Consider the following 57,671-nt stretch of genomic DNA (forward strand, 5'->3'; position numbering starts at 1 on the left):
TATCGATGCCTTGGTTGACCGCTTCTTCGTTGGTGACGTCCATCGCGACGCCGACCGCCTTGCCGCCCTTTTGCTTGATCTCGTCGGCCACGGCTTGTGCGCCGGCCAGGTTCAAGTCGGCGATCGCCACCGCGGCGCCTTGTGCCGCGAGCACCAATGCGATTTCCTTGCCGATGCCGCTTGCTGCGCCCGTCACAACCGCGGTCTTGCCGTTGAGTGTCGTCATGTTCGTGTCGTCCTGATTGTTGAGTTGTCGATATTTGCGTTAAGCAAGTTTTGCTGAATCAGCGAGCGAGATAGTCGTGCACGACGGTGCCGAGGCCGAGCGTCAGGTCGGCGACCAGATGCCTTGCTTCGACGATCTCGAGCACAGGCAGATCGGCCACCGGCGCGAGCGCGTGATGCGCGAGCTGCAGCGATGCCGGGCCCGTCCATGCGCCCTTGAGCTTGATGTCTTCCAGGTAGTAACGCACGAGCTCGCAAACGCGCGGCGAGCCGTCGACGTGAGGAATGATCTTCAGCAGGTAGTTCGGAGCGGCCATGCGCTTCGTTTGTTCCGCAATATCGAGTTCTTTGTGCTTGTAGCCCATCGTGCCCGTGGCGACGCGCACCGAACCGTAGTTGAGCGTGCCGAGCAGGTGGTCGGTGTCGACGTGCAGCGTCGGCTTGGCGAGCTTCTTCGGAAAGCCCCACAGCTCGCGGCCGCCGGCGATCGGCGGATGGTCGTCGAGATACATCGCGAGCGTGTAGCTGCCGGGCTTGCCTTCGTAGGTAACCGGAATCACCTGTCCGCTTTCGGTGTAGTCGCCGAAGCCGGTCGAGTCGGCCATGCGGATGAATTCGTAGTGAACGTACGGATCGGTGACTTGGAGGGGCTCGGGGACGATCTCGCGGAGCAGGTCGAGATCGGTGCGGTAGGTGATGATGAGGAACTCACGGCCGTAGAACTTGTACGGACCCATCGGAAATGCCGGGCTGGTGAGCGGCATGGCAAATGCTTTCGAAACCACGCGGTCGGGACTCATAGGTACTCCTTTAAAAAGCGTTGGCCAAGGAAAACGTGTCGATATCCTATATGGAGGTTATGTCTTTCGCGAGTCGAGAGTAGGGAACAGATTGTTGCGTTTACTGCGGCAAATGACGAGTCAAGGATGTTCACACCGTCTCATTAATGAGCCTAATCGAATAATCTGAGGCGAAAATTAAAGTGCGTGGACGGTGATCGGTGGCGACGTGCAACACACTGTTGCCGCTGTGCCGCGAGCCATTATGTCGTGAGTGTGCCCAGGCGCAACGCCAAAGGTGAGCGTTTTCGGGAGGCTGCGCGGAAGGCTGAATTGGCGGCGCGTTTTTGCGGAGGCCGGATGCTTGCGCGTGGAAAAATTCACGCGGCGTGCCTATTTTCGCGGGGAAAACGACTGGAATTGAAGCGCTCAGGTGAGCGGCGTTGGCGCCAAGGCTCACCATCGAAGCGGGCGCGCGAGCACAAAGGTGAGTGTTTTCGGGAGCCTTCGCGCGGGGGAGGCGGTGCCCGTTGCGGTTCCGCCCCGTGCGGCGGAGCCGGCTAGCCGGCGTAGATGCTCATGTCGAATTCGCCTTGCGTATCTGTTGCGCGTTTCTGGCGTTCGCTCTTGATCGGCTGGTCGGGCGAGGACGTGGGCGGCTCGGGCTCGCTGGCCTCGGCGGCCAGCGCCGCCAATTCGGCGGCTTGGCGGGCATCGCGCAGCGCGGTGCAGCGCTGGGCCCGCCGGATGTCGGAGAGTGTGCGAACCAGGCGCATCGTCCTTTTCGACATGGCTTTCTCCTTCCGTTGCAGTCGCAACTTGATAAAGCACTTTAAGTTTACTGCGCGGAGGACTGATAGATAAGGCTCTTTGTGATTATGGCAACAGTTTGACGGGAAAATTTTGAGGTTTTTTGGGGAACGACTGGGCGTTCGGACCGGCGGACCTCGTGATGGGCACTCGGACACGATGAGGAATTTGCTGAAACGGCACCGTTAATAGTCCCAACCAATCTTTCTATTAAATTAAATCAATCAATCTATAAGCTTTCAATATCTAATGCGGATTCCTATTTTCCTTAGGTAAATACTTGAATTTACTGCATCGAAAGCAATCAGAAAGAAATTTCTCGAAATAAAAATCTAAAGAATCCCTCGAGGCTGTCGAAAACATCATAAGAATGCGCGCGTGCATAGGCACTCGCCCAAACAAACAAGACCAATTGAGAACCCGTAGCGCACCCGGCGCCGGGTCATATTCGAATGAATAACCGGTATCGAGGCCGGCGCACAAGCAATGGGGGCTTGCGCGCCTTGCGGCGTTTTGCCCTCCTGTTTTCGGCGTTGCCCGCTACGGTATTGGCCGCAGGGATCGTCCCCGATGGCGGGACGGCAACGTCCGTTTCAACGGCCGCAAATGGCCGGCAAACGGTCAATATTGCGCCGGCATTTTCCGGGGTATCACAGAACACATATAGCTCATTCAATGTCGGCGCTGCCGGTGCGACGCTGAATAACACCGGCATTAATGCCCGGACCATCGTCAATCAAGTCACCAGCACCAATCCGAGCTTGATTGAAGGGCAAATCAGCGTGAGCGGCCCGAACGCCAATGTGGTGCTCGCGAATCCGAACGGCATTACCGTCAACGGTGGCTCGTTTCAGAACATCGGGCACGTCGCTTTGACGACGGGCCAAGTCAGTTTCAACGATTTGCAAATCGCCCCCGGTGTCGTTCAGCGCAATGTCGTTCTGAATACGACGTCCGGCACGATTGTGGTCGGCCCGCAGGGCCTTTCGGGCGCGCTCGTCGGCCTGGACCTGATCGCGAAGAATATTTCCGTCAACGGTCCGCTGACCAACAGCTTCACCTCGCCAACCGCCTACGTGCGCCTCGTGGGCGGCACCGAGCAGGCGACGCTGAACACCGGCCTGTCGCCGACCGATAACGCCAACGATTGGCTGACCGTCCAAGCGCCCGCGACGCCCTCAACGGCGAACTCCGTCGCCGTCGACATCACGGCGGCCGGCAGCGTGACGAGCGGCCGGGTCGTGCTGATCGTGACGGACCGAGGCCCCGGCGTGGCAAGCGCCGGCCCGCTCAACGCAACGCTCGGCAATTTCACGCTGACTTCGAACGGCAGCGTGCAAATCTCGAACACGACGGTCTCAGTAGCGCAAAACGCCAATCTGCAGGTGCAGGACGCGATCACGTTGACCGATACGCAATTCAACGTCAGCAACGGCACGGCAACGCTCGCGGCAACGCTCCCCGTCACGCTGATCGGCAGCGGCCTGATCGCGAGCGGCGGCATCTCGGTGACCGGCGGCGGCATCACGCTGCAGCCGGACAGCAACCAGACGGGCTCGACCATCGCCTCGGCGAACTCGGGGGTCGTGCTGACGAGCACGGGCGACATCACGAACATCGGCTCTCTCGTGCAAGGGCAGACGCGAATCGCCAACGATTCCGCGTCCCTGGGCGCCGTCACGCTCAACGCGGCGGGCGACGTGCTGAATCAATCCAAGACGAACACGGGCTTGGGCATCCTGTTCGGTGTCAATGACGACGTCTCGGTGACGGCCGGCGGCAACGTGACCAACGAAAACGCTCGCATTCTGTCGAACCAGAACGTGGCGGTCGCGGCAGCCGGCGACGTGAACAACATCGTCGACCACTCGACAGGCGTCGACAACGGCGCAGTGTCGAGCTATTCGAACCGCGGCTGGAGCTTGCTGTTCTTCACGCATCGCAACGACGGCTTCTCGATCGATTACGGTGAGCTAAACGATCCGCAGAAGCTGTCGTACGTCACGGCGGCTGGGGGCAACGTCACGATTCACGGCAACAACGTGTCGAACGTCGGCGGCTCGATTCTCGCGGACTCAGGCAACGCCTCCAACACCGGCAACATCTCGATCACCGCAAACAATTCGCTGCTCACGCAAGCGGTCTTCACGGGCCAGGCGAACTACAACCAGTCGTGCTTCATCTTCTGCCACTCGAGCGCATCGAGCACGGTTCAGGCCTATGGCGGCGTGATCGAAGCGAACACGAACATCGATCTGAAGGCCGGCACGCAGATCACGAACACGGGCGGCATGGTGCTCGCGCTTGGCACGCTGACGCTCGATGCGCCTAAAACGCTCGCGCAGGGCGTGCTCGGCTATAGCGCGATCAATCGCGACAACGACCTCAAGGCGTGGTTCGGCAACGCGTGGGCGACCATTTACGCATCCGACACTGGCGGCATCTTCAGCGGCGGCTCCGGGCAGGTGCAACTCAGCGGCGAGGGCGTGATCGACGGCGGCGCGTTCAGTGCGCCTGGCGGCGTGAACGCGGCAGGCGGCATCGTCACGATCAGCAAGCCGTACACGCAGCCGGTGACGGTCGGCGCTCACAATCACATCGGGCTCGTCTCATGGCTCGGCCTGTGAGGCGCCGTCTGCCCGGCGTGGCGAAGTGCGCGCTCGCGCTGCTCGCGGGCGCGGCTGCGGCACGGGCCTTGGCGCAGACGCCACCCGGCGCGCCTCCGCTGCCGGGTGGCGGCGCATTGCCGTTCAGGCCCGAGCAGGACCCGGGGCAACGTCTTCTGCAAGAACAGCGCGACCAGCAGCGCCAGCAGCAACTGCAACAAGCGCCCGCGCAGATTGCCGTGCCGGCGCAGCCCACGCTGCCGAACCTGCCCGAAGGCGCGGACATCGACACGCTGCCGGACGTCGAGCCGATGTTCGACATTGAGCACATTGATTTCATCGGCGACAAGGTGTTGAGCCAGCGCGAGCTGACCGCCGTCGCCAAGCCGTTCATCGGCAAGCGCCTCGGACGCAACCGCATCAACTTGTTGCTCCGGCGCGTGACCGAGGCGTTCATCGCGCACGGCTACATCACGACGCGCGCCTACTTGGGCCCGCAGAACCTCGCATCCGGCACCCTCAAAATCAACATCGTGGCGGGCCGCGTCGCGGCGTTCACGCTGAACGGCAAGCCGCTGCGTCCGCGCGACCCCGAAGCGCCACTGCTCGAAACGCACGGCGGCGGCCTGCTGACCGACGCCGGCACGGCATGGGCGTTCGGCGATAGTCAGGGCGACGTGTTGCGCTTGCCGGACCTGGAGCAAGGCGTCGACCAGATCAACCGGCTGCGACGCAACCAGGCCGAGATTCAGATCATGCCGGGACAGTCCCCCGGCGATTCGATCGTGGCGATCACGAACCACTACGGCGACCGCTTCTACTACGACGCCGGCATCGACAACTACGGCAGCTCGTCGACCGGTACGCTGCGCTATCGCGCCGACGCCGAAGCCGACAACCTGCTCGGCCTGCAGGAATCGCTCTCGCTCAACTACGTCGGCACCGAGGACACCAACGCGCTCGTGTTCTCGGCGGCGGTGCCGTACGGCTACCAGACCTTCAGCTACACGACGTCGCTCTCCGAGTATCAGCAGCAGATCGGCGACACCGCGCTGCTCGAAGGCCGCACGTTCAGCCAGATGCTCGGGTGGAACGACGTGCTCACGCGCTCGCGCACCGGCAACATCAGCGTCGACGTGACGCTCAACAAAATGCGCATCGAGCGCAACTTGAACGGCTTCTTCTTGACGCCGCAGGATTTGACGGTGCTGCGCGTGGGCGTCAATGGCTTGTATCGATTCGTCTCGCGCGATCAGGGCGCGGCGGCCACCTGGGACGTCGGCATCTCGCAGGGCCTGCCGTGGCTCGGCGCAAGCCATGACGCGTCGGACATCGGCAGTACCGACGCGCACAGCCAATTCACCAAGGCCGACGCCACCGGCACGCTGCAAATCGCACTCGGCACGCTCGGCAAAACCGCGTGGACGTATCGCGGCACGCTGCGCGGCCAATTCAGCCCGGTCGCGATGTTCGGCAACGAGCAGATCTTCCTCGGCGGCATGGACTCCGTGCGCGGCTTCACCGAGGGCGGGATCAGCGGCGACAGCGGCATCTATCTGCGCAACGAAGCGGCCTGGCAGAACGCGCCCGCGTGGCGCGACGCGCGCATCGAGCCGTACGTGTTTCTCGACGGCGGCAAGGCGCATCTGGTCGCGCAAGGCGGCTGGCCGACGCTGCTCGGCACGGGCGTCGGCGCCCGCGCGCAATGGCGCATCGGCAAACAAACGATTTCGAGCGAGGTGCTGCTCGGGCAGGCCCTCATTCAGCCGGCCGCACTCGGCAGGAAAGCGACCGTGCTGCTCGCCACTCTCAACTGGTCCGAATAAGAGCAAAGGAGAACCCCATGAACCATCGATTGAATCCGCGGTTGACGACTTTCGCAAGCACGCTGTGTCTCGCGCTTGCCGCGACGCTCGCACCGGCTGCTCACGCGGCGAACACGTCTTCGAAAACGGACAAAGCCGCCGCGCCGCAAAGCGCATCGGCCCCATTGCCCGCCAACGCGATTGCCCGCGTGAACAACGTGCTGATCACGCAGGACGAACTCGACCAGGCCGTCCACGCGACGAACGCGCCCGATACGCCCCAGCTGCGCGCCGGCTTGAAGAACCAGCTGATCGCGCGCGAGCTGTTCCGCCAAGCGGCGGCCAAGGCGCACTACGACACGCGTCCGCAAGTGGTCGCCGCAGTCGAGCAGGCCAAGACGATCGCGATGACGCAGGCGTATCTGCGCGACCAAGTGAAGCCCGCGCCCGTCACCGATGCCGACGTGAAGGCGAAGTACGACGCGATCGTCGCGACGCTCGGCGAGAACGAATACAAGCCGAGCGTGATCGCGGTGAAGGACGCCGATACCGCGAACAAGATCCTCGACCAATTGAAGAAGGGCACGGATTTCGCGCAGCTCGCCAAACAGTACAGCCAGGGCCCCGGCGCTGTGCAAGGCGGCGCGCTGAACTGGATCTCGTTCAAGACGCCGATTCAGCCGGGCAACACGCAGAACTGGCCGCAGCCGCTGGCCGAAGCACTCGTGAAGCTGCCGCAAGGCGCGGTATCGAGCGCGCCGGTGCAAGTGGGCGACGTCTACTGGATCTTGCGCGTCGATGAAAAGCGTCCGACGCAGGTGCCGCAGCTCGATCAGGCGCAGGGCGAACTGCGCAAGCAGCTCGAACAGATCGCGCTTGAGAAAGCGACGGCACAGGTTGTCGGGGATCTCGTGAAGAACGCACAAATTCAGCAGTAACTGAGCAGCAACTAAGCAGCAACAGCAGTCTCGAGAAGCCACACCGCACGGCGCGCAATAACGGGCACATAAGCCCGGACGCGCCGTGCGCCGCCGGCTGGCCGGCCGGCGAGCGATCGCATGAAACGCAGCGAATAACAACGAAGAACGATCGAGAACGATATGAAAACGACCACGCGGGGTAGTTTGCGACAGCTCGTGCGCGCTCAAGCGGCGCGGGACTTTGCACGCCGTCGGGCGCTCGACGCATTGCGCGCATCGACGCGTCTGCTATCGCGTGCAGGCGGGACGCCTCGCGCATACACGTGGTGGCAGCGCGCGATCAGCGCTGTCGTGGCCGCGACGCTGTTCGTCGGGCCGATCACCGTGACGGTCGAACAAGGGCGCGCGGCGGCGGGTGTTCTCGCCGCAGGCAGCCATCGTCTGGACGACGAAGCTTGGCAAGTCATTCAAGACCTCGCCGCGCTACGCATCCGTTTCGCGATGCAACTTGCCGAGGCGGCGCCGATCGTCGACCCCACCGCACCGATCACGTTCCAGCCGAAGATCACGCAATCGACCGGCGCGAACGGCGGCGTGCCTGTCGTCAACATCACTGCGCCGAACGGCGCTGGTATCTCGCTCAATCAGTACCAGAGTTTCAACGTCGATCCGGTCGGGCTGATCCTCAACAACAGCTTGATGTCGGGCACGTCGCTCACAGGCGGCAACGTCGCGGCGAATCCGAATTTGAACGGACGCACGGCGAGCGTCATCGTCAATCAGGTGACCTCCACCGGCACGGCGTTCGCCACGCTGCTCAACGGCCCGCTCGAAGTGTTCGGCGCGCCCGCGACGGTCATCATCGCGAACCCGAACGGCGTCGCGACGCAGGGCGCGGGCTTTACGAACACGATCGGCGTCACGCTGACGACGGGTACGCCGCAGTTCCTGACGAGCGTCGGCGGCACGGCCACCGGTTTCGCGAACGCGCAGGCGCTTGGCTACAACGTGACGGGCGGGCACATCCAGATCGAAGGCAATGCTGGCGTCAACGGACCGGGGTCCGGGATCGAAGGCACGGTCGGCACGATCGACTTGATCGCCGAGACGATCGGCGTCAATGCGCCGCTGTACGCGGGTAACCGCATCAACGTGATCGCGGGGCGGCAGTTCGTGGCGCCGCAAGCGGTGGACAGCAACGGCACGACGACCTACGCGACGTCCTCGAACGGCGCGACGAACACGGCCGCGGCGATTAACGCGGGCAACGGCAATGCGAACAACGGCTACGCCGTCGACGCGACCGCATACGGCGCGATGACGGCGGGGCAGATTCAAGTGATCGGCACGGCGGCCGGCATGGGCGTGCGCACCGATGCGCAGCTTGCGGCCAATGCGGGGGACTTGTCGCTGTCGGCAAACGGCGATGTGCAGATGGCGGGCAGCGCGGCGCAGCAGCAGGCGAACGTGCAATCGGCCGGCAGCGTGACGCTGACGGGCGCGCATATCGGCATCGGCAGCTACACGATCAATGCGAACGGCGACGTGACGTCGAGCGGCACGCTGCAATCGGGCGGCAATCTGTCCGTCAACGCGGGCGGCAACATCAACATCGCGAACGCGCAGTCGACGGGCGACACGGCGATGACCGCCGGCGCGAACGTGACGACCGGCGCCGTGCAAAGCGGCGGCAACCTCTCGCTCACGGCGCTTGGCAACGACGGAACCGGCGACGTCTCGCTGACCGGCACGACGATCGTCACCAACGCGACGACGCTCACGGCGGCGCGCGACGTCAACGTCAATGGACAGACCAGCAGCGGCACGCTGCAAGCGACGGCACGGCGCAACGTCAACGTGAATGCCGCGACGCAGACATCCGGCGATCTCGCGCTCACGGCAACGAACGGGAGCATCACGACGAGCGCGAACGTCAACAGCGACGGCAATCTCGCGCTGAGCTCAGGGCAAACGACCACGATCGCCGCGCAGGCGACCGCGAAAAAAGCCGTCACGTTGACGGCGGGACAGAGCGTCTCGGTGACCGGCTCGCTCGCCAGCGGCACGACGCTGACAGCGAATACGCCGGGCGCGTTCAGCGTCGCAGGCTCGACCTTCGTCGGCACGGACGCGACGATCAACGGCGGCAGCATCGACGTGCCCGGCGTGCTGATCGTGCAGAACAACGGCACGCTGAATGCGCAGGGCGATCTCACCGGCAGCGGTTCCATCGCGTTCGGACAAAGCGGCACGCTCACGACGGGCAACGACGTATCGCTGACCGGCAAGCTGCTGGCCAACGGCTTGCAAGTGAACGCGGGCAACAGCGCTGCCTTCGCGCAAGTGCAGGCGGGGGGTGCGTTCGATGTCGTCGCCAACGGTGCGGCGGGCGGCGGCGACGTCACGTTCAACGGCAACGCGGCGGTGGTTGGCGCGACGTCGGTGCAGGCGGCGCGCGACGTGCTCGTCAATGGCACGCTCGCGGGAGGCGCGCAGGTCGGGATCACTGCGCAGCGCAACGTGACGGTCGCTTCGAGCGGAACCGCGCAGTCGGTCGGCGATATGTCGATCGCGGCGAAGACGGGCAACGTCACGTCGACGGGCACGATCAACAGCGGCGCGGCGCTCGGCGCGCAGGCGGCTCAGAATGTTTCGCTCACCGGCTCGACGAGCGCGACGGGCGACATGACGCTCACGGCGGGCAACGACCTGACGATCGGCGGCTCGCTCGCGGGCCAAGGCAACGCGACGCTCAGCGCGGGCCACGACGCGAACCTCGGCGGCAACAGCGGCATCGCGAAGGACGTGACCGTCACGACCGGCAACGACATCGCGATGACCGGCGCGCTGCAGGGCAATCACGTTTCGATGACCGCGGGCAACTCCGCGACGCTCGACAACATCCAGGCCAACGACACGCTCACCGTGACCGCCAAGGGCGCAGCGGGCGGCGGCGACATCACCGTGAACGGCCTCGTCGCGTCGCTGACGAGCGGCACGCTTAGCGCCGCGCAAAACGTCAATGTGAACGGCACGCTGCAGACGGCATCGGGGCTCGGCATCACGGCGGGGGCGAATACGTCGGTGGCGGGCACCGTGCAGTCGAACGGCAACGTCACGGTCACGAACAACAGCGGGTCGCTCGCAAGCACGGGCAACATCGCGGCGGGCGGCAACCTCATCGCCAACGCATCGCAGTCGATCAATCTCGGTACGCAGAGCACGTCCGCGCTCGGCGACATGACGTTGACTGCCGGCCAGAACATTCAGATGGACGGCACCGTCGTCAGCCAAGGCAACGGCATGCTGACGGCGGGCGGCAACATTGCTGGCGCGGCATCGGCGGCGTTCGGCCTGGCCGCGAACCTCACCTCGGGTGGTGACACGACGCTCACCGGATCGCTTCACGCCGCGACGGTGCAGACCAAAGCGGGCGGCAACGCGACGCTCAACAACGTCCAGGCCGGTTCGACGATTTCGCTCAATGCGCAGAACAGCCTCGCCGTGACGGGGGCGGTGGCGGGCGGCTCGACGGTTGCGCTCAACGCGGGCCAGGACATCAACATCAGCGGCTCGATTCAATCGACGAGCGATACAAACCTGACCGCGCTGAACGGCAGCGTCGGCTTGAACGGTGCGTCCGCAACGATTGCGAGCAGCGGCGCGCTGAACGTGCAGGCGGGCACCGACATCAACCTCGGCGGCACGACCACGGTCGCGCTCGACACGACGCTCAACGCCGCGCGCGACGTCAACGTGACCGGCTCGATCAGCGGGCAGGGCAATGGCCTCGTCACGTCGGGCCGCGATATCGGCGGCGCGGGGTCGATCAGCTTCACACAGGCGGCGACGCTGCTTGCTGGACGCAGCGTCGCCCAAGGTGGGTTGATTCAGGGCAACACGGTGCGGGTGTCGGCGGCGAACGATGCGACGGTCAACAACGTCGAGTCCGCGACGACGATTGCGCTGACCTCGGGCACATCGGGCGCGGGCAACCTCACGATGACTGGCGGTGCGGCCTCGACGGGCGCGATCACGGCGACCTCGGCGGGCGACGTGACGATCGCGAGCACTGGCAAGCTCGCGAGCGGCTCGACGATCGGCGTGACGGCCGCGAACGACATCAACGTGGCAGGCGCGATCGAATCGAATGGCGACACGACGCTCAAAGCGCTGCAAGGCAGCCTGAACGCGACGGGCGGCATCAACAGCGGCGGCAAGCTGACGGTGACGACCGGCCTCGACTTGTCGCTTGGCGCGAGCACGAGCGCCGTGGGCGACGTCACGCTCAACGCGGGCCGCGACGCCGTGCTGAACGGCACGCTCGTCGGGCAGGCGAACGGCTATGTGACGGCGGGCCGCGACATCTACGGGCCGGGCACGCAGTCGTTCACGAACGCGGCGGCGGTGCTCAATGCGCAGCGCGATATCGCGCTGACGGGGTCCTTGCAGGCCAACGTCGTGCAGGCGACGGGCGGCGACAACGCGGCGCTGAACAACGTCACCTCGGCCACGACGCTCACGCTTACCGCGAACGGCAACGCAGGCAACGGCGACGCGTCGATCACCGGCACGGCGACGGCGCCAGGCGTGGTCTCGCTCACGGCTGCACGCGACGTGCTCGTGAGCGGCTCGCTCACGGGCGGCAGCACCGTCACGCTGAACGGACAGCGCAACGTGACCATGAGCGGCGGCGTGCAATCGCAGAGCGACCTCGACGTGATCGCGACGACGGGCAGCGCCTCGCTGACCGGGACGACGACATCGAACGGCGCGTTGAACGTGACGTCGGGCCTCGATACGCAGCTCGGCGGCCAGATCGCCGCGACGAACCAAGTCACGGTGAAGGCGGGCCGCGACATCATGCTGACCGGCGCGCTCGCCGGACAGGCGGGTGGCACGTTCACGGCGGCGCAGGACATCAACGGCGCGGGAGCGGCGGCGTTCGCGCAAGCGGTGAGCGTGAATGCATCGCATGACGTTGCGTTGACCGGCTCGCTGCAAGGCACGACGGTCACGGTGACCGGCGCGAACAACGCCGGCCTCGGCAGCGTACAGGCGACGACCGGCAACCTCACGGTGACCGCGAACGGCAATGCGGGCGGCGGCGACGTTACGTTCGGCGGCACGGCGAATGCGTTCGGCAACATCGCGCTGCAGGCGGCGAACAATGTCAACGTGGCGGGCGCGATGAACGCGGGCGGCACGACGAACATCACCGCGCCGGGCAGCGTGACGCTCGCGAGCGCGAACTCGACCGGAGACCTGACGATCAACGCGGGCGCGGGGATCACCGCGAGCGGCAGCGTCACGACCAACGGCAATCTGCTCGCGACGGCGGGCAACGATATTTCGATGGGCGCCGCGCTCGCGAGCGGCACCGCCAATCTGCAAGCGCAGGGCTTGAACGGCGCGGGCGACGTCAGCGTGACCGGCACGCTCGGCTCGGGCGGCGCGACGAGCGTCTCGGCGGCGCGCGACGCGACGGTAGGCGGCAACGTGTCGAGCGGCGACAAAGTCACGATTACGGCGGGGCGGAACCTGAGCGTCGGCGGCAATATCGGCGCGGGTGCGGATACGGCGCTGACGGCGACGACCGGCAATCTCGCCGTGACGGGCACGACGACGGGCACCGGCAACCTGACCGCGAAAGCAGGCGGCACGCTCTCGTTGGGCGGCGAACTCGTCAACGGCGATACGACGCTGACCTCGGCCGGTACGGCGACGCTGACCGGCGCCTTCTATGGCTTGGGCGCGGCGACCGTCAACGCGGGCGCGATTGCGGGTGGTGGCGCGCTGACGTTCGGCAAGGACATCAATCTCACGGCAAGCACGGGCGGCATTACGCTCGGCGCGATTCAAGGCGCGGGACAGTTGATCGCGACGTCGAGCGGCGATATGTCGTTCGGCGCGTCGACGGCGGTCGGCAATGTCACTGCGACTTCGAAGAACGGCAGCGTGACGTTCAACGGCGAATTGCAGACGGGCGGCAACGCGCTGATTCAGGCGGCTGCGAATGCGGCGGTGACGGGCGGCATCTCTTCGATGGGGACGGTGAACGTCACCGGGACGAACGGGAATGTGACGGTGGCGGGCGTGTCGTCGAACGGCGATACGACGATGACGGCGGGACAGACGCTGACGCTTTCGGGTACGAGCGTCGTGGCCGGCCAATTCCAGCTGACGGGCGGGAACGTGACGCTGAGCGGTAACGCGAGCGGCTCCAAGAACGTGACGGTGACGGCGCAGAACACGCTCGACGCGAGCCAGGCGACGCTGGTGTCGTCGCAGAACACACAAGTGTCCGGGGCGAACGTGACGCTCGGGAATCTGGTGGTCGGCGGGACGTTGACGGCGAACGCTTCGAATCAACTGTCGATTGCATCGGGTAGCGCGGTGGACGTGGTGGGTGCGACGACGCTCACCTCGAAGAACGGCTTGACCAACGCGGGCCAGGTGCTCGCGGGCGGGCCGCTGAATGTGTCGGCGGTGAACCTGACCAACGCGGCGAACGCGTCGCTCGCGTCGACCGGCACGACGACGATCAACGCGACGAACTTCACGAACGCGGGGCTCGTGAACGGTCAGACGACCACGGTCACCGTGACGGGCGGGCTGACGAACGTCGGCGGGTCGCTGATGGGCGTGGACGCGCTGACGATCAATACCGGTTCGCTGAACAACCAGAGCGGGGTGATTTTTGCGGGGAACCCGAATACGCCGAACGGACCGACGACGGGGGATTTGTCGCTGACGATCAACGGCGGCAATGGGTCGTTCTATAACGCGGGCGGGCAGCTGCTCGCCCAGCGCAACATGGGGATCAGCGCGGTCAACCTGGCGTTCGACCCGTCGCAAGGGACGATCAGCCAAGGCGGGCAGCTCTCGATTACGGCAGGGACGATCAGCAATAGCGGGACGTGGAATTACGGCGGGCAGGGTGTAACGATCGATGGTCTCTACGGGATCTATAACGGCGGGACGATGACCGGCACCGCGCCGCTCACGATTTCGACGGGCGGGACGTTCACGAATGTCGGGAGCGTGATTGGTAACGACGTCACGTTTAACGGGACGTTGTACAACGCTGCGGGCGCGCTGATGCATGCGGGCGATGCGCTGACGTTGAATGGCAATACGACCAATCGCGGCACGGTCGAATCGGGGAACTCGCTTACGGTCAGCGGCGGCAATTACGACAACCAAGGGGCGACGACGCAGACGCGAGGCAACGCGACGTTCAATCTGGGCGGTACGTTGCGGAACACGGGTGGGTCGATTTCCGCGGGGAACAACCTCACGATCAATGCGGCTGCGGTCGTGAACGATCAGACCGCGCCGAGCGGGGCCACGACGACCACCACGACAGTGGTTGATTCGTCGTTGCTTCTATCGGCGATGGTGGGTACCGAGACGTATGAGTACGAGCACAAATACGGCGGCGAAAACGGCTTTTTAGAAGAAGAGTCCGCCAGTTTCAACGCGTCGTTGGGCGACTTGCTTTCTCCCACGGGCATACAGTCGTCGGACGAGGCTGCGGGAGGTTCCTGCTATCCCTGCGGGTTCACAACGTCGCAACCCGTCACGGGCTCGGGAACCGTCACCTTCAACGAATACAACGTGCACGTGGGGGAAGATCGGAACGGCAACGCGACTTACGCAAATCTTTGGTTCGTCGGCACTGGCGTTGACCCGAGCGCTCTCGCCTCTCGAACGTTCGCCTTGCCGACGGTCACCGAGACGACGACGAGCCAGGCGCCCGGCACGTCCGGTGTGATTTCTGCCGGTGGATCGATTTCACTCACCGCGAACTCGCTTTCCAATCAGGGCGGGCAAATCGCGGCGCAGGGCAATGTCACGCTCAACTTGCAATCGTTGAGCAACGGCGCCGTCGCGCCGACGATGACCAGTCAAACGACCGATAGCGTGAATCAAGGCCAGCTATCGAGCTTCCTGGCCCAAGTGAACGCACTGGGAACCGTTGCAATCCAGGGCTCCGGCAATCCTTCAGGGACGACCTGCGATTCGCAGAACTATTGCTCGATTGGCGATGTGCTCGCGCCGACGATGTTTACTTTTTCGTCGGGCTCGGCTCCTTCGTCGAGCGGCACCACGACGACCTCCACGCCGACAGGCATGATCGCGGCAGGTGCGAACCTCGCAGTGGACGGGGGCTACCTCATTAACGCCGGCTTGCTGTACGCGGGCAACAACGTGTACGTCGGGGCGCAATACCTTGGCAATCAAGGTGGCAATCAACAGAATTATTCGTCGCAGGTTGGCTGCGCGTCTGGCGTTCCGAACTATGACTGCGGCGGATTTGGCCACCCGCGCGGCGAAAACCCGAATACGACGACTTTCAGCTACTCGCAAAACGACGCGACGATCTACGCCGGCAACGATCTGGTGATCGCCGCAGGGCAAGTCAACAACACCTACGGCAACCTGCTTGCCGGTCACAACGTCGTCATTGGGGGCGTAGGCACGACGGCGACATCGACGACGCCGGCGCAAAGCCTGAACAACACGTCGGGCAACATCGTTGCAGGCAACAACATCACGCTGAACGTATCGGGCGCGATTACGAATAATTTGCCTCCGCCGGTACTGGTCCACCAGAACTACGGCAGCAAGGAGGAATACAGCGGTTGCATGACCGCAGGCGGCTATAAGGAAAGCTACTGCGAGGGGTACGTTGAACAGCAATCAGGCAGCTCGTCGGTGATCAGCGCGGGCAACAACCTGCAGATCAACGCCGGCAGCCTGACCAACATCGGCAGCCTGATCGCGGCAGGCACGAGTGCGACCATCAACGTGGCCGGGCCGGTCGTGAATCAAGCGCAGACGCTGAACGCCTATTGGCACTCGCACTGGGTGCAGGAAACCGGCATGTTCAGCAGCGACAAGCGCCACGACATCTGGGCGTGCGGTTCGGTCGCTGAGTGCACGGCGCTGTATGGCAGCGCCTATACGAGCGTTGGCGGCTCGATCGATCCGCCCACACCGGTCGGCAACATCGCCGCGACGATTCAGGCGCCGAACCTGACGGTCACGTCCGGTGGTCAGATCGTGAACGTGGGCAACATCATCGGCACGTCGGTGACGCTCACCGGCCAGAAGCTGATCAACGGCATCACAACGGCGAATACGTATACGCCGCGCGTGAACGCGCCCTCGCAAGTCATCTCACTGAGCCCGTTGGATCTGCCCGGTCTGAACCTGTCGATGCCGCGGTCGGTGGGCAGCGGCTCAATTCCGACTCTGGTGGCTGGGCAGGCTTCCTACTTCGAGCAGGCGCTCGGCACGTCGCAGACCTCGATGCTCGGGCCGCAGCAATTGCTCAACGCGTTGCCTGCGAATCTGCAACCGAGCACGACGCTCTTTTACTACAACCCGCAGGAAGAGGATTTGGTGTTGCAGCAGGCCGCGTTGCAGCAGACGGGGCAGGCGAGCTTCATCAACGGGTTGACGTACGACAGCACAAACGGCGTGTCGGTGACCGACCAGGAGAAGGCGGTTCTGTATCAGAACGCGCTGAACTACGCGCAGCAGAACGATCTTCAACTGGGCGATGCGCTGTCGCAGACGCAGATCAATGCGTTGACGCAGCCGATGCTGTGGTACGTGCAGCAGACGGTGCCCGACCCGAGCTGCACGGCGACAGGCACCGCGACTTGTCCGACCGTGACCGCGCTGATGCCGCAGGTGTACCTGCCGCAGAACTGGAGTGCGATGTCGGCGGGCGGGAACATCGAGGGCACCAATGTCACGCTGAACTTCAACCAAGGCGGTCAAGGCAGCATCCTGAATACGGGGAACATCACCGCGTCGAACACGCTGACGGTGAACACGCAGTCGCTGACGAACGAGGCGAATCAGGTCAACGTCGGCAACATTTGGAGCAGCGTGAAGGGCGGGTACGTCGATACGACAGGTACGGAAGTGCAGCCGGGCGGGTTCATGAGCGCGGCGAACATGAACCTGAACGTGCAGACGCTGCAGCAGATCGGTGGGGCGCTGCAGGAGTTGAATGCTGACGGCACGGTGAATCAGGCCGGTACGCAGCAGATGCTGGCGGCGTTGCAGCAGCAGTTGGGCGGGAATTTTACGCAGACGTCGGTTAGCGACAACCTACATACCAATTTTGTGCAGCAAGGAGGTGGGCTGCCGACGTTTGTGGTGGCGGCGATCGCGATTGCTGCTTCGATTGTGACGGCGGGTGCCGCGGCGGCGGCCGCTGGCGTCGTGATGACGGAACTATCGGTCGGATCAGTGCTGATCGGCGCGCTAGGCGGGATGGTTGGCAGTGCCGTAAGCCAGGTGGCATCCGGTCAGGGACTGAATTTTGGCCAGATTATGCAGGCAGGCGTGCTCGGCGCCTTGACGGCAGGCGTGTTTGCGGCAAGCGGCCTGGGCAATCTTCAAACCCTCCAGACATTAGGGAAAGCCATTGGGACGGGTGCGACGGTCACGGCATCGCAAGTCGGCGACGCCTTGGCGACGATTGCCGAACGCGGCGTCGTGACTGCTGGGCTGGACACTGCTGTGGAGGGGGGCAGTTTCGGCAGCGCCCTCGAGAACAGCATTATCGGCGACGTAGGGGCTGTCGGCGCGACTGCCATTGGCGCTACAGCGGGTGATAGCAACTCGTGGTTGGCTGAAGGCAGCGCCGGGAATGTGCTGGCTCATGCGGGGTTGGGATGTGCGCTGTCGGCGGCGGAGGGCACGGGATGTGCGGGCGGGGCAATTGGCGCTGCGGCTAGTGCGATCGTCTCTCCGTACGTGCGGGACGCCCTATACGACGGCACGCAGACAGTCACGACGTCGGACAACGGCAACGGCACGTCTACGCAAGTCACGACCTACCAAAACGGGCTTTACAACGCTGTGACGGAAGGCGTTGCTGCGCTGACTGGCGGGCTGGCTAGCGGGGTGATTGGCACGAACGGACAGGCCGGCGCCACGTGGGCGGTCAATGAGGCCACGTATAACACCAACAGCGCGAAAGTAACCACGTCGGCCAACGGTACTGGAAGCGGCGTAAACGGTACGGGCACGCAATATGCCTTCACGATGCCGAGCACCGGTAGTCCTAGTGCTTCGTCATCGACATCCGGGGATGAATCGACTTGGCAGCGGCTGAAGGACGCGGTTGTAACCACGGTTACGCATCCGCTGAGCTCGTTCGAATATGCCTGGGATAGTACGATTCAAGACTTGAAGTCGGCTGCTATCAGCCAGGACCCGTTTCACCACACGGTGTACGATCCGACCGATCTTGAGAGCCTTGGTGGCGGAGGAGGCGGCAACACGTCTGGTACTGCAGGTGCGGTTGTGACTACCGGACCGATGTTCATTCCGGTTGGTGGGACGCTCGTTGTTGTACCAGGCATGGCGGGATATGTTCCGTCGACGGCAACATTTTCCACAGCGAGCAGCGGGAATGATAGCGGGGAATCGTCGAGCACAGCCGCAAGCGGCAGTGCGCAACAGGCACTTGGTTCAATTTCCAATTCGTCTGCGGCAACGCCGTCGAACGGTGGTTTTGTTAACAGCACTAAGGTGAGTCAAAGCGGGTACGTTGTTCAGAACTTGAACTCAAGTCAACAAGCGCTTGTGCAAAACATTATGCAGAATGGGGATCAATCTGGCGGCACGACGGAGGCTCTGGTTACATCGGTTTCCGAAAGTGCGGGCTATGCCGATTTGCCAGGTGGAAAATACGGCTCTAATAACGGCTTCGATCACGTGCTGGAGGCGCCAGATGGTAGCGTTACGATCGTGATCGATTCCAAGCAGATCAATAACGGAAGTTTTACTTTAGGGAGTAGTCAGGCGGGGATGCAATTGAGCCCGGGCTGGATAGACGCAACGCTGAACAATCTGCCCAATAGCTCTCCGGCAAAGAGCGCTATTTTGAGTGCTCAAAGCAAGGGGACCTTATATACCGCGGTCGCCGGGGTGGATAAGTCGACGGGGGCGCTGACTATTGTTCCCGTGAAAGTCAAATGATAGGGGTGAGATGTATGACGGAAATGCCAATTACTGAAGAAGCTGCGAACCGATTTGCACACATTATCGATCAGCGCGATGCCAATCTCGCCGGGGAACTATTGGGTCAATGTGTTTCAAATATCGAAAATAACACGGGTAGTCCTTCTGGAAGTTTGCGTATCCTCATTAGTCACGCCGAAGTATCGGCGATGGCAAGTTGGTATCAGAATGGCGATCTTGCGGCTTTTAAGAATTGGCTTTACGCTCGCGGTAAGTTGGAATATATCTTGATGCACGAGCCATATAACGAAACGGGTGGCGTGCAGGCGTATGAGAGTTGGGCGTTGCGCGGATTGTTTTATTTGGTATCTGGCCATTCTGGTTTGATCGAATGGTATGCCGGGGTCGATGAAATGTTTGATGCGCGTCGCACCAATGACGTTAGAGTATTTGATTTTTGGACCAAGCAATTTTTCATTGCGTTGAGGGGTGAGTGGGACATTCTGGTCTCGCGCTGCGAGCGCATCATCGCAAATCCGCCAAAGGGAAGCCGAGAAAAAAAATTTTTGATTGATCATCAGTATTACCTCGCGTTGGCAAAGGGCGATGTCGATGGGATGGTATCGATTATCAAGGAATTGACCTCCCAAAAACTTATTGCTCGACGCATTTCTTTGGAGGGAGGGTTTAGCGCTAATTTGATCTGTACCCCTGCCGTGCTTTATAGCAAACTCGCGTGGATGCGCGGTTATCAAATTATTGTCGATAGTCCCTATATTCCAAAAGACTGGTTGCCTATTTCTCCGCTTACCGAGTACACGGATCCATATGATTTCATGAGGAAACGAGAAATCGTAAAGTAACGCTGTCGTTGAGTGGGATTGCCTCTAGGCAACTGGATTCACGTAAATCATGTAGCGATGTGCCTCGGCAGTTGACAGGTGCATCGCTAGCGTCTGTTTGCAGTCAGAATGTACGAAGAGGCCCTAAGAGCCGCAGTGAGTTTGTACCGGTTTCCAAATGGCAGCAATTAGACGAATTCAGCCGCGTGTGAACTGCTGCACCCCAAAGGTTTGATCGGTTCCAATATTTCGTATGCAGCTTGCGTACCCGGTTTGTGCTTTAGTCAAAATGACCGCGTTCGAGCGTCCCCCAAAGCCGCCGACCCAATCGCACCAAATCACCCCCCAAAACCTAAAGAATTTCCACCCCCCGACGATATCCCTATAAGCGATACCGTCTCAATCCCTGCGCGCCGAGCACCCACTACCCGCCGAGCCCGCAGTTTCAAACAGATTAAATAACAATGACCTTAATTCGAGCCATTCGGAGAAAGGCCGTCATAGCGGCCGCTTGCCTTTCAGTCATGCTTACCGCCTGCGTCACGGCATATCAGCCCCACGGCGCAACGGGTGGCTATACCGACCGGCGCATCGACGATGAAACCTACTACGTGAAATTCCAGGGCAACGGCTACACCTCGCGCGAGCTGGTCCAGCGCTACTTCCTGTTCCGTTGCGCCGAGTTGACCGAGCTGTCCGGTTTCAAGTACTTCGTCATCCTGCCGCCCGCCGCATCGCTCAGTTCGGCGCCGCATTACGACGACTCTGTGCACATGGCCTCGATCGATCGAAACATGCTGCACAAGACCCACGCGGCCCCGATCTTTATCTACACGGGCGGCGGCGGTGGTGCGACGCGTTGGCGATACGAAGGCACGATCCGGATGTTCAACGACGGCGCAACGATGCACGCGCGAATCATCGGCTGGGATGCGCAAGAGCTGCTCGATGCGCTCGGCGCGTATGTCCAAAGCAGCGGTAAATCTCCGGCCGTGGTGCCGTCGGCGTGGGTCTTCGATCCAGGGCACGAAAAGATGCGCTACTTGGACGTCTTCCCCACGAGCACGCACGCGGCGACACCGCCTGCGCCGGCTGCCGCGGCAAGTGGCGCGATCGTCGATGCGCCGACGCACGGCACCCATGCCGATGCTGTTGCCGTTCCGGACAGCGGCGCGGCGGCTGCATTGGCGCAATAGCCGACATCAACCACGGGGGGCCGCATCCTGACTTCTATCTCACCGACTCAATGAGCGTTACGACGTTAGGCCGGAACGGCGGGTCGTCCGACCCGTCACGGGCCTAGATTCTTCATCAACATAAAAACTTACTCAGTCAATGAAAACAGTCTCGAGAGCCACACTGGGCACATGCTTCCTGATGATCGCGCTTCTGTCGGGTTGCGCATCCCTGCCGAAAACCGACCTGAATGCCGAGAACCGCGAGAAGCTCCATTCGATCGCCGTTCTCCAAGTCAAGGAGCCGGAGAAGGAAGGCGTCGTCAACACGGGCGGCGCGGCGGCTGCGTTCGGTCTGATCGGCGCATTAACGCAAGTGGCAGTCAACAACAGCCACACGAACACGTACAGCAAGCGCGTCGCAGACGAAAAGATCGTGTTTGCGCCGGTGGTGGTCGACGGCGTCGTCGATCGGCTCACCGCGGACGGATATCAGGTCGTCAAACTGGGAGACGACCAGAAGGTGCAAATGTCATCGGACGGCAAGTCGGATGACTACTCCGGCGTCCATACCGACGCCGATGGCATCCTGAGCATGTGGTTCACTTCGTTTGGCTATCTATCACCGCCCGAATCCGCCGAATTCATGCCGGCAGTGGTCTTGCGTGCGCGCGTTCTCGATGCGAAGACGAAGCAGGACATGTACAACAAGACGTTCGCCTGTGGCTACGACATGAAGGCAAACAGCGTCCACATCGAAAGCGATGCGACCTACCGATACGGTACCTTCGGCACGCTCGAGGACAAGTTCGACGAGTCGGTTGAGGGCATCAAGGCCTGCGAGCAAGCGATCGTGGCGATGATCGGCAAGGATCTGGCGCGAGTCCAGTAAGAGGTCAATGTGCGGCGCTCCGGCGTGACAAGCCGAAGCGCCGCTATCGCCGTAGATTTCACGGACATTGGCGGAAGGAACCACGAAGCCTTTCCGTCTATTCCCCCTGCCCCCGCTCCCGCAACAAATCCGCCAGACTCCGCCTCGCAGGCTCAAGCGGCATCCGATACCGCGTCCACCCCATCTGCCTCGCCGGCGTCAACGCACGCAACCTCGTCGCCGCCCACCGAAACACCCGATACACGCGCGGATGCCCAAACGCTCCACTCCAAAACCGCCAAATCAACTGTTCCCCGCGACTGAACTTCGCCCCTTGCCCACGCAACGGATGCTCGACTGCTTCATGCGGATTCCGATTCGCCTCTGTCCTCAACCGAATCAGCAATTGCGGTATCGGAATCCGCACCGGACACACCTCCCCACAAGCCCCGCACAAACTCGACGCCGTCGGCAAATCCGCCGTTGCCTCAAGCCCAAGCAAATGCGGCGAGATGATCTTGCCGATCGGCCCCGGGTAGGTCGTGCCATAAGCATGCCCACCGATACGCGCATAAACCGGACAGTGATTCATACACGCCCCGCACCGGATACATTGCAGCGTCGCGCGTAATTGCTCGTCCGCATACGCCTGCGTGCGCCCGTTGTCGAGCAGCACGAGATGCACCTCGCGCGGCCCATCGAGCTCACCGGCCCGCCGCGGCCCTGAAATCAGATTGAAGTAAGTCGTGATCGCCTGCCCGGTGGCCGATCGCGTCAAGAGGCTCGCGAGCGGCACGATATGTTCGAGCTTCTCAACGACCTTCTCGATGCCCATGATCGCGATGTGCACGTCCGGCACGGTCGTCACGAGGCGGCCGTTGCCTTCGTTCTCCACGAGCCAGAGCGTGCCGGTATCCGCCGCCGCGAAGTTGACGCCCGAGAGCCCGATATCCGCGTCGACGAACGTCTGGCGCAGCGCGCGCCGGCCGGTCTGAATCAGTTCGTCTACGTCCTCGGTGTAATGCGCGTCGGGGATGCGTGCTTCGAACAGCTCGCCGATGTCCGCTTTGGTCTTGTGAAGCGCGGGCATCACGATATGCACGGGCTTCTCGCCGGCTAGCTGGATGATGTACTCGCCCATGTCGGCCTCGATGCAGTCGATGCCGCGCTCGGCGAGATAGTGATTCAACTCGATCTCTTCGCTCGCCATCGACTTGCCTTTGACGATGCGTCGCGCGCCGTGCGATTTCGCAATCCGTTCGATGGTGGCGTTGGCTTCGTCGGCGGTCTCGGCCCAATGGACCTGCACGCCGGCGGCAGTCAGTTTCTCTTCGAGTTGTGCGAGCAGATCGGGCAGCCGCGACAGCGCATGCTGACGCACCGCTTCGCCGAGATCGCGCAGATGCTCGAGTTCATCGGCGTCGGGAAACTGGATCGCGCGCTTGCTTTGCAGAAAATTCATCGCGCCGCGCATGCTCTTGCGCAGCTTCGGATCGTCGAGCGCCGCGCGGGCGCGCGCCTTGAAGTCTTCGGTGGGGACGAAGTGCAGCGGGTTCGTGCTCATCGGCTGTCTCCAGTCCCATGCAAAGCAGCCTCATTGGCGGTGGCGTCGTCCGTGACGATCACGACCCACAGTTCGCGCGGCCCGTGCGCGCCGTAGGCGACGGTTTGCTGGATGTCGCTCGTCTTCGACGGGCCGGAGATCAGTACGAGGTTCGTCGGCATGCCGTCGCGCCAGCGTTCGGCCTTGGCTGCCGCGTGCATGTCGGGAAAGAGCGTGTGGGCATGGACGAGCGCGATATGCAGCGGCGGCGCGAGCGACACGCTGCGCGGCGATCCCGTATCGGGTTCGACGATCAGCGTACCTGTCGAGGCGATGCCGGAACGGGCGACGGTAAAGCCAGCGTCCACCGTGTCGAAGAGTTCGGCCTTCCAGTTTTCGATCGGCGTTGCGAAGCGCCGCGCTTCAATCGATGCCGGTAGCGCGCGCGTCAGAGCGGCGCCTTCCGCGCACGCGTCGTCGACAAGCAAGCGCCGCACGCCTGTCGCAGCCATCCGTTGCGCTACGAGGGCCGGCCACGATGCGGTGTCGGCGCACCAGACTTCGGCGTGTGAGGCGGTGAGCGCCGTTTGCATCGATTGCACGAGTTGTTGTGCCGATAAAGCAGCCCCTCGACGCTGTTGCTCGTAATGAGCATCGATGCGCGCATCGATATCGCGCGTATTCGACGCCGCCGAGGGCGCGGCGGCGCGCAGCCGTCCGAGTATGCGTTCGCGTGCGCTAAGCGTGCTCATGCCGATTCCCCCGCATCGTTCACGTTGCCGCCGGTGCGCCGCCACAGAAACGATGCAAGGTGTTCGACCGGCAGCGGCGCGCCTTGCTTCGCGGCGGCGTGGCCGATGTTCAACAGACATCCGCAATCGGCTGAAACCAATCGATCGCAGCCAGTCGCACAGGCCGACGCGATCTTGTCCTGCACTATCGCACCTGAAATGTCGGGGTGCTTCAATGCAAACGTACCGCCGAAACCGCAGCATTCCGATTCGCGCTCATGCTCGATGCGCGTCACGCCGGGCAGCGCATCGACGAGTTCGACGCCGTGCGCGCGCGTCCCCATTTCGCGGCGTGCCGCGCACGATGTGTGCAGCGCGACCCGCTCGGGGGCGAGTCCTTCCGAGCATTCGTCGGCGTACTGAACCTTGAGCACGCGCAGCAGAAATTCACCGAGTTCGTAGACGCGCTCGGCCAGCGCACGCGCTTTCGCCTGAGCGGCCGGATCGTTCTCGAAGAGCGTCGGCCAATGGTGTCGCATCATGCCCGCGCAAGATCCCGAGGGCACGACGACCGGCCAGGGCTCGCGGAACAGATCGAGTTGCGCCCGCGCTACCTCGCGCGCTTGCTCGGGATTGCCGCTGCTGTACGCGGGCTGGCCGCAGCAGCTTTGCGCACGCGGGAAGTGGACGGTCAGGCCCTCGCGTTCGAGGAGGCGTATCGCATCGAGACCGGCCTGCGGTACGAACAGATCCACCAGACAGGTGGCGAATAAGTAGACGTGCGTGGGGCGCGTGGCGGGGTATTGCCGTTCGATCATGTCTCGCTCGCTGATGTCGTGTGCCGCTTTCCCGCTGCGTAAGCCTTGACGATTCCAACGTGTCGGCGCGGTTTTTGCGGCCTTCGGCGCATAATTCCCGCTTACATGCGCGGGCTCAAATTGGTTGGACCAGTTCTGGCGGCAAGCGGCCGCGAAGCGAGACGAAGGGCGAGGACGTTGATGACGACAACTAGAAAGATATCGGCAAGAGGCGCCGCGCGCGGACGCGTCGAAGGCGTCATGCGCCAAATGGAGACTGCGCTGATCGACGGCACTTGGCGCGCCGGCTCGCGCCTGCCGGCCGAGCGCGCGCTGGCGGAACAGTACGACGTATCGCGCAACACGATACGCGAGGCCATCCAGCGGCTTGCGGCGCGCGGCTTGGTGCAAAGTCGCCGCGGCTCGGGCGTATTCGTCACCGATCAACTGCGCACGGGCATTGCATCGCCGTGGGGGCAACTGGTCGCCGATCACCCGGCGCTGCGCGAAGACATTCTGGAGTTCCGCCGCGTGCTCGAAGGAGCGACGGCGTACTTCGCCGCGCAGCGCGCCAGCGCGGAAGACCGCAAGCGGATTCGCGCGCTGCTAGGCGAACTCGAACGCTCGCATGCCGCCGACGACAAGCCCGCCGAAGCGCGAGCGGACGCCCGACTGCACGAAGCGATTGCGCAGGCGTCGCACAACGCGATGTTCCTGCACTTGCATACGAGCGTGATCGGCATGCTGCGCGAGCACATCACGACGAGCGGAACGGGTTTGCGGAAACAGGACGCGAACGCGTCCGATCAGTTGCTGATGCAGCACCGCACGTTATGTGAGGCGATTTGCGCGCGACAGCCGGAGGAGGCGCGCACGGCGATGCAGTCGCATATCGACTTCGTGCGCGCGAGGATCGAGCCGTAGGCGGTGGGAGGGAAGCTTGAGGATCAGCGGCCTGAGCTGCCAATAGCTCAAGCCGCTGTTGCAAGAAGCGAACGGTGCAGGACCGTTCGCGTTCGGCGCCTAAGCGCCGATAAACAACTGAAGTCACTTACGCCTGCTTAGCCGCGAGCGCTTCCGCGCGCCCCGCATCGCGCTGCTGTTCAGCGCCCTTATGATGCTGACGCGAGAGCTTGCCCATGAACGGCAGCAGCAGGAACGCGAGCAGCGCGCCACCTGCGGCAAGCCAGCCGAGGCCAAAGAAAAGCTTCGTATACATCGGCAGCGACTGCAGCGGGCTCAACTCGTTCGACGGCATCTGCGCAAAGTTCGCGACCACGCTGCCGAGGTATTGCGACACGCCCGTCGCGACGAAATACGCGCCCATCATGAAGCCGCTCATGCGCGTCGGCACGTAGCGCGCGATCATCGCGAGACCGAGGCCGCTCACGAGCAATTCGCCGAGCGAGTAGAGGCCATAGCCCCACACCATGAACCACGACGACACGCGTCCGTCGACGGCATAGCGTCCGCTGATCGCATAGACGAAGAAGCCTGCCGCAACCACCACGAAGCCCATCGCGAACTTGCCGGCCACCGGCACGTCGTTGCCGCTGGTGGCAAGGCGCGTATAGAGCATCGCGAGGAACGGGCTCAGCAGCATGATCCAGATCGGATTGAGCGCCTGGAACTGCGCGGCGCTCCACGAGAATAGATGCACGCCGAACACGGAGAAGCCCGGATCGACGTTGCGCAGCGCGAACAGCGTGAGCGACGTCGACATCTGCTGATAGAAGATGAAGAAGAGGATCGATTGCAGCGTCAGCACGAGCGCGGCGATCAGGCCCGCGCGCTCGGAGCTTTCGCACTTGGCGAGCATGTAGGCGAAGATCGCGAGAATCGCGACGCCCGCCGCATACACGCACGCGACGGCCACGGCCTTGTGCTGCAGCACGAACATCGTCGCGAGACCGAGCACGACGCCGCCCACGGCGATCGCGCCGACACGGTTCCAGCGGATCGGCTGGTCGTCGGGCAGCGAGCCGACGCGCGACAGCGAGCGGTGCATCAGCAGGAAGTTGATCACGCCGAGCAGCATGCCGGCGCAGCACACGGCGAAGGCTTCGTGCCAACCCCAGTGGTCCTTGATCCACGGCGTGGCGAGCATCGATACCGTCGAGCCGATGTTGACGGCCATGTAGTAGATCGTGAACGCGCTGTCGATGCGCGCGTCGTCGCCTTCATAGATGCGACGCACGAGGTTCGCCGCGTTCGCCTTGAAGAGACCGTTGCCGACGACGATCACGCCCAGCGACGCATACATGAACGCGAGGCTGTCGTTGGGGAGCGAGAGCATCAGGTAGCCGCCGCACAGCACGAGTGCGCCGAACACCATCGTGCGGCGCGCGCCGAGCACCTTGTCGCCGATCCAGCCGCCGATCGAAGGCGATGCGTAGACGAGCGCGGTAAAGGCGCCCCATGTGAGGTTCGCGTGGCTATCGGTGAAGCCGAGCTTGTCGATCATGAACAGGACAAGCAGGGCTGCCATCCCGTAGTACCCGAAGCGTTCCCACATTTCGATCAGGAAGACCGTGGTAAACGAGCGGGTCTGCGATATTGGTTGGTTCATCGTGGACCTCTTATTTGAAACGTTTGCTGCGGCAGATACGCGGGAAACGCGCATGGCTGACCGGCGCTTGGGAAAATTCTTCCGCCCATGTCAGGCGCTGTTGCTTGCCGACGGTCGAGATTCAATGCGTGCATTCGCATCGGTCACAATTGAGATAAGCGACCCGGCATGCTGAGAATTAAGTCGCGCCATATCGGATTGGGCCGGGGTTGCGGCGGCGTTGACCAAAAGCACGCCATGATACTGGAGCAAAATCCGGGGGTTCGGCGCGCGACGAATAGCCTCTACGGAGCGAGGGCCGGATGAGAGCGAGCAGGCGGGGGAGTGGAAAGCTGAGTCATTTCTTAGGGGTGGCGACGGCCCGGTGGGGCGCGCTTTAGAAAGCCGGCGCTCAGGATCGCTGAGCGGGCATTCGTTGCGAAGGCGAATCGTAAGCTTGACGATCCGCAGGGTGCCGAGATTGTCCAGAGGAAAGTCACGGGCGTCACTACGGGAATTCACTGACGTGCCGATTTAAGACGATGTAAGCGGGGCGAAAACGTTTGCCAATAGAAAGCCTGCACCGGCCCCTTTGTATCTTGATATCGTTGATTCCCCGATTGCTGAAGCTTGGATATACGCCTTACGATTTGCCTCTGGCAAGATAGAGTGTTTTCTCTAAATTGCGCGTCCCCTTCGCCTCGGCTGCCCCGCACCGGGCACCCCGCATTCATCTAACAAAATCAACCAGCATTAACCTGTTTGGGCTGGCGAACTACGGACTGGTATGGTCTCTACACTTGAAAACGTCCACTCCTCCTCGGAGCTGGGCAGCAAGATCCGCGCGCTCAGGCAGCGTCTGAAGCGCACGCTCGACGAAACCGCAACCGCAGCCGGTATTTCGAAGCCGTTCTTGTCGCAAGTCGAGCGCGGGCTCGCTTCGCCGTCGCTGACGTCGCTGAAGGGTATCGCTGGCGCCCTCGGCGTGACGATGCAGTATTTCGTCGAGACGCCGAGCGAGGAGCGTTCGGTGTGCCGCGGCGATCAATTGAAGTTCTTCAGCTTTGCGAATTCGGCGAATCTCTTCGCCCGGTTGACGAATTCGACCGGCGGCCGCCAGTTGGAAAGCATTCTCGTGCGCTTGCCGCCGGGGCAGCGGCGTTCCGAAGTCACCACGCATGCGGGCGAAGAGTTTCTGTACGTGGTCTCGGGTCAGATGGTGCTGACGCTCGAAGGCAAGACGTTCGAGCTGCACGCCGGAGACAGCGCGCACTACGAATCGACGGTTCCGCATGCCTGGATGAACACCGGCAACATCGAAACGATGGTGGTCTGGGTGGGTACGCCTAGGCTGTTCTAGTATCTACGGCCGGCGCGATCAGCGCCTAGGCTGCGCAATCCACGTCCAGCGTGGATTGCTTGTTGGCGAATTATTTAGGGATACGAAAATAATAAAAAAATCAAAATGGACTGGAGCGGTCTGAAATGAGACCGTAGTCCCTATGCGCGGCTTGGAGACCTGCCGCGTTTTGTTCCCTTTCGCTACCTTCTTTGTTACCCGTCCCGCATACAACTCGACGTTGCGAAAACCACGCGTTGCATTGCCATTCGCGTGGATAGAGCGCGGCGTTTAAGCGTTTCGGGATAGGCGTCGCCTGTATTCAAGTAGGCGAAGGTCGGCGCGAGAGAGCCTGCCAAATCCGTAGTGATGGTTCACAACGACGCAGTCCAGGCTGCGCCGAGGGAGGCGTTCGTCCTCAATGCAGCGAGGGCGAACGAAAGACGTCCGCTGGCTTCGAGTCGGCGGATGCACTTTTATTTCAACAATAAAGAGTTTCGGATGAGAAAGCAGAGATCGATTTCGACAACCTCACATGCATTGCTGGCCGCAGGCGTGTTGGCAATGACTGCCGCGAGCGGCGCCTATGCCGAAGATGCGCCGTCGCCGAAAACCCCGAGTACGGCGGCGACCTCGCAGGCCGCGGGCGACTCGGCAAAGGCAACGGCGAATGCGAGCGCATCGGCGCAGAAGACGCCCCACGCTCAAAAGGGGCCGGCGGCTTCGACGCCGGACGGGCGCGTCGACGTCGAAGCGACGCAGGCGGTGCTGCCGCCCGAGCCGATGTCGAGCCAGGCGCAGAGCCACGGCCTGATCGCCGATAGCCATCTGAATTTCGAATTTCGCAACTACTCGGACTACCAGCACGTCGACGGCTCCAGCGACTCCAATTCGACCAACCGGCATGCGTGGGTGCAGGGCGTGCAGGCAAATTTCGAATCGGGCTTCACGCAAGGGCTGATCGGTCTGGGCTTCGACGCGTCGCTGTTCGGCGCTTTCAAGCTCGATGGCGGTCAAGGTGCGGGCAACATGGTTCATGTTGCGAAGGGCGGCGGTGGATACGATCAGTTCGCCTGGGCCTACCCCGGCATCTACGACGTCAAGGCGCGGATCTCTGAAACGGTCATCAAGTACGGCCTGCAGATCGTCGACAACAATCCGTTCATGGAGCCGCACGACAATCGCGCACTGCCGCCGACGTTTCTCGGCACGTCGCTCGTCAGCGACGAATTCAAGAACCTCTCGCTGCAGGCTGGCAGCTTCACGAAGGTCGATGCGCGCGGGCGCACATTTCTGACGGACATGACGACCGCCTATGGCGGAACCGCCTTCAAGCGCTTGAGCTATATCGGCGGCACGTGGAACTACTCGGAAAACGGTTCAGCGTCGCTGTTCGCGAATCAAGCCGACGACGTCTGGCGCCAATACTATGCGTCGATTCAGCACAGCATCGGCAGCGTCGACACGCTCAAGTGGACGGGTTTCGGCAACGTCTATTCGACGCATAGTTACGGCTCGGCCAATCAAGGCTCGATCGATAACAACGCGTATAGCTTGTCGCTCTCGGCGCAGCATGGGCCGCACAGCATTCTCGTCGGCTACCAGCAAATTCTTGGCGACCAGTTCTTCGACTACGTGAACGAAACCAGCGGCATCTACCTCGTGAACTCGATGGACGTCGACTACAACGCGCCGCACGAAAAGTCATTGCAGCTGCGTTATACGTTCGACGGCAAATACGCGGGCCTGCCGGGCTTTAAGACGATGCTGTGGGGCGTGACGGGCTGGGGCGCGGATGCGTCGGCAACGGCCAATCAGTATGGGTCGAACGGGCCCGGGTTCAGCAACGTCTACTGGAGAAACGGCCAGCCTGTGCAGGGACGCCATCACGAATTCGGCATCATTCCGTCCTACACGCTGCAAAGCGGCCGCTTCAAGAATTCGAAAGTCACGTTGATCGCGATGTGGCACCAGGGGTCGGCGTACTACTCCGATAGCAGCAACTACGAGTATCGGATGGTCGTCACGGTGCCGATGAAGGTGTTCTGAGAACTAGCACGCTCCTTCCACCGCCTCCCCGGCGTGCGCGGCCAGCATCTTGTGAATCTGCGCGACCACCGCCGCGCCTTCGCCCACGGCCGCGGCCACCCGCTTGGTCGATCCCGCGCGCGCATCGCCGATCGCGAACACGCCTTCGACGGTCGTCGTCAGGCTCGAGCTGAGCGCTGCCCCCGGCGCGTTGCCGCTCGCTTCGTTCGGGCCATCCGAGCCGGTCAGCACGAAGCCCTTGGCGTCGAGCTCGACATTGCAGGTGCGCAGCCAATCGGTGTTCGGATCGGCGCCCGTGAACAAGAACAGATGCCGCACGTCGAAGCGCGCCGTGCCGTTGGGGAGCGGCTCTTTCAATATGACCGCGCCGAGTCCGCTCTCGTCACCTTCGAGGCTGCCGATTTCCGAATGCGTATGCACGGTCACGTTCGGCAGGGACTCGATCCGGTCGATCAGATAGCGCGACATCGTCGCTTCAAAACCGCTCCTGCGGATCAGCACGTGCACGTGCTTCGCGTGCGACGCGAGATAGACGATGGCTTGCCCGGCGGAATTGCCGCCGCCCACCAGCACGACTTCCGCATGCTTGCACAAGCGTGCCTCCACGGGCGAAGCCCAGTAGTACACGCCGCGCCCGTCGAACTTGTCGAGTCCTTGGATATTCGGCCGCCGATACACCGCGCCGCTTGCGATCACCACTGAGCGCGAGGAGATCGAACCGCCGCATCCCGTCTCCAGCCGGTATGGCCGCTCGCCGCAATGGAGCGCCGTGATCCTCACCGGGATTGCCACGTGCGCGCCGAATTTCTGCGCCTGGACGAAAGCGCGCCCTGCCAGCGCTTGGCCCGAAATGCCGGTCGGAAAGCCAAGATAGTTTTCGATTCGTGCGCTCGCGCCGGCTTGGCCGCCCGGTGCGCGCGAATCGCACACGATCACCGATAGCCCTTCCGATGCCGCATAGACCGCCGTCGCCAGCCCGGCCGGTCCGGCGCCGACGATGGCGACGTCGTACACGCAGGAGTCGTCGAGATCCGGCAGCAGGCCGAGTTTCGACGCCAGCAGCCCGTCGCTCGGACGGCGCAGCACGGTGCCGTCGGGGCACATCACGAGCGGCAAATCGTCGGGCTCGGCCGAAAAGTTTTCGACGAGCGTGCGCGCATCGTTGTCGGCGCCCATGTCGAGGACCGTGTGCGGATGGCCGTTGCGCGACAGAAACCCTTGCAGCGCGACGAGCCTTGCCTCGTTGCTGTTGCCGATCAGCACCGGGCCGCCCGCGCCGTGCTCGATCAGCGCGACGCGCCGCAGGATCAGCGAACGCATGATCCGCTCGCCGAGCTCCGCTTCGGCGATGATCAACGCGCGCAATTGGTCGGGCGGAATGAGGAGGACGTCGACGGGGCCAACCGCCACGCCATCGACGAGCGAATGCCGTCCCGAGAGCTGGCCGACTTCGGCCATGAAGCCGCCTGCGTGATGTTCGACGACCAGATGCTCGTTTCCGAAGGCGTCGCGCTGCAGGACGCGCACGGTGCCGCTCAGCAGGACGAACATGCCTGCACCGGGGCGGCCGGTCTGGAACAGCAGCTCGCCCGATTCGCAGTGCTTCTCCGTGCCGAAGCGGCGCATCCGCTTGATTTCCTCGGGCGTGAGCTGCGGATGCAACTGATGGAGCCGCGTATGCAGCGACGAGTACGGTGCTTCGACTACCGGTTGTCCTTCGACATCGCTTGACGCAGGCATTCGGAAGACTCCTTGGGGGAAATAGGGGACCGGCGACACGCGGCGCCCGGCGGATTTGGCGAACCCGCCGGTGCATGCGCCGCTTGGTGAACGGCGGAGATGAACAGGCGGCTTAAACGGCCTTCGGCGTTGGCTCCGCCGCGCCGTCCGGCATCGACGTTGTCGCCCCCGGCAGCGGCGACAACGGGCGACCGGCGTCGCGCCACGCATCGATGCCGCCGAGCAGCGGCACCACGTCGTTGAAGCCGGCCTCGGTCAGTTGCTTCGCCATCCACGCGGCCGACACCTCGTTCGGACACGAGCAATAGATGACGAGCTTCTGCTCGGGACGGTAGGTTTTGACGATGTCCTCGAGATGACGCTCGTCGGCGAACACCGCGCCGGGAATCACGTACGGATCGAGCACGCGCTTTTCGTCCGAGCGGATGTCGAACACGATCGGCGTTTGCTCCTCGCGCATCAGGTCGTACAGTTCGTCGACCTTGATGCGCGCGGCTGCGAGCTTCTTGATCAGTGCGCGGCGGCGCGTCCAGCGATAGGCTGCGTAAAGCAGCAGCAGCACAACGGCGATGAGCGCCGCGGCTTTGCCGAGGCGGTTGATGCCCGCGAACAGCATGTCGATCTGCTGCGAAAAGACTGCGCCGACGATGAGCCCGACGCCCGCCCAGATCGCCGCGCCGATACCGTCGTACAAAAGGAAGTTGCGGTAGGGCGTGTTCATCGCGCCGGCCATCGGGATGGAGACGATCGACAGCCCCGGCACGAACTTCGCCACTGCCAATACGCGCACGCCCCAGCGGCCGAAGAAGCGCTCCGTTTTCTTGACGCACGTATCGCGCGACAACGAGAGCTTACAAATGGTTTTCAGCGTGTTGCCGCCGTAAATGCGGCCAGCGAGGAACCAGGCGCTATCGCCGATGAGCGTAGCGAATACCGAAAGCACCAGCACGGGCGCGAGCTGTGCCCCCACCGATTCAGGATGGAGCGCGGCCATGGCTCCGAATAGAACGAGCGTCGGCAGCGCGGGGACAGGCAAACCCAGCGACGCGGCTAGCACGTTGGCAAATACGAGCGCTGGGCCATAGCGCACGACGAGGTCATGTAGCATCGGCTTACTTCCTCGGCCTTGGAATAGGTCTGTGAGGCGGTTTGGAAACCTTAGGATTATCACGCATTTCAGTGAACGGCGAGTGCCGCTCACGCAATGCCCATGCGCGTAATGACGTCTTCCAGTTTATTCAAAATCGCGCAGACGGCGCAGTCCAAAACTCGGGGCCGAGTGGAAAAAAGCAAGGCTTGAAGCGCCGCTCAGGCGTTGCTCAGGAGGTAGCGCCGCGACGTGCGAAGGTGCCGGCCGCTGGTTGGCCGGCCGGGACGTGCAATTGAATGTGAGGCTTTCGGTTCGGCCGGTTCAGCGCGCGTGATGCTCGCCGGGCAGCTCGGCCCCATGTGCGCGGATCGCCGCGATCAGCTCTGCAGGCGTGATTTCGTAGCGCACTTCCCGATGGATGCCGGGCTTGCGTTCATCGATATCGATCAGAAGAATGCCTTTACCGTCCGCGGTTGCTTCGAGCCGCAGCGAACGGACTTCGCGGTTGCTCGCGTCGTCGAATTCGGTGAGCAGGGTCATTGCTCCGGATGAGCCGGTAGTGCGCATCGAACGTATCCTCGAGTCGTTGTTGGATGTGATTTACGGACTGAGTGTAACGCGATCTCGGATTTTGGCCGTGGCCTTTTTAAAGCACAAGATCAGTGCGCCGCGACGGGCGTCGCGTCCGGCTTGCCGCTCCCGGCCCGAGCGGCGCGGGCTCCCGAATGTTCTCACCGCAGGCGGGCCGCAACGGCTGGCGCGGCCCGCCTGTGGTGCATCAGGCAACTTGCAGGCGTTCGCTTTCGATGAGGGCTGCGGCAATCTCCCACGCATCGAGCGCGGCGTCTTGGCGGCCGCTGACCTGCGCGGCAATCGTCGCGCCGTCTAGCAGCATGACGCAACGGCGCGCGGCTTTCTCCGCGTTTTCGGCATCGAGGACGTCGGCGAGAATACCCACGAGCGTGCGGACAAATCCCTCTTTTTGCACCGATGCTGCCGCGAGAATTTCGTTTTCCTCGGCATGGAATTCGGCGGCGGCATTGGTGAACATGCAGCCGGTGAAACTATCCGAATTGATCCATGTGTTATGCCAAAGGAAAACCGCATGCAGTTTCTCCAATGGATCGGAATGCGGCGCGACCGCAGCAGCGATTTCGGCGGCGCGTGCCGCGCTCTGTGTATTCAGTACTTCGACGACGAGCTTGCTCTTCGACGGAAAGTACTTATACATCGTCATCTTTGCGACTTGGGACTCGGCGATAATGCGATCGATCCCCACAGCGTGATAGCCGTGTTGCGCAAATAACCGCGTAGCGGTGTCGACTAGCGCTTTCTTTTTCTCGCTCATACTCGTTTCCCGGGGGTTGTGTGCGAATGTGCTTCGTATTGCGTCGGGGGGGCGGCGCACTGAGAACATTTTTGAAACAATCCGGCGGATTAAAGCTCTCGGATGAAATTAATCCCTTTAGTTCGCCGGCGAATCTATTCAAAACGCATGACAGTCCGAGAAACGTCATTCAAATCCAATTGAGCGGCAAAATCAAGCATTAGTTTTCATTACCCAAATCGTTAATTTATTCATTCATTGTTTTATTGGGCAGTACGTGCTGAGTGCGGCTTTGCATGGGATCCGAGTAATGCTCTGCATGGGGCCGGAATAAGTGCAAATGCACTAACTCCGGCCGACACGCTAAAGCGATAACTTCAATCGACAAAAAAAAGCCCGCCCCGTAAAGGGCGGGCGCTTAACGCCGTTATTGCTCGGATCAGCCGTCCGCTTTCGCGGGACACTGACGCATCCATGCTATCCGGCCGTAATTCCATGTCCAGCCAGGGGATACGCCAATACGTGGGATGGCATTGAAGTTCGCGGCTCTCGACTGTTTCAAGCGCGTGAACGAAACCCAATGAAAGCCGGGTGGGCGCGCTGGGCCCGAACTTATCCCCATTTTTTGTTGGCAAGGCTGTGGGTAACTTGGGCACAGGCCGGCCAAGTGTTTGAGCCGCAAGCGTTCTTTGCCGGGGGCGCGCGCCTGGGCAGGTGCGTGCCGGAGGTTCAGATCGAGGTGGTCAGCGCGGTCAGCCAGTCGGGGCTCAGCGCGAGCAGCGCCGATTCGAGCTGACGATCGAGGCCGGTCACGATCAAGACGCCGAACGCGACGAACAGCGTGCCGAGCGCAATCCGTCCAGCCGCGCCAATCGCGCCGACACGGCCTCGAAACTTGACGAGCGCCGCGCGCGAGAACGAGCCCAAAAGCATCAGCGGCAGCGCGGCGCCGATGCCGAAGCACGCCATCAGCGCCGCGATGTCGCCGAGGTGCTTGCCTTGCGCCGCGAGCGTCGTCGCCGCGCCGAGCGTCGGACCGACACACGGCGCCCACACCGCGCCGAGCAACAGGCCGATGCCGAACTGGCCGAGCACCGTATCGCCTTTCAGCTTGGCGAGCCACCCTTGGGCACGGTCGGCGAGCGGAGACACGCCGCTCGCGAAACGCGTCTGCAAGCGGCGCGACAGCATGACGACGCCGAACACGATCAGCAGCACCGCCGCGATTTTGCGCAGCACGTCGTCATCGAGGCCGAGCGACGCGCCGGCGGCCGCCAGAAAAATGCCGATCGCGGCAAACGAAAGCCCGAGCCCGGCCGCGAGCGCGAGCGGACCCAGGCGGTGCGCGGCGAGCGCCGAAGCCATCAGGATCGGGATCAGCGGCAGCACGCACGGCGAGAGCGTCGACAGCGAGCCGGCCAGCAGGCCGAGACCGTAGGTGCTCCAGGTGAAGGCGCCGCCCAAGTCCATCACAGGGCCTTCTCGAGCGTGCTCTTGATCGCCGGCTCGGCGGTTTCGCCGGTTGAACGGGCGACTTCGTGTCCGTTCTTGAAGACGACGAACGTCGACTGCTGCGTCACGTGCAACGCACGCTTGAGCGCGACCTCCTTGTCGTAGTCGGCTTCGAAGAGCGTCACGTCTTTCAGGTCGGCCGACGCGCTGAGCCGGTCGACGATCGGCTGCTGGATCTTGCAGGTAGGACACCACGTCGCGTGGAAGTAGACCACGACGGGCTTGCCTTCGGCCTTCAGATGGTCAAAGGCAGCCTGGTCGAACGGTCGTTCGCCGGCCCCCGGTTGGCCGGCCCCCGCGATTCCGGACGCGAGCAACAGGCCCACGAGCACGAAATATCTGCCGATACGTTTCAACATGGCGGTTCTCCAAATACGGGCAAAACGGCTAGGCCGATGGGGCCAGGAACCCTAAATACTCATACGCGGCGGGCTGCGATTCGGATGCGGCGTCGACAAATTCGCCGAGCGCGCCGACCGACACCAACACATCCACCGTCTTGCGCTGGTTCGATACGAACGACCAGGGCGTCTCCGTGCGCGCATCGTTCGGCAAATCGGCCGAGGCGCGGGCCTGCGCCTGCGTCAATGCCGCGTGCAGCGCCGCCGCTTGCGGCGCGTGCGCGACGAAGCCTTCGTTGGAAACCGCGGCCTTGTCGATGCCGAGCGCGGCGCAAACGGCCCGTTTCATCGGTGCTTCAAGCTCGTCCGCGCTGCGCGAGCGCGCGATCAATTCGCGCAGCGCCGCGTCGACGATCACGCCGTGCCGGACGTAAGGCGTCGACGGCGCCCACGCTTCGGGCGGACAGCCCTTGTGGCTCGGCACGAGCGGCACGAACGGATTGATCTCGGCGGGATAGACCCGGCAGACGAGCGGGCGGCTCTCGTAAATTCCGCAGCGCATGTCGGGCCCGAGATTCGGACACGGACCGGCGAACGTTCCCGCCAACACGACGATGACGCGCGCGGGCAGCGTACCGCTCGTCGCGGCAAACGAGCGCCTGCGCTTGTGCTGGGCCTGCAGATCGTCCGCACCGGGCTCCTCGAGCCAGGGCAGCGCTTCGCACAGCACTTGAACCTGCCCGCCGCGCTCGATCCAAGCCGTCGCTTCGGCGACGGTCAATGGCAGGCGCAGGTCATGGCAGCAGTTGCCGCACATCGTGCAGGTGAAATCGATATCGTCCATGGTGGCGTCTTCGTTTTGTATTCGGTTCGTGGGGCGAGACCCGATTGAGTCGTTCGAAGACGAAAATTCTTACAGGCGAATGGGATATTGTTTTCTGGCGAAACAACGGCGGAATAGGGCGGCGGCGTTGCCGGCGAGGCGCTTGGCGCTATGCTACGCGTCCGCGCGGGACGGTGCTTGGGCGTCCCGGGGCTGCCATGCGTGCGTGCTACGATGGCCCGGCATGCAACTTGAATCGAGCAATGGATGGCGACGCTATATGACACGCTGGGTGTGCGCGAGGACGCCACCGTCGACGAAATCAAGGCCGCGTATCGCAAGGCCGTGATGAAGTGGCACCCCGATCGCAACGTTGGCCGCGAGGAGCAGGCTCGGGCGGCGTTTCTGGAGATCAAGGAGGCTTACACGATCCTGTCGGACCCTTTGCAGCGCAAGGTGTACGACGCCGTGTACGCGGACGAGATGCGGCGCCACGGCCATCAGCGAGAACAGGAAAAGCGCGCGAAGTCCGAGCGCGAGGCGCAGGCCCGGGACGCCGCCGAGGCGTCGTACGCGGCGCTCGTGAAAGTGGCGATGCGCTTCGCGGAGGAAGGGCACAACCGCGATGTGCTGTTCGGCGTCCTGCTCGGCCGCGATTGCGACGTCCCGCTCGCGACGCGCATTGCCAACAGCGTCTGGGCGCTGCATGAATCGCGCAAAGCGCCGGCCAGCGCTCCGGCGAATGCCGCCGAGGCCGAAGCGCCGGCTGAGGAGCCGACAGCCGCATCGGCCGCCAAATCCGCCTCCGCGGCCGAGCCGGAGCCGTCCAGTAGCGAAACCGCAAACGAAACAGCAGACGCAGCAGCGGGCAAACAAGCGGACGAACCATCGACGCAAGACCAGCGTCACGCCGGCGTATTCAATTCGCTGTGGCATAGTTTTTTCGGCATCCGCTCGTAGCGCAAAGTAGCGCAAGCGTTTCGAGTGCAAACTTAGTTGCGTACGCAACAATTAAGTGCGCCGGCATCAAGAGTGCGCCGAGCCGGCCGTTAACCAGTTCGTGTAACTACGTTGCGGAGTGTTGGCGGCACCTTTTCCCGCGCGCCTATGCTATTCAGCCCAGTCAGTATTCTTGCCGTCACGGTTCTCTCCGGCCTCATGAGCATGGCGGTGCTCGGTTCAATGCGCTCCGCCGCGATTCCGGGGGTGACGTACTGGATCAGCGCCAACGCCATATCAATCGTCTCGTTCGTGCTGTTCGCCATGCAAGGGCATGCGCCGCGCGGCATCGCGATTCTTGGCGCAAACGGTTTGCTTGGCCTTGCCGTGCTGCTGGTGCTGCACGGCTGCCGGCTGTTTTTCGGGCGGCGGCGCGCATGGTGGCCGGAATACGTCGCGCTCGCCGTCATGATGCTGGCAATCGCGTACTGGACTTACGTCGCGCCCGACATCTCCGTGCGCATCGCAGCGGTCTCGGCCTTTCACGCGTACATCTACCTGGCGGTGGGATGGTTGGCGAGCCGGGCGCGTCCGCCGCAGCGGCCGAAATACGCCTACCGTTTCGTGACGATCGTCGCGTTTCTCGGCGGCGTGGGGCACGCGATTCGCGGGCTGACCTACGGCCTCGGGCTCATTCAGCAGCACGCGCTGCTGGAATCGACGCCGCTCAACATCGCGTTTCTCGGGCTCGGCATTCTGATGCTGCCGTGCATGTCGATCGGCATGGTGATGCTCGCGCACGACCGCATGGCCGAGCAGCTCGAACGCCTCGCGAACGTCGACGAACTGACGGGTGCGCTCGCGCGCCGCGCGTTTCTCGCGCAGGCGCATGCGATGGCGAAATCGATGAAGGGGACGAACGAGCGGATCTTCATGGCGATCGTCGACATCGATCACTTCAAGGCCATCAACGATAAATACGGCCACGCGAGCGGCGATCTCGTGCTCGCGCATTTCGCGTCCGTCATCGCCGACAATCTGCGCTCGTTCGATCTCTTCGGCCGTCTCGGCGGCGAGGAGTTTGCGGTGTTCTTTCCGGCCGACGAAGGCGAAGAGGCGGCCGCGATGATCGACCGGCTGCGCGTGGGTGTGTCGGCATCGCGTTGCAAGGTGGCGGCCGAGGCGCTGTCGTGCACGTTCAGCGCCGGCATTGACGAATACCGCGACGGCGAACCGCTCGCGGATCTCATGGCGCGCGCCGACAACGCGTTGTATGCCGCGAAGAGCCAGGGCCGCAATCGTGTCGTGCCGGCCTGGTCCCTCGACCTCGAAACCGAGGGCGCGGAGCCGCTTTGATTCGTGCGGCAATTTTGTCTGGTAATGCCGGCCGCATTCCCTATATTGATTGAAGCAGCGCGGCCTAATTCGCGTTCGCCGACTCACGAAGTCATGATGCGCAGAATTGCGTGCGCCCTTTCCGCACGTATCTGCCAGCGCTAATCCGCCGTATCGGCATTAGCGTCATGCGCTGGAAATCGGTTTCAGCTTTCCAACGCCTAACTCTCTTAGAAACCCAATAACGTCCAATTCCCGGGCCGTTGCACGCTGGTCGAATGCCGGCGCGCCAACCCGTCCAGGCTAGCGAGTTGCCGCGATTTTCAGTCGGGCAATTGGCGCAGCATGAAAGGAGTGTCGAGATGAAATCACGCTTCGTATTGCCGATAGCGGGCGCGCTGCTGCTCGCGGCGGCGGGCGCCGTGAGCGCTGCCGAAACACAGCAGCCGCAGGACCCGCAGACGCAGGGTCAGGCGCAGATGATGCAGAACGCCAATACGTCCGCGCAATCGAGCACGGATACGTCCTATGGCGGCGTGCCGGATACGCGCAGCACAGCGGGCGGCATGCGCGCGCACACGTGTTCGTCGCGCCCGCAATGCGACATTTTCTTTGGCCAGTGAATCGCGGCCACGCTTGACGCCGCTGTCGCCGATGCGGCAGCGGCTGACATCGAGCTCACGCGCCGCCAGGGTCGCGGCCATTTCAACGCAAACGCCGACGCTGCTAACCTATGGGCTTCCAGCAGCTACCGGTGAGGACCCAAGTTGACGAATCGACGATTGGAGCAAGCGCGCCGCTTGCTCGCGCTTGCGCAAACCGGCCTTCACTACACGAAGGATCAATTCGACGTCGAGCGCTATCAGGAAATCGAGAGCATCGCCCACACACAGCTCGCTGAAATCGCGAACTTCGATACGGCGGAAGTCGCGCAGCTTTTCTCAAAGGAGGAGGGCTACGCCAATCCCAAGATCGGCGTTCGATGCGCGGTGTTCAACGAAGCCGGCCACGTGCTGCTCGTGCGCGAAAAAGGGGACGGTCTTTGGTCGCTGCCGGGCGGATGGGCCGACGTGGGCGCGACGCCCGTGGAAAACGCGGTGCGTGAAGTGCAGGAGGAAAGCGGCTATACGGTGCGCGTGACGCGGCTCCTTGCGGCTTGGGATCAGCGCAAGCATGCGCATCCGCCGACGCTCTTCCATATCTGGCTGCTGGTGTTTCTCGGCGAAGTCATTACGCCGGGCACGCCGCCTGGCCTGGAAACCGATGCCGCCGAATTCTTCCCCCTCGATGCGCTGCCGCCGCTTTCGCCCGCCCGCGTGTTGCCGGAGCAAGTCCGCCGCTTGGGCGAGCTGTACGAGAGCGGCGAAATCGAGTTCGACTAGACCAACTCGCTGCTTCCGCGAGTCGCATGCCGGTTCGCCAGCGCGATGACCGCTTCGTTGTTCCCCTTGATCGACGCGAACCGGAACGTCCCTTTGCCCGCGGTCTTGGCGTCGTACAGCGCGGCGTCCGCGCGCCGCATCAGGCGTTCGAACGTATCGCCGTTGACGGCAAACGCAATGCCGATGCTCGTGCCGATGCCGACCGTTTCGCCGGTCGACAGCGAATAGGGCTCGGATAGCCGGTAAATGACGCGCTCGGCCAGCGCTTCGCTCATCGCCGGTGCGGCGTGCTCGACGATGACGGCGAATTCGTCGCCGCCGAGCCGGGCCACCAGCTCGCCGTCCCCGGAGCGCAGCATCGCGCGCAGACGCGCCGCCACGGCGGCGAGGACCTCGTCGCCGGCATGATGGCCGAGGCTGTCGTTGACCTGCTTGAAGCCGTCTAGGTCGAGATACATCACCGCGAGCGGCGCCGCTTGATTGGCCACATTACGCGCCAGCAACTGGCTGAGCCGCTCGCTCAATTCGCGGCGGTTCGGCAGGCCCGTGAGCGGGTCGTGCCGCGCGAGGTGCAGGATTTTCGCTTCGGAGAGGCGGCGCTCCGTCACGTCCTCGATGATGATCACGGCGCTGCCGTCCGGTACCGGGTTGCGCGTCATTTCGAGGCGGCGGCCGTCGTTGAGCGGCAGGTCGAGCGGCGTGCGCTCCTCCGCGAGCCACGCGGTGCATCGCTCGACGAGCTGACGTCTGAGCGTCTCCCCGAACTTCGCGAGGCCCGCGTGCCCGATGAACTCCGGCAGCGGCACGTTGAGACGCAGCATTTCGACGGTCGCGCCGAACAGCTCGGCGGTCCGGCGGTTCGCGATCACGACCTTGCCGGTGTCGTCGATCGTGCAGAGGCCGTGCGGCATGTGGGTCAGCGCCGCGTCGAAGCGCGCCGCAAGCTCCGCGTGCTTCTGCTCCGCCGTCATCAGCGCGACGAGGCTGTCGTAGTGCCGTCGGACGATCGCAGCCATGCCGCCGATATACATAAAGAGCGGCGGGATCAGAATCCACGCCGAGCTGCGCGGCGCGAGCGCGGCGCCCACGCCGATCGGCAGCGCGCCGAGGCAGATCTGCGCGATCGCAAGGCGTGGCAAGGCCGCGTTGCGCGAGGCGATGCCGCCGAGAATGCCGGCCGTTACCATCGTCGCGAGCGAGGCCAGCTCGGCGTCGGGCGACATCACGCAGCCCATCGTTCCGGCCCCGATCGCGAGGCAGTAGACGAGCGATATCGGTGCGTAGCGCGCCGCCCAGGGGCCCGGATGCACAGCTTCGACGCGATTGCGCGCGACATAGCTGCGGATGATGCCGAACCGCGCCGCGAGCAGCGCGAGATCGACGACGAGCCACCACAACGCCCATTCCGCGCGCAAGCGCACGAGCGCGACCACCGCCACGAACGCGCCGGCGGTGCCTGCCATGAGCATCGAGCGGGTGTTCTCGAATAGCGTCGAGAGCAGCGACGCGCGAATGGACGGCGTAACGTCGCTGTGGCCGGACGGCGGCGTCGCGAGAATCGAATCGAGAAGGGTCGGCTTGCCTGGCATGGTCTGACTGCGTCGTGGGCGCTGCGCTCCGCATGGCGTCGGTGGCAGCTTGTCCAATGTGTTATCGGCACAGGCAGCGGGTTGCTTGATAGGTGAAAACCGGTAGTTGGCTTGAGGTTTGCTTCTTGTAGGCAGGCGTGGCCCCGAGGCGCCGCATGCGCAGCGCCCGCCTACATCGCGCCATGCGGGTCGCCCGGCCCCGTTGCGGGCGCCGGCGGCGTGCTTGACGCAACAAAGCCGCGACCTATTCTGTAAGCCGAAGTTCTATCGCTCTGAACTCTGGAGACGACCATGGAAACCAGCGCCGTTGACGTACGCTTCGATCCCACTCATTTGTTTCTCCAGTTGTCCGACGGCCAGGAGCTCGAGTTTCCCCTGCGCTGGTTTCCGGTACTGGCGGCCGCGACTGCGGACGAACGCAGTCACTTCGCGATTTCGATCGACCGGCAAGAGCTGATTTGGCCCGATCTCGAAGAAGACATGAGCGTCAATGCGCTGATCCGGTCACTGCCGGATACGCGGCATTGAGCGAATTTCGGCGGGCGCCGCGTCATGGCGCCCGCTTCATGACGGCTAGACATTCGGCGCCAAAGCCGAAGGCGTCGTACCAGGCGCGAAGGTAGCTTCGCGCACCGCAAAGCCCTGCGTGTTCGCCGGCCGGAAATGGCCGCGCTCGGCCGCGACTTCTACTGCGAACGCGCCCGGATCAGGGTTGATCACGTAGTGGCGACGCGCCTTCGTCCCGGCGGCGAATTGCACGTCGATCAACGGCGTCGTGGTCATGGCAAGGGCTACGCCCTTCGATGCGGGCAGCAGTCCCGCGAATGCCGCGATGCCGGTTGCGCATGTCGCCGTCACGGCGACAGCGGTTGCGGCGGCGAGAACACGAATACGAGCCGACTTCGATTTCGCCGCGTTCGATGAGTGGTTCATGACAGCGTCCTCCTATTCGGTGCAGTTCAATATAACGTCCGATGGAAGCCGATTCCCCCTCGATGGCGACACATTTGTAAGTAAATGTCCGCTGTCGCGCCCGCGGTGCATCGCCTGACAATCCCGCCCATTTCCTTGCCTTAACCGCCATCTCGCGCGGGCTTACGCGAATCGCGTACGCCCGTTCGGTTGCCGCTGCGCTCCGATAGCGCGTCCGCCGCATACGACACGTCTCGTTACACACAAACACAAAGGTAATCGCCTCGATCCCTATCTTGGTTCCAGGCACCCACTCGGGAGGAATGTCATGAAAAGAATCATTGCGTTGGTCTTGATGGCGGTCTGTCTAGGAGGCGCGTTGAGCGGTTGCATCATCGTGCCGGACGGCGGCCATCACGATCACTGGCACGACCACGATTGATCGTTCGATCAACCGCTTGGACACGATGAATCCGCTCTTGGCCTTGCATGGGACCGGAGTCAATGCAAAGCCCAGCCGGCACTGAGGAGAGACACACGATGAGCAGCACCTTGCAAAAGATGGCCGTCGACGGTCGTGGCATGTACGGAAAGCCGGGCAAGAACAACGATATCGACCGGATCCCCCGTCCGCGCCCCCGATCGGAACTGGTGGAATGCGCCGCGCGCTATGAGCTCGAGCTTTCGCGCGGCGCTTCGCATCTGGCGAGCACGATGTCGTATGCGACGCTCGAAGCGGCCATGGTCGAGACGGTCGCCGAGTTCGTGAAGCAGCACGGCGACGACGATTTGTCCGTGTTTCTCGAACTGCTGTCGCGGCGCTTGTCGGAGCGCAAGAAGCCCGAGGCGGCATCGGCGATCCGCATTCTCAAGGACAGCGGCCGGCCGCCTAGCGCCGACGACCTTCGCAGGCTCTGGAGTTCGGTCGGCATGGCGATGGGCTGATCGATTCTTGAAGAGAGAAGTGAGCGCCGGGCCCCGGCGGCCTGGGCGATGTCGCCGCGCTCAGCTCCGCGTGCCGAGCGCTTCCACGAGCATGTCGACGAACGCCTTGACGCGCGCGGTCATCTGCAGGTGCTGCGGGTACACGGCATAGATGTCGGCGCCGGGCGTGCGGTAGTCGGGCAACACGTGGACGAGGCGTCCGTCGGCGAGGTACTCCGCGATATCCCATTCCGCGCGCATCAGAATGCCGTGGCCGTCGAGCGCCCATTTCACGGCGATCTCGCCGTCGTTGGTGGTCAGGTTGCCGCGCACGCGCACGGTCTCGGTTTTTTCCGCCGCGGCGCGTCCGCTCGTCAGACGCCACAGCCCGTAGGCGTCGTCGCCTTGCCGGATGCCGATGCAGTTGTGCTGCGGCAGCTCGGCCGGACTGCGCGGCAGCCGCCGGTTAGCGAAGTACGCCGGCGCTGCGCAGAGCAGGCGCCGATTCGGCGCGACCCGGCGCGCGATGACGCGCGCGTCGGGCGGCTCGCCAAAGCGCACGCAGACGTCGAACGCATCGTCGGAAAGCGGCGGCGGATCGACCGATAGCTGCAGCTGCACGTCGACTTCCGGATACTTGCGCACGAACCGCGAGATCAGCGGCGCGACGTGGCTGCGGCCGAAGCCGAGCGTCGCGTTGACTCGCAGCAGACCTTTGGGCGCGGCATGCGCGCCGCCGAGCAATTGCGCGAGGTCGTCCATCTCGCCGAGGATGCGGCGCGCTCTCACGAGATACAGCTCGCCCTCGGCAGTGAGGCTCATGCGGCGCGTCGACCGGTTGACGAGCGAGACGCCGGCGCGCGCTTCCATTTGCGCGAGATGTTTGCTGACGGCCGCCGTCGTCAAGCCGAGTTCACGCGCGGCGGCAGTCAGACTGCCGCTTGCCGCGAGCGTCGAGAAAAACGCGAGGTCCTCGGGCTGGATCGAAGCGGTCATGCGCGCCTCCCCATTGTCAACTTCAAGTTAAGAATGCTTTAAGTCTAGCGGCGTTTGCAAAGCCCGTCGCCGCCCTACCATCGTCCTCACATTCACATATTTGGAGACGACAGGTGAAGACATATCGCATTGCCACGATTCCCGGCGACGGCATCGGCAAGGAAGTGGTTCCGGCCGGGCGGCGCGTGCTGGAAGCGATCGCCGCCGGCAGCACGGACTTCGGCTTCGACTTCGAAGACTTCGATTGGGGCGGCGACTACTACCGCAAGCACGGCGTGATGATGCCGGCCGATGGGCTCGACGCGTTGCGCGACAAGGACGCGATTCTGTTCGGCTCCGCAGGCGACCCGCACATCCCCGATCACGTGACGCTCTGGGGCCTGCGCCTGAAGATCTGCCAGGGCTTCGACCAGTACGCGAACGTGCGTCCCACCCGCATCCTTCCCGGCATCGACGCGCCGTTGAAGCGCTGCGCGCCGCAGGACCTCGACTGGGTGATCGTGCGCGAGAACTCCGAAGGCGAGTACTCCGGCGTGGGCGGCCGCGCGCACCAGGGGCATCCGATCGAAGTCGCGACCGATGTGTCGGTCATGACGCGCGCGGGCGTGGAGCGCATTCTCCGCTTTGCGTTTCATCTCGCGCAGTCGCGCCCGCGCAAGCTCCTGACCGTGATCACGAAGAGCAACGCGCAGCGGCACGCGATGGTGATGTGGGATGAGATCGCGCTGCAGGTGTCGAAGGAGTTTCCCGACGTCAAATGGGACAAGGAACTCGTCGATGCGGCGACGGCGCGCATGGTCAACCGGCCCGCGACGCTCGACACCATCGTCGCCACGAATCTGCATGCCGACATCCTGAGCGATCTCGCCGCCGCGCTCGCCGGCAGCCTCGGCATCGCGCCGACGGCGAACCTCGATCCTGAGCGCCGCTATCCGTCGATGTTCGAGCCGATCCACGGGTCCGCCTTCGACATCATGGGCAAGGGCTTGGCCAATCCGGTCGGCACGTTCTGGTCGGTCGTGATGATGCTCGAGCATCTCGGCGAGCGGGGCGCGGCGCGTCAGCTGATGGACGCGATCGAACGCGTGACGGCCAACCCGGCGCTTCATACGGGCGATCTCGGCGGCAAGGCGACGACCGCGCAAGTGACCGATGCGGTTTGCTCGATGCTCGCTTCGAACGCGGCGGCGGCTTCGCAGTCGCAGGCAGCCTGAAGCGCTTAAAGCCGACCGCTAAAGCCGGCCGCGGCCGGCAACGCACATAGACGAAGACGCCCGGGCCTAAGCGATCAAGCCACGGGCATCTCGCTGGAGACGACGTTCATGAACACCGATCTGGAAACCCGCACGGTGCGCAAGCTGATTTGGCGCATCCTGCCGTTTGTCATGCTGCTTTACTTCGTCAGCTTCCTCGACCGCGTGAATGTCGGCTTTGCGGCGCTGACGATGAACAAAGACCTCGGACTCACGCCGACGATGTTCGGACTCGGCGGCGGCATCTTCTTTCTCGGCTATTTCCTGTTCGAAGTGCCGTCGAACCTGATCCTGAACAAAGTGGGCGCGCGCGTGTGGATTGCGCGCGTCATGGTGACGTGGGGGCTCGTTTCGGTGGCGTCGGCGTTCGTCACCGGAGAGAAGTCGTTCTACGCACTGCGCTTTCTGCTCGGCGTGGCGGAGGCGGGCTTCTTCCCGGGCATCATCCTCTATCTGAGCCAGTGGTTTCCCGCGCGTCAACGCGCGCTGGCCGCCGCTGCATTCATGGCGGCGGCGCCGCTCTCGACGGCGATCGGCTCGCCGATTTCCGGCGCCCTCATGCAAATGCCCGTTGTGGGCGGTCTCAAGGACTGGCAATGGCTCTTCATCATCGAGGCCATCCCCGCCATCGTGCTCGGCTTCGTCGTGCTGAAAGCGCTGACCGATTCCCCAGCCAAGGCGGCCTGGCTCGCCGATGACGAAAAGGCGTGGCTCACGGCAACGCTGCGCGAAGAGCGCCGCGGACGGGAGTCCGAAGGCGGACACGTGGCCGGCGCGCTGGGCGCATTGCGCGACCCGCGCGTGTGGGTGATGGCGATGATTTACTTCGGCACGTCGGCGGGCCTCTATACGCTCGGCTTGTGGGCCCCGCTGATCATTCGCCAGTTCGGATTCTCGTCGTTGGAGACGGGCGCGTTGAACGCAATACCGAGCGTGCTCGCCGTGATCGGCATGCTGTACTGGGCGCGCCGTTCCGATCGCACCGGCGAGCGGACCTGGCACGTCGTGATCCCCTGTGTCGCTGCGTGCGCGGGGCTCGCGTGGGCCGGCTTCGCGGATTCCGCGTTGAGCGTGGTATTGGCGCTCGTCATCGTCAACGTGGGCATCAGCGCGGCCAAGGCGCCGCTATGGGCGATGCCGAGCACGTTCCTCTCGGGCGCTGGGGCCGCCGCCGGCATCGCGATGATCAATTCGATCGGCAACCTCGGCGGCTTCGTCGGGCCGTTCGCGATCGGCTGGCTGAAGACACTGACGGGCGGATATGCGGCGGGGCTCTATGTCGTCGCAGCTACCCTCGCGCTTTCGGCGCTGCTCACGCTCTTCGTCGGGCGGCGCGGGTATCGGGTGACGCCGGTGGCGCGCTGATCAGGGATACACGCGCCAGCTCCCATCGCCGTGCCGGAAAAAATACAAAGCGCGCACGCCGCTTTGCGATTGCGCTTCGACGCAAACGTAGCGTGCGCCATCCATGCGGGTACGGCCGAACGCCGTCACGCGCACCGGCGTCGCCACCTCCGGCGTGAGCCATTTCTCGACCAGGCCACGCAAGGATGCCTCGACAGGGGTTTTCATGTTTCGCTCCGCTCGGCGAAAAGGGCGGCGTTGCGCCGTTCCCCTCCTTAACGCCTTCGCAGCGTGCGATGTTGACCCGGGTTTTCAGGGGTTACATGTGACACCTTTGGATACACAAAAACACACGCGCGTTATTCCGTCTCGATAAAGTTCGCAGCGTTGCGTCTGACACTCGAGAAAACAAATCATGCACATCACACGAAGCCGCTGGATTGCGATAACACTGATTGCGGGCGCCGCGCTGGGCGCATCGTCCGCTGCGTTCGCGCACGTCGATATCGGCGTCGACATCGGCGTTCCGGGTGTCGTGTATGCACCCCCGCCGCCGCCGGTGGTGTACGCACCGCCGCCGCCCGTGGTCTATGCGCCGGCTCCGGCGCCTGGCGTGGTTGTCGTGAGCCCGGGCTGGTATGGCCAGCGCTACTACGACGGGCGTCGCTACTGGGATCGCGATGAGTGGGAAGAGCGGCACCATGGCTGGGACCACGATCACGACCATTGGCACCATGAGCACGAGGGCGAGTGGCATCATCACGACCACGATGATTGAGCGTCGGCGTAGCCATTGACGGGCGCCTCCGACCGTCACCGCACGCTTCGCTTGAGCGTGCGGTAACCAACAAGACCTGCCTGGACGGGCAGAAAGCGCGGCAGTAAAGTTCCTCGCTCAAACACAAGAAATAGTTAAGCGATCGGGGACGCGCACGACTCACAGTTCATGGACTGTCAGAGTGCTCGCTGGGCCACGGGCAATCCGGGTGGCTTTCAGTTGCGGCGTGGCTGTGCCTCCCCGAAACCGGTCGAGGAGACAGTCATGTTCGAGATGATTCCGGCGATGGGCTTGGGCAAGCGTTTGGCGGTGTGGTGGTCATGCGCGTGGCGGCAAATGCTCGTCACTGTTCCGCTGTGGCTGGTCTTTATCGTCGTCTTGCTGGTGTGGGCATGGACGCTGCACGATAGCCTGAACCGCTATGTGCTCACCCGCCAGCTGGGGATTGCGCTGGTTTTGATGATCCCCGTTTTGCTGGTCATCTGCCTGCCCATTATGGGCTTTACCGTTCGTAGCGGCTTCGCGGCACATCTGCTGCCCGTACCTTCGGCGCTGAGTGTCGGGCAAGCGATCATGGTGGGTTTGGCAACGATGGGATGGTCGATGCTGGCGTCGCTGCCTGCAGGCCTGTTGAGCGTTCCCTTTAGACACACGGGGCACCCGGTGATGGGCGGGTTGCTCAATATGGCCGTTCAGATTCTGGTGGCCGTGTATATCGTGCTGCCGCGCCAGGCGAGGCGCCTCCGGCTCTTGGCGGATTCCGCGAGCTAGAAGGTGAAAGTGCGGCCATAAGTCTGCGACACGAGTTGCTGCGCGGTCCGGTCCTTTGCCTGACCGCGCCAGCCATTCTTCAAAATCGAAGCGTCACGGCGCACTCGCCGGTTTCTGACCGGTGGCCTTCTGCTGGGCCTTTTGCTGCGCATTCTGCAGATTCTGCGGATAGTCCGTTTGGTTCCCCGCCGGGTTGTACCCGTTCTGTTCCAACGTTTTCAACTCGGCATTCTTCTTTGCGCGACGCGCCTTGCGCTCGGCCTTCTTTTGCGCTTTCGACTCCTGCTTTGACATGGCTGCATCTGAAGCACCGGCGTCGGTTGTCGCTGCGTGAGCGGACAATGCCGAAACCGAGAGGAGACTCGAAGCCATAAGTGCCGAGACAGCAAAGACAGACAGTTGCTTGACCTTCATGCGTATCTCCGTATGGATGCGTTAGGCGACGTGAGAGTGCTCACAGACCGTTTGGACTGGTAGTCACATGAGCTTGCGTCTTTGGCGGCTTTTGTACCAGTGACAAAAATGCTTATTGCATCAATCACTTATGGCAGCTGCCCGCAACTTGTTCACAGCCTTGCCAACAAAATCTGGGGATAAGTGAGGGCCTCGCAGATGTGGTGCTCGGCCGTCGCTTCGTCCGCTACTGCGCGCGTGGCGCTTGACGTTGTGCGGCTTGCTCTTCGGCATGCTTCTTTGCCATGTGGTGTCCCACAATGCAGCCGCCGACTGCTCCGACAACCGCATGGTGTCCCGCATAGTGGCCGGCAACGCCGCCGACCACCGCGCCCTTGATACATCCCGCAGCGTTTGCTGTTCCGGCTGCCGCCAGTCCCAGCGCGGCAGCCGCCGCGAGCATCTTGAGTTGGTATTTCTTCATGGAATGACAGTCTTCGTTGGTATTCGCTGGATATGCGGCCTATCGGCGTCGCGTCAGTAACCCCGGTGGTCACGGTCGCGCCACTCTCGCTCATGCCACTCGTGTTCACGCCATTCACGACGGCGCCATTCGTGTTCACGCCACTCCCGTGCACGCCAGTCATCGTAGCCGCCATAAGCGACCGCGACGGGAGCCGGAGCGACGTAGACCGGCTGCGGAGCATAGACAACGCCAGGAACACCAACACCGATTGCCACATCAACGTGGGCGGATGCTGCAGTCGAAACTGCCAGGGCGGCGACTCCCAATACTGCGCCGAGAATTTTCTTGTTCATTTCGCTACTCCTCGCACGTCGCGTGCATTCATGGTGAACACGGCTCGGAGTGTAGGCGGTGGGTCCGGACACAGGTGAAACGGTCGTGCGAGATTGGTAACGGGCGATTACCCCCTCAGCGTTGCATCCAGCACAGCGCCTTTCATGTGGCGGGCAAAAGCGACCGAGCCTGCCTAAGAAGCGCGTGCGACGCGGCAAACTCATTACGTCCAGCCATAGTCAGTGCGGCGTCACCGGTGCGCGCGAAAAGCTCGTCGTCGGACGTGGTGACCGCACTCAGACCGAGACCTAGTTGGTCGAATCGGCGAAAGAACGCGAGCATTTGGAACGCATCGAATCGCAAGTCCTGAGGACCAGCGTTGGCGAGAATCTCGGCGGCGGCTGCATAGTTGTACCTGGAGGCGGCGGCTACTATCACCGCTACTAATCCAAGTTGCCTTTGATTGGCTGATGCCTACGAAGAAGTGCGCCGACCAACGTTCCGAATTACGGCGAGGCTTATCAAACGAGCAGACACCAGATAGCAAGAAAAGGTGTCGCACCTGACCTCATTGCGTGGACTGCGCTAGGCAAGTTATGTATTCCGCTACCGATTCCGGGGTCTCGGAAGGCTCCGTCTTCTTGTTTGAACTCGCCGGGAGTGAGTAAGACATAAGCTTCTTCTGGTGGATGGCTATGGTCGGGATACCGAACGCCTGGTGACAGTATCGAGAAGCCAAGCATGACGTCGTATCGACTTTCGGCCCCGCCGGGACCACAAATCATCCCGTGCACGTGGCCTTCGATGTAGTTTTCACTTCCGTGCAGTCCGGATGTGCGACGTGACCATCCCAAGAGAGGTTCGAGCGCTTTTAACTCCCGCGCGGCAGCACCAAAAGGTGCTGCTTCGGGGATTTGCGCGAGTGCAGAGTCGAACCAAGCACAGGCCGGATATCGGGTTGTATGTCTGACGCCATCGTCTGAGGGAGTCTGAATTCGCTCGAACACCCGGGTTGCCAGGTTCCGGGCACCGTCAGACAGTTTCTCCGACTGAAAGAGGTGAGACGCGGTTTTGATGAATGTGGTCAGACTATCAGGACGAGTCGTCATGTCGTGCTCTTCGCTCAAGGAACGCGGTTCACGTCCACTACCGTTCTTCCTCGCACGCGCCCGGCGAGAATTTGCTCGGCGGTCGCGAAGACGTCTCCCAGGCCGATGACCGTGGTTATCGCGTCGAGCTTGCGGGCATCGAAGTCGCTTGCAAGTGCATTCCAGGCGCTCGTGCGTCGTTCCATCGGGCACATCACGGAATCGATACCGATGAGCTTCACGCCTCGCAAAATGAAGGGCGCGACGCTTGCCGGAAAATCCATCCCTTGAGCCAGACCGCAGGCCGTTACGATGCCGCCGTATCGCGTCTGCGCACAAACATTCGCAAGCGTGTGCGAGCCAACCGAATCGACCACTGCCGCCCACCGCTCTTTTTGCAGCGGCTTGCCGGGTGTCGCGAGAGCCGCTCGGTCCAGGACCTCCGCTGCACCTAGCGCGCGAAGGTAGTCCGCCTCGTGCAGCTTTCCTGTCGCTGCCACGACCCGGTAGCCCCAAGAACTCAAAATGGCAACGGCAACGCTGCCGACACCCCCGCTCGCGCCGGTGACGAGGACATCGCCGGACGTCTGCGTCACGCCTTCGTTACGCACGGCGAGGCAGCAAAGCATGGCGGTGAAGCCGGCCGTTCCGACAGACATGGCGTCTGCGGTGCTGAAAGAGCCCGGCAGCGCGACGAGCCAGTCTGCTTTGAGCCTGGCGCGTTGGGCGAGACAGCCCCAGTGCGTTTCTCCCAGTCCCCAACCAGTGACGACGACACGGTCGCCTGCCTTCCATTTGGGGTCGGACGACGACTCGACGATGCCGGCGCCGTCAACGCCGGCAACCATCGGCCACACTCGCACAACCGGACTGCGGTTGGCAATCGCCAGGCCGTCCTTGTAATTGATGCAGGAGTGTTCAATGCGCACCACAACCTCGCCCTCAGATAGCGGGTTGCTGTCGAGGACGTTGTCGTCGAGATGCTTCAGTTCCGCGGAGAACTGGTCACCGTCTTTGTTCAGGTAAACCGCAGTAAAGGACATGTCGGCCTCCAGATAGCGCGCCTTCGAACGAATCCAGAACTGTAGGATAACGCCCTGCGCAAACCAGGGACGTGGCCGGGTATTCGACTGCGCCAGACGCGCGAACGAATCGCCTACCGGGCAGTCTGCTATTGTCAGCGACGAGGACCTCCCTTCGCTAGGTCCACCTCATTCGGCTCACCATGCGCTCCACATTCATCAAATGGCTGTTCATTGTCTATCTGCTCGGCAGCGGGACGCTGTACTCGATAGGGATACTGGTGCTCTTCCCTTTCGTCGGGAGGTCCGGACGCTACTGGCTGGCGGCGCAGTGGTGTCGTGCAATGGTTGTCGTGATGCGCTGGCTGCCCGGTATCACATGTTCGGTGGAAGGGCTCGAGCATCTTCCGGAGGGGCCATCGATAATCTTGTGCCGTCATGAATCGACATGGGAGACGCTGGCATTCCTCGCCGTGTTTCCACGACGCATCAGCTTTGTGTTCAAGGAAGACCTGCTGCGGATTCCATTCTTCGGATGGGTGCTGCGTGGCCTCGACATGGTCAGCTTGAATCGTGGCTCGCCGCGTCAGGCTCATCTGGCAGTGACACAGGAGTGTGCCGAGCGGCTGGCAAAGGGCGACGTCGTGGTCATATTCCCGGAAGGAACCCGAGTGCCGCACGGTGCGCCGTTGAGACTGACGTCGGGCGGTATTCGTCTGGCATGCGCAACTGGCACTCCGGTCGTTCCTGTCGTCCACAACGCCGGAAGAGTTTGGCCCGCGAAGGGGTGGCCTGACAGGGTGGGTCACATCCGGGTGGTCGTCGGCCCCGCGCTTTCACCCCAAGACACGTCGCAACAGGAATTGAGCCGGGCAGTCCACGATTGGATGAAAGCAGAATTACAGCGGCTCTGACGGCCTCCCAGCCAGGTCAGCGCGACTAACGCGAATGGCTTTCTTGCCGTGCAAGCGGGGTGCCCGCAAACGGGTCATTACGCCAATCCACGCCTGGTCTGCTCGACGGTACAGGGGGTGTCGCCTTTGGTGACAATTCAAAGTGGTCAAGGGATTGACCCGCACTAATCGCTTGTTTAAGCCACTGCGGCATTTCTCCTTCGCCGGTCCACGTGTCTCCCGTCGCACTAAGGTAACGAGCTTCTGTCTGCTCGCTTGCTAGCGCTGAAGCCAGGTCCTCTGGCTTGATGCCAAACTCATCTATGCGATGGCGGAGATAAGCAATCATGCTGTCTCGCTTACGTTCGTCCATGAAATATTCCTTCTTGAATGCAGTTGCTTGGCGGCTATTAAGCGCCGCTTGTGGAGAATCGCACCGCACGCACATTGCGCCGATGTAACGAGGTAGTCATGGTGGAGACGAGCTGCAACGCTTCGACAAGCACCGGCGTCGCAGCCTTGATTGAGGAGCCAGGAAGTTAGCTCGTCGTTATCGAATTTGGGAGCTGGATTGATACCTTCGGTGACCTATGAACCCATAGCTATAGTATGCATCCATGTGGCATAGTGCGCTCGATTAATCAAAAACAAGGGGAGTCCATATGGCAACTTTAGAGCAAATTCAGGCAAAGCTGCAGAAGCTTCAGGCGCAAGCCGATGCGCTCGCCGCAAAGAACTCGTCGGCCGTCGTCGAGAAAATCCGCGAACTAATGGCACAGCACGGCCTGTCGACAGCAGACATTGAAGCGTACACCGGTAAGGCGAAGGGCGGCGCAAAGCGTGGCGGCAAGTCGGCAGTTGCCGCGGCGAAAAAACCTGCTGCCAGCGCGACGGGCAAACTTCCCCCAAAGTACCGCAACCCCAAAACCGGCGAAACCTGGAGCGGCCATGCCCGTCCGCCGGCTTGGATTAAGAACGTCAAGGACCGGTCGAAGTTCTTGATTGATTCCGGCGCTGCGATCGCGGCCGATGCAGCTGTCGCGAGCAAGACGAAGCAAGCGACAATAAAGGCCACTCCCGTTGCAAAGAAGGCATCCACCAAGATGGTAAAGGCGACCACGGCTCGGGCGGTGAAGAAAGTTGCCACCAAGAAGTCGGTCAGTGCAAAGCGTGCCGCGCCCCAAAGCACGACGTCCAAGAAATCGGCTGGCAAGAGAGCGGCACCGACTGTAAAGAGGACTGCGGTCAAGAAGGCATCGGCGACGCAGGCTGTTGTCGCCAATGACACGGTCGCGAAAGCGGATGTAGCCGCAGCGCCGGAAAGTCTGGCTGCTCGAGCGACGGCATAACGAACCAGAGAGAAGTTGATGAGCGGTTCTATCGGTTCTTGCCAGCAGGACACGGTTGTTCTGCTGGACTCTGTTCCCAGTCCGGCCACTGACGCGTCCGAGCCGTTTGTGGTTGCGAACGAGAGACGGGTTGTCGTCGCGTATCGAATCTCCGAGGCCGACTTTGAGCGCTTCGGCCCCTTTGATGATAGTGACGACCCGTTCTGTGTCGTGGTGTTTTCGGAGGCAGATTTTCATCAGTTCGGTCCGCCCAACGCTGAGGACCTCCACGCTCACCCCTTGGCCTCACGAGGGCTGCGCGGATATTGCGCTCATGAAATAGTGAACTCGTCGCTGGTTGCAGATTCTTGGGGTCACGTTTCTTCAAGTGACAGACGGCACTTCGTGCTTACGTTTCAGGGCAGCACGTTTGAATGCGTGGCGGCAGATTGCACGGTTGCGGGCGTATACGGGAATGGCGAGATTGCCGGCAGGGAGGCTTTCTCGCTGTGTGGGTAGGGGATTTGCGGTCATCTAAATGTGACGTCTTAGCATCTGAAAAACCGCTTCGCTTGCCTGTGGTCACGTTGGGCGGCGCTTGCTGAGCGAAATCTGCTTTCATTTGCCGCGGTAACTGATGAGCCGCCACTACCTGTTGGGTCCGTCGGAAGCGCGAAGCGGCCAACTGATTGCACGACTTCCTGCTGGACTTTTATGTAGTCGCTGAAGCTGAAAGCAGTGTATCGGCGGTGTGCGCTGATCGCTAGACCGCCTTCGCTTCGGCTCAAACCAAACCGGTCAGATAGTAGACGGCGATCACAAAGAACACCGCCATCGTCTTGATGACCGTCACCGCGAAAATGTCCCGATACGATTCGCGGTGCGTCAATCCGGTGACGGCCAGGAGCGTGATCACCGCGCCGTTGTGCGGCAGCGTGTCCATGCCGCCGCTGGCCATCGCCACCACGCGATGCAGCACATCGAGCGGGATTTGCGCGGCTTGCGCGCCCTTGATGAACACGTCCGACATCGCCGCGAGCGCGATACTCATGCCGCCCGACGCCGAGCCGGTGATACCCGCGAGCGAGCTCACCGAAATGGCCGCGTTCACGAGCGGATTCGGAATGCTCTTGAGCGCATCGCTGACCACGAGAAAGCCGGGCAGCGCGGCGATCACGCCGCCGAAGCCATACTCGGACGCCGTATTCATCGCCGCCAGCAGCGCACCGCCGACCGCAGCCTTGGTGCCAGCGGCGAAACGCTCCTGCACGCGGCCAAACGCGGTGATGACGACGAGCAGAATGCCGAGCAGCAGCGCCCCTTCCACGGCCCACACGGCCACCACCGATTTGATCGTCGCCGAAACGGGCGCATGCACGCCGGGCAGCACTTCAGGCGCGACGGTATACGTGCCCGCGCCGTACCAGTTCGGAATCCATTTCGTCAGCGCGAAGTTCGCCACGCCGACGAGCACGAGCGGTGCGATCGCGAGCAGCGGATGCGGCAATGACGACGCTTCCACGCGTTCCGGCTCATTCACGAGCGACGTGCCATAGCCCTCGCCCTTGGCGACCGCGGCGCGGCGGCGCCATTCCAGGTACGACAGACCTACCACGATGATGAACACCGAGCCGATCACGCCGAGCGCAGGCGCGGCCCAGGCGGTCGTCTTGAAGAAGGTGGTCGGGATGATGTTCTGGATCTGCGGCGTGCCCGGCAGCGAATCCATCGTGAACGAGAATGCGCCGAGGGCGATCGCACCCGGCATCAGCCGCTTCGGAATATTGCTTTGGCGATACAGTTCGGCGGCAAACGGGTAGACGGCGAACACGACGACGAACAGCGACACGCCGCCATAGGTGAGCAGAGCGCATACCGCGACGATCACCGCGTTCGCTCGGGAGCGGCCGATGTAGCGGATCGCGGCGTGCACGATGGCCTCGGAGAAGCCCGACAGCTCGATCACCTTGCCGAACACCGCGCCGAGCAGGAAAACCGGAAAGTACAATTTGACGAAACCGACCATCTTCTCCATGAAGATGCCCGAGAACACGGGTG

47 protein-coding genes and 1 pseudogene (1 of these 48 running past the window's edge) are annotated in these 57,671 nt (G+C 62.8%); 23 read left to right on the forward strand and 25 right to left on the reverse strand.

Annotated elements, in window-relative coordinates; all coding sequences use genetic code 11:
• The 3 genes from AAHK20_RS13430 to AAHK20_RS13440 all read right to left on the reverse strand — a co-directional run.
• Positions 1-226 (reverse strand): SDR family NAD(P)-dependent oxidoreductase (locus tag AAHK20_RS13430; protein ID WP_449181953.1); only part of this gene is annotated, 226 nt, incomplete at its 3' end.
• A gap of 58 nt (positions 227-284) precedes the next feature.
• Positions 285-1,025 (reverse strand): acetoacetate decarboxylase, encoded by a 741-nt coding sequence (locus tag AAHK20_RS13435; RefSeq protein ID WP_449181954.1) that lies wholly within the window; start codon positions 1,023-1,025, stop codon positions 285-287.
• Between the two features lie 539 nt (positions 1,026-1,564).
• Entirely contained in the window at positions 1,565-1,795 is a 231-nt protein-coding gene (locus AAHK20_RS13440) for a hypothetical protein (protein WP_449181955.1), read from the reverse strand.
• Positions 1,796-2,266: 471 nt separating this feature from the next.
• On the opposite strand from AAHK20_RS13440, the gene AAHK20_RS13445 reads away from it, so the two are divergent.
• From AAHK20_RS13445 to AAHK20_RS13475, 7 genes are all read left to right on the forward strand, one after another.
• Positions 2,267-4,441, forward strand: coding sequence for a two-partner secretion domain-containing protein (locus AAHK20_RS13445; protein WP_449181956.1), 2,175 nt, complete (start codon positions 2,267-2,269; stop codon positions 4,439-4,441).
• Entirely contained in the window at positions 4,426-6,246 is a 1,821-nt protein-coding gene (locus tag AAHK20_RS13450; RefSeq protein ID WP_449181957.1) for a ShlB/FhaC/HecB family hemolysin secretion/activation protein, read from the forward strand. Before AAHK20_RS13445 ends, AAHK20_RS13450 begins: the two co-directional genes overlap by 16 nt.
• 17 nt (positions 6,247-6,263) lie before the next feature.
• The gene (locus AAHK20_RS13455; RefSeq protein WP_449181958.1) at positions 6,264-7,163 is read left to right on the forward strand and encodes a peptidylprolyl isomerase; all 900 of its coding nucleotides are present in this window, start codon (positions 6,264-6,266) and stop codon (positions 7,161-7,163) included.
• A gap of 162 nt (positions 7,164-7,325) precedes the next feature.
• On the forward strand, positions 7,326-19,157 hold the full coding sequence (locus tag AAHK20_RS13460) for a filamentous hemagglutinin N-terminal domain-containing protein (protein ID WP_449181959.1): 11,832 nt from the start codon (positions 7,326-7,328) through the stop codon (positions 19,155-19,157).
• 14 nt (positions 19,158-19,171) lie between these two features.
• On the forward strand, positions 19,172-20,002 hold the full coding sequence (locus AAHK20_RS13465) for a hypothetical protein (RefSeq protein WP_449181960.1): 831 nt from the start codon (positions 19,172-19,174) through the stop codon (positions 20,000-20,002).
• 443 nt (positions 20,003-20,445) lie between these two features.
• Positions 20,446-21,177, forward strand: a complete 732-nt coding sequence (locus AAHK20_RS13470) for a CC0125/CC1285 family lipoprotein (RefSeq protein WP_449181961.1) — start codon at positions 20,446-20,448, stop codon at positions 21,175-21,177.
• A 139-nt stretch (positions 21,178-21,316) separates the two neighbouring features.
• Complete coding sequence (locus AAHK20_RS13475) at positions 21,317-22,048, forward strand: hypothetical protein (protein WP_449181962.1); 732 nt, start codon at positions 21,317-21,319, stop codon at positions 22,046-22,048.
• A 97-nt stretch (positions 22,049-22,145) separates the two neighbouring features.
• Here the strand turns inward: AAHK20_RS13475 and AAHK20_RS13480 are convergent, their stop codons facing one another.
• From AAHK20_RS13480 to AAHK20_RS13490, 3 genes are read right to left on the reverse strand one after another with little or no spacing between them, the layout of a single operon-like run.
• Positions 22,146-23,591: a LutB/LldF family L-lactate oxidation iron-sulfur protein gene (locus AAHK20_RS13480; RefSeq protein ID WP_449181963.1), complete on the reverse strand. Its 1,446-nt coding sequence runs from the start codon at positions 23,589-23,591 to the stop codon at positions 22,146-22,148.
• Positions 23,588-24,322, reverse strand: a complete 735-nt coding sequence (locus AAHK20_RS13485; protein ID WP_449181964.1) for a LutC/YkgG family protein — start codon at positions 24,320-24,322, stop codon at positions 23,588-23,590. Before AAHK20_RS13485 ends, AAHK20_RS13480 begins: the two co-directional genes overlap by 4 nt.
• Positions 24,319-25,119, reverse strand: coding sequence for a (Fe-S)-binding protein (locus AAHK20_RS13490; RefSeq protein WP_449181965.1), 801 nt, complete (start codon positions 25,117-25,119; stop codon positions 24,319-24,321). Before AAHK20_RS13490 ends, AAHK20_RS13485 begins: the two co-directional genes overlap by 4 nt.
• 180 nt (positions 25,120-25,299) lie before the next feature.
• Here AAHK20_RS13490 and AAHK20_RS13495 point away from each other — a divergent pair, with 180 nt between their 5' ends.
• On the forward strand, positions 25,300-26,022 hold the full coding sequence (locus tag AAHK20_RS13495) for a FadR/GntR family transcriptional regulator (RefSeq protein ID WP_449181966.1): 723 nt from the start codon (positions 25,300-25,302) through the stop codon (positions 26,020-26,022).
• Positions 26,023-26,149: 127 nt separating this feature from the next.
• Here the strand turns inward: AAHK20_RS13495 and AAHK20_RS13500 are convergent, their stop codons facing one another.
• Positions 26,150-27,667: a peptide MFS transporter gene (locus tag AAHK20_RS13500; protein WP_449181967.1), complete on the reverse strand. Its 1,518-nt coding sequence runs from the start codon at positions 27,665-27,667 to the stop codon at positions 26,150-26,152.
• 766 nt (positions 27,668-28,433) lie between these two features.
• Here AAHK20_RS13500 and AAHK20_RS13505 point away from each other — a divergent pair.
• Both AAHK20_RS13505 and AAHK20_RS13510 read left to right on the forward strand, forming a co-directional pair.
• Positions 28,434-29,006, forward strand: coding sequence for a helix-turn-helix domain-containing protein (locus AAHK20_RS13505; protein ID WP_449181968.1), 573 nt, complete (start codon positions 28,434-28,436; stop codon positions 29,004-29,006).
• A 480-nt stretch (positions 29,007-29,486) separates the two neighbouring features.
• Positions 29,487-31,034: an OprD family outer membrane porin gene (locus AAHK20_RS13510; protein WP_449181969.1), complete on the forward strand. Its 1,548-nt coding sequence runs from the start codon at positions 29,487-29,489 to the stop codon at positions 31,032-31,034.
• Positions 31,035-31,037: 3 nt separating this feature from the next.
• Here AAHK20_RS13510 and AAHK20_RS13515 read toward each other — a convergent pair whose 3' ends face one another.
• The 7 genes from AAHK20_RS13515 to AAHK20_RS13545 form a co-directional block, all read right to left on the reverse strand.
• Positions 31,038-32,774, reverse strand: coding sequence for an FAD-dependent oxidoreductase (locus tag AAHK20_RS13515; protein WP_449181970.1), 1,737 nt, complete (start codon positions 32,772-32,774; stop codon positions 31,038-31,040).
• Between the two features lie 112 nt (positions 32,775-32,886).
• Entirely contained in the window at positions 32,887-33,882 is a 996-nt protein-coding gene (locus AAHK20_RS13520; RefSeq protein ID WP_449181971.1) for a DedA family protein/thiosulfate sulfurtransferase GlpE, read from the reverse strand.
• Between the two features lie 303 nt (positions 33,883-34,185).
• Positions 34,186-34,431, reverse strand: a complete 246-nt coding sequence (locus AAHK20_RS13525; protein ID WP_449181972.1) for a hypothetical protein — start codon at positions 34,429-34,431, stop codon at positions 34,186-34,188.
• A gap of 211 nt (positions 34,432-34,642) precedes the next feature.
• Positions 34,643-35,212, reverse strand: a complete 570-nt coding sequence (locus AAHK20_RS13530; protein ID WP_449181973.1) for a TetR/AcrR family transcriptional regulator — start codon at positions 35,210-35,212, stop codon at positions 34,643-34,645.
• A 708-nt stretch (positions 35,213-35,920) separates the two neighbouring features.
• Positions 35,921-36,661, reverse strand: a complete 741-nt coding sequence (locus AAHK20_RS13535) for a cytochrome c biogenesis CcdA family protein (RefSeq protein WP_449182223.1) — start codon at positions 36,659-36,661, stop codon at positions 35,921-35,923.
• Positions 36,661-37,062, reverse strand: coding sequence for a thioredoxin family protein (locus AAHK20_RS13540; RefSeq protein WP_449181974.1), 402 nt, complete (start codon positions 37,060-37,062; stop codon positions 36,661-36,663). The genes AAHK20_RS13535 and AAHK20_RS13540 overlap by 1 nt, the downstream gene beginning before the upstream one ends.
• A 28-nt stretch (positions 37,063-37,090) precedes the next feature.
• Positions 37,091-37,888: a YkgJ family cysteine cluster protein gene (locus AAHK20_RS13545; RefSeq protein WP_449181975.1), complete on the reverse strand. Its 798-nt coding sequence runs from the start codon at positions 37,886-37,888 to the stop codon at positions 37,091-37,093.
• Between the two features lie 246 nt (positions 37,889-38,134).
• On the opposite strand from AAHK20_RS13545, the gene AAHK20_RS13550 reads away from it, so the two are divergent.
• From AAHK20_RS13550 to AAHK20_RS13565, 4 genes are all read left to right on the forward strand, one after another.
• Positions 38,135-38,827, forward strand: coding sequence for a J domain-containing protein (locus tag AAHK20_RS13550; RefSeq protein ID WP_449181976.1), 693 nt, complete (start codon positions 38,135-38,137; stop codon positions 38,825-38,827).
• Positions 38,828-38,974: 147 nt separating this feature from the next.
• Positions 38,975-40,162 carry a GGDEF domain-containing protein gene (locus AAHK20_RS13555; protein ID WP_449181977.1) on the forward strand — a complete coding sequence of 396 codons (1,188 nt, stop codon included), beginning with the start codon at positions 38,975-38,977 and terminating at the stop codon, positions 40,160-40,162.
• A gap of 341 nt (positions 40,163-40,503) precedes the next feature.
• Complete coding sequence (locus AAHK20_RS13560) at positions 40,504-40,764, forward strand: hypothetical protein (RefSeq protein ID WP_449181978.1); 261 nt, start codon at positions 40,504-40,506, stop codon at positions 40,762-40,764.
• Positions 40,765-40,908: 144 nt separating this feature from the next.
• Positions 40,909-41,523, forward strand: a complete 615-nt coding sequence (locus tag AAHK20_RS13565) for an NUDIX hydrolase (protein WP_449181979.1) — start codon at positions 40,909-40,911, stop codon at positions 41,521-41,523.
• Here the strand turns inward: AAHK20_RS13565 and AAHK20_RS13570 are convergent.
• Positions 41,520-43,112 carry a diguanylate cyclase domain-containing protein gene (locus AAHK20_RS13570; RefSeq protein ID WP_449181980.1) on the reverse strand — a complete coding sequence of 531 codons (1,593 nt, stop codon included), beginning with the start codon at positions 43,110-43,112 and terminating at the stop codon, positions 41,520-41,522. The two genes, AAHK20_RS13565 and AAHK20_RS13570, sit on opposite strands and share 4 nt — an antisense overlap.
• Positions 43,113-43,403: 291 nt before the next feature.
• On the opposite strand from AAHK20_RS13570, the gene AAHK20_RS13575 reads away from it, so the two are divergent.
• The gene (locus AAHK20_RS13575; RefSeq protein ID WP_449181981.1) at positions 43,404-43,640 is read left to right on the forward strand and encodes a DUF2442 domain-containing protein; all 237 of its coding nucleotides are present in this window, start codon (positions 43,404-43,406) and stop codon (positions 43,638-43,640) included.
• 45 nt (positions 43,641-43,685) lie between these two features.
• Here AAHK20_RS13575 and AAHK20_RS13580 read toward each other — a convergent pair whose 3' ends face one another.
• The gene (locus AAHK20_RS13580) at positions 43,686-44,045 is read right to left on the reverse strand and encodes a hypothetical protein (RefSeq protein WP_449181982.1); all 360 of its coding nucleotides are present in this window, start codon (positions 44,043-44,045) and stop codon (positions 43,686-43,688) included.
• A 519-nt stretch (positions 44,046-44,564) separates the two neighbouring features.
• Here AAHK20_RS13580 and AAHK20_RS13585 point away from each other — a divergent pair.
• On the forward strand, positions 44,565-44,969 hold the full coding sequence (locus tag AAHK20_RS13585; RefSeq protein ID WP_449181983.1) for a hypothetical protein: 405 nt from the start codon (positions 44,565-44,567) through the stop codon (positions 44,967-44,969).
• Positions 44,970-45,029: 60 nt separating this feature from the next.
• Here AAHK20_RS13585 and AAHK20_RS13590 read toward each other — a convergent pair whose 3' ends face one another.
• Positions 45,030-45,944, reverse strand: a complete 915-nt coding sequence (locus tag AAHK20_RS13590; RefSeq protein WP_449181984.1) for a LysR family transcriptional regulator — start codon at positions 45,942-45,944, stop codon at positions 45,030-45,032.
• Positions 45,945-46,057: 113 nt separating this feature from the next.
• Here AAHK20_RS13590 and AAHK20_RS13595 point away from each other — a divergent pair, with 113 nt between their 5' ends.
• Positions 46,058-47,158 (forward strand): tartrate dehydrogenase, encoded by a 1,101-nt coding sequence (locus tag AAHK20_RS13595; protein ID WP_449181985.1) that lies wholly within the window; start codon positions 46,058-46,060, stop codon positions 47,156-47,158.
• Positions 47,159-47,266: 108 nt separating this feature from the next.
• Entirely contained in the window at positions 47,267-48,562 is a 1,296-nt protein-coding gene (locus AAHK20_RS13600) for an MFS transporter (RefSeq protein WP_449181986.1), read from the forward strand.
• On the opposite strand, the gene AAHK20_RS13605 is transcribed toward AAHK20_RS13600, so the two are convergent.
• Complete coding sequence (locus AAHK20_RS13605) at positions 48,563-48,769, reverse strand: hypothetical protein (RefSeq protein ID WP_449181987.1); 207 nt, start codon at positions 48,767-48,769, stop codon at positions 48,563-48,565.
• Positions 48,770-48,956: 187 nt separating this feature from the next.
• Here AAHK20_RS13605 and AAHK20_RS13610 point away from each other — a divergent pair, with 187 nt between their 5' ends.
• Together AAHK20_RS13610 and AAHK20_RS13615 are read left to right on the forward strand one after the other, a co-directional pair.
• The gene (locus AAHK20_RS13610; RefSeq protein WP_449181988.1) at positions 48,957-49,319 is read left to right on the forward strand and encodes a hypothetical protein; all 363 of its coding nucleotides are present in this window, start codon (positions 48,957-48,959) and stop codon (positions 49,317-49,319) included.
• 264 nt (positions 49,320-49,583) lie between these two features.
• Positions 49,584-50,090 (forward strand): hypothetical protein, encoded by a 507-nt coding sequence (locus tag AAHK20_RS13615; RefSeq protein ID WP_449181989.1) that lies wholly within the window; start codon positions 49,584-49,586, stop codon positions 50,088-50,090.
• Positions 50,091-50,183: 93 nt separating this feature from the next.
• Here AAHK20_RS13615 and AAHK20_RS13620 read toward each other — a convergent pair whose 3' ends face one another.
• The 5 genes from AAHK20_RS13620 to acuI form a co-directional block, all read right to left on the reverse strand.
• On the reverse strand, positions 50,184-50,504 hold the full coding sequence (locus AAHK20_RS13620; protein ID WP_449181990.1) for a DUF4148 domain-containing protein: 321 nt from the start codon (positions 50,502-50,504) through the stop codon (positions 50,184-50,186).
• A 226-nt stretch (positions 50,505-50,730) separates the two neighbouring features.
• Positions 50,731-50,967 (reverse strand): hypothetical protein, encoded by a 237-nt coding sequence (locus tag AAHK20_RS13625; protein WP_449181991.1) that lies wholly within the window; start codon positions 50,965-50,967, stop codon positions 50,731-50,733.
• A 53-nt stretch (positions 50,968-51,020) separates the two neighbouring features.
• Entirely contained in the window at positions 51,021-51,302 is a 282-nt protein-coding gene (locus AAHK20_RS13630) for a PXPV repeat protein (protein ID WP_449181992.1), read from the reverse strand.
• Between the two features lie 501 nt (positions 51,303-51,803).
• Complete coding sequence (locus AAHK20_RS13635; protein WP_449181993.1) at positions 51,804-52,391, reverse strand: dimethylsulfonioproprionate lyase family protein; 588 nt, start codon at positions 52,389-52,391, stop codon at positions 51,804-51,806.
• A 14-nt stretch (positions 52,392-52,405) separates the two neighbouring features.
• The gene (gene acuI / locus AAHK20_RS13640) at positions 52,406-53,413 is read right to left on the reverse strand and encodes an acrylyl-CoA reductase (NADPH) (protein ID WP_449181994.1); all 1,008 of its coding nucleotides are present in this window, start codon (positions 53,411-53,413) and stop codon (positions 52,406-52,408) included.
• A 182-nt stretch (positions 53,414-53,595) separates the two neighbouring features.
• Between acuI and AAHK20_RS13645 the strand changes: the two genes are divergently transcribed.
• The gene (locus AAHK20_RS13645; protein WP_449181995.1) at positions 53,596-54,306 is read left to right on the forward strand and encodes a lysophospholipid acyltransferase family protein; all 711 of its coding nucleotides are present in this window, start codon (positions 53,596-53,598) and stop codon (positions 54,304-54,306) included.
• 25 nt (positions 54,307-54,331) lie between these two features.
• Here AAHK20_RS13645 and AAHK20_RS13650 read toward each other — a convergent pair whose 3' ends face one another.
• Positions 54,332-54,658, reverse strand: coding sequence for an H-NS histone family protein (locus AAHK20_RS13650; RefSeq protein ID WP_449181996.1), 327 nt, complete (start codon positions 54,656-54,658; stop codon positions 54,332-54,334).
• A gap of 289 nt (positions 54,659-54,947) precedes the next feature.
• Between AAHK20_RS13650 and AAHK20_RS13655 the strand changes: the two genes are divergently transcribed.
• Both AAHK20_RS13655 and AAHK20_RS13660 read left to right on the forward strand, forming a co-directional pair.
• Positions 54,948-55,634, forward strand: a complete 687-nt coding sequence (locus AAHK20_RS13655) for an H-NS histone family protein (RefSeq protein WP_449181997.1) — start codon at positions 54,948-54,950, stop codon at positions 55,632-55,634.
• Between the two features lie 549 nt (positions 55,635-56,183).
• Positions 56,184-56,282, forward strand: a pseudogene (locus tag AAHK20_RS13660) (SOS response-associated peptidase family protein); the annotation flags it as partial.
• A gap of 115 nt (positions 56,283-56,397) precedes the next feature.
• Here the strand turns inward: AAHK20_RS13660 and AAHK20_RS13665 are convergent.
• Positions 56,398-57,671 carry the 3' portion of a GntP family permease gene (locus AAHK20_RS13665; RefSeq protein WP_449181998.1) on the reverse strand. The gene runs 130 nt beyond the window's last position, so 1,274 of the gene's 1,404 nt are visible here — the last part of the coding sequence; its start codon lies beyond the right edge, outside the window; its stop codon occupies positions 56,398-56,400.

It is taken from the genome of Trinickia camelliae (assembly GCF_053525655.1).

Excerpts from the sequence above, each read along its gene's own strand:
- AAHK20_RS13590 (WP_449181984.1), bottom strand. The coding sequence starts at position 45,944 with ATGACCGCTTCGATCCAGCCCGAGGACCTCGCGTTTTTCTCGACGCTC.
- AAHK20_RS13525 (WP_449181972.1), bottom strand. The coding sequence starts at position 34,431 with ATGCGCACTACCGGCTCATCCGGAGCAATGACCCTGCTCACCGAATTC.
- AAHK20_RS13470 (WP_449181961.1), top strand. The coding sequence starts at position 20,446 with ATGACCTTAATTCGAGCCATTCGGAGAAAGGCCGTCATAGCGGCCGCT.
- AAHK20_RS13445 (WP_449181956.1), top strand. The coding sequence starts at position 2,267 with ATGAATAACCGGTATCGAGGCCGGCGCACAAGCAATGGGGGCTTGCGC.
- AAHK20_RS13440 (WP_449181955.1), bottom strand. The coding sequence starts at position 1,795 with ATGTCGAAAAGGACGATGCGCCTGGTTCGCACACTCTCCGACATCCGG.
- AAHK20_RS13635 (WP_449181993.1), bottom strand. The coding sequence starts at position 52,391 with ATGACGACTCGTCCTGATAGTCTGACCACATTCATCAAAACCGCGTCT.
- AAHK20_RS13615 (WP_449181989.1), top strand. The coding sequence starts at position 49,584 with ATGTTCGAGATGATTCCGGCGATGGGCTTGGGCAAGCGTTTGGCGGTG.
- AAHK20_RS13605 (WP_449181987.1), bottom strand. The coding sequence starts at position 48,769 with ATGAAAACCCCTGTCGAGGCATCCTTGCGTGGCCTGGTCGAGAAATGG.
- AAHK20_RS13455 (WP_449181958.1), top strand. The coding sequence starts at position 6,264 with ATGAACCATCGATTGAATCCGCGGTTGACGACTTTCGCAAGCACGCTG.
- AAHK20_RS13570 (WP_449181980.1), bottom strand. The coding sequence starts at position 43,112 with ATGCCAGGCAAGCCGACCCTTCTCGATTCGATTCTCGCGACGCCGCCG.
- AAHK20_RS13485 (WP_449181964.1), bottom strand. The coding sequence starts at position 24,322 with ATGAGCACGCTTAGCGCACGCGAACGCATACTCGGACGGCTGCGCGCC.
- AAHK20_RS13600 (WP_449181986.1), top strand. The coding sequence starts at position 47,267 with ATGAACACCGATCTGGAAACCCGCACGGTGCGCAAGCTGATTTGGCGC.
- AAHK20_RS13515 (WP_449181970.1), bottom strand. The coding sequence starts at position 32,774 with ATGCCTGCGTCAAGCGATGTCGAAGGACAACCGGTAGTCGAAGCACCG.
- AAHK20_RS13575 (WP_449181981.1), top strand. The coding sequence starts at position 43,404 with ATGGAAACCAGCGCCGTTGACGTACGCTTCGATCCCACTCATTTGTTT.
- AAHK20_RS13450 (WP_449181957.1), top strand. The coding sequence starts at position 4,426 with ATGGCTCGGCCTGTGAGGCGCCGTCTGCCCGGCGTGGCGAAGTGCGCG.
- AAHK20_RS13645 (WP_449181995.1), top strand. The coding sequence starts at position 53,596 with ATGCGCTCCACATTCATCAAATGGCTGTTCATTGTCTATCTGCTCGGC.
- AAHK20_RS13480 (WP_449181963.1), bottom strand. The coding sequence starts at position 23,591 with ATGAGCACGAACCCGCTGCACTTCGTCCCCACCGAAGACTTCAAGGCG.
- AAHK20_RS13510 (WP_449181969.1), top strand. The coding sequence starts at position 29,487 with ATGAGAAAGCAGAGATCGATTTCGACAACCTCACATGCATTGCTGGCC.
- AAHK20_RS13500 (WP_449181967.1), bottom strand. The coding sequence starts at position 27,667 with ATGAACCAACCAATATCGCAGACCCGCTCGTTTACCACGGTCTTCCTG.
- AAHK20_RS13465 (WP_449181960.1), top strand. The coding sequence starts at position 19,172 with ATGACGGAAATGCCAATTACTGAAGAAGCTGCGAACCGATTTGCACAC.
- AAHK20_RS13475 (WP_449181962.1), top strand. The coding sequence starts at position 21,317 with ATGAAAACAGTCTCGAGAGCCACACTGGGCACATGCTTCCTGATGATC.
- AAHK20_RS13530 (WP_449181973.1), bottom strand. The coding sequence starts at position 35,212 with ATGAGCGAGAAAAAGAAAGCGCTAGTCGACACCGCTACGCGGTTATTT.
- AAHK20_RS13495 (WP_449181966.1), top strand. The coding sequence starts at position 25,300 with ATGACGACAACTAGAAAGATATCGGCAAGAGGCGCCGCGCGCGGACGC.
- AAHK20_RS13585 (WP_449181983.1), top strand. The coding sequence starts at position 44,565 with ATGAGCAGCACCTTGCAAAAGATGGCCGTCGACGGTCGTGGCATGTAC.
- AAHK20_RS13520 (WP_449181971.1), bottom strand. The coding sequence starts at position 33,882 with ATGCTACATGACCTCGTCGTGCGCTATGGCCCAGCGCTCGTATTTGCC.
- AAHK20_RS13550 (WP_449181976.1), top strand. The coding sequence starts at position 38,135 with ATGGCGACGCTATATGACACGCTGGGTGTGCGCGAGGACGCCACCGTC.
- AAHK20_RS13490 (WP_449181965.1), bottom strand. The coding sequence starts at position 25,119 with ATGATCGAACGGCAATACCCCGCCACGCGCCCCACGCACGTCTACTTA.
- AAHK20_RS13580 (WP_449181982.1), bottom strand. The coding sequence starts at position 44,045 with ATGAACCACTCATCGAACGCGGCGAAATCGAAGTCGGCTCGTATTCGT.
- AAHK20_RS13655 (WP_449181997.1), top strand. The coding sequence starts at position 54,948 with ATGGCAACTTTAGAGCAAATTCAGGCAAAGCTGCAGAAGCTTCAGGCG.
- AAHK20_RS13625 (WP_449181991.1), bottom strand. The coding sequence starts at position 50,967 with ATGAAGAAATACCAACTCAAGATGCTCGCGGCGGCTGCCGCGCTGGGA.
- AAHK20_RS13540 (WP_449181974.1), bottom strand. The coding sequence starts at position 37,062 with ATGTTGAAACGTATCGGCAGATATTTCGTGCTCGTGGGCCTGTTGCTC.
- AAHK20_RS13610 (WP_449181988.1), top strand. The coding sequence starts at position 48,957 with ATGCACATCACACGAAGCCGCTGGATTGCGATAACACTGATTGCGGGC.
- AAHK20_RS13545 (WP_449181975.1), bottom strand. The coding sequence starts at position 37,888 with ATGGACGATATCGATTTCACCTGCACGATGTGCGGCAACTGCTGCCAT.
- AAHK20_RS13505 (WP_449181968.1), top strand. The coding sequence starts at position 28,434 with ATGGTCTCTACACTTGAAAACGTCCACTCCTCCTCGGAGCTGGGCAGC.
- AAHK20_RS13460 (WP_449181959.1), top strand. The coding sequence starts at position 7,326 with ATGAAAACGACCACGCGGGGTAGTTTGCGACAGCTCGTGCGCGCTCAA.
- AAHK20_RS13630 (WP_449181992.1), bottom strand. The coding sequence starts at position 51,302 with ATGAACAAGAAAATTCTCGGCGCAGTATTGGGAGTCGCCGCCCTGGCA.
- acuI (WP_449181994.1), bottom strand. The coding sequence starts at position 53,413 with ATGTCCTTTACTGCGGTTTACCTGAACAAAGACGGTGACCAGTTCTCC.
- AAHK20_RS13435 (WP_449181954.1), bottom strand. The coding sequence starts at position 1,025 with ATGAGTCCCGACCGCGTGGTTTCGAAAGCATTTGCCATGCCGCTCACC.
- AAHK20_RS13535 (WP_449182223.1), bottom strand. The coding sequence starts at position 36,661 with ATGGACTTGGGCGGCGCCTTCACCTGGAGCACCTACGGTCTCGGCCTG.
- AAHK20_RS13560 (WP_449181978.1), top strand. The coding sequence starts at position 40,504 with ATGAAATCACGCTTCGTATTGCCGATAGCGGGCGCGCTGCTGCTCGCG.
- AAHK20_RS13650 (WP_449181996.1), bottom strand. The coding sequence starts at position 54,658 with ATGGACGAACGTAAGCGAGACAGCATGATTGCTTATCTCCGCCATCGC.
- AAHK20_RS13620 (WP_449181990.1), bottom strand. The coding sequence starts at position 50,504 with ATGAAGGTCAAGCAACTGTCTGTCTTTGCTGTCTCGGCACTTATGGCT.
- AAHK20_RS13555 (WP_449181977.1), top strand. The coding sequence starts at position 38,975 with ATGCTATTCAGCCCAGTCAGTATTCTTGCCGTCACGGTTCTCTCCGGC.